57 protein-coding genes, 1 tRNA gene and 1 riboswitch (2 of these 59 running past the window's edge) are annotated in these 55,285 nt (G+C 71.7%); of the genes, 44 read left to right on the top strand and 14 right to left on the bottom strand.

The genetic code is table 11. The annotated features are described in order from the left end of the window. Positions 1-289 carry the final stretch of a nicotinamide riboside transporter PnuC gene (pnuC, locus tag GQQ95_RS14175; RefSeq protein ID WP_157428318.1) on the top strand. It extends 422 nt beyond the left edge of the window, so only the last 289 of its 711 coding nucleotides appear in the window; its start codon lies off the left edge, out of view; the stop codon is at positions 287-289. Here pnuC and GQQ95_RS14170 read toward each other — a convergent pair. Continuing rightward, positions 240-572 carry a hypothetical protein gene (locus tag GQQ95_RS14170; protein ID WP_157428317.1) on the bottom strand — a complete coding sequence of 111 codons (333 nt, stop codon included), beginning with the start codon at positions 570-572 and terminating at the stop codon, positions 240-242. The genes pnuC and GQQ95_RS14170 overlap by 50 nt on opposite strands. Positions 573-737: 165 nt before the next feature. On the opposite strand from GQQ95_RS14170, the gene GQQ95_RS14165 reads away from it, so the two are divergent. Continuing rightward, a complete protein-coding gene (locus GQQ95_RS14165) occupies positions 738-2,363 on the top strand; it encodes a DUF7059 domain-containing protein (protein ID WP_157428316.1) in 1,626 nt (541 codons plus the stop codon). 4 nt (positions 2,364-2,367) lie between these two features. On the opposite strand, the gene GQQ95_RS14160 is transcribed toward GQQ95_RS14165, so the two are convergent. Continuing rightward, entirely contained in the window at positions 2,368-2,793 is a 426-nt protein-coding gene (locus GQQ95_RS14160) for a DUF1761 domain-containing protein (RefSeq protein WP_157428315.1), read from the bottom strand. 277 nt (positions 2,794-3,070) lie between these two features. Here GQQ95_RS14160 and GQQ95_RS14155 point away from each other — a divergent pair, with 277 nt between their 5' ends. The 4 genes from GQQ95_RS14155 to GQQ95_RS14140 all read left to right on the top strand — a co-directional run bounded on the left by GQQ95_RS14155 (position 3,071) and on the right by GQQ95_RS14140 (position 8,122). Then, complete coding sequence (locus tag GQQ95_RS14155) at positions 3,071-5,080, top strand: hypothetical protein (RefSeq protein ID WP_157428314.1); 2,010 nt, start codon at positions 3,071-3,073, stop codon at positions 5,078-5,080. 154 nt (positions 5,081-5,234) lie between these two features. Further along, positions 5,235-6,167: a J domain-containing protein gene (locus tag GQQ95_RS14150; protein WP_157428313.1), complete on the top strand. Its 933-nt coding sequence runs from the start codon at positions 5,235-5,237 to the stop codon at positions 6,165-6,167. A 52-nt stretch (positions 6,168-6,219) separates the two neighbouring features. Continuing rightward, positions 6,220-7,497: a M18 family aminopeptidase gene (locus GQQ95_RS14145; RefSeq protein WP_157428312.1), complete on the top strand. Its 1,278-nt coding sequence runs from the start codon at positions 6,220-6,222 to the stop codon at positions 7,495-7,497. Between the two features lie 94 nt (positions 7,498-7,591). Next, positions 7,592-8,122, top strand: coding sequence for a rhodanese-like domain-containing protein (locus GQQ95_RS14140; protein ID WP_157428311.1), 531 nt, complete (start codon positions 7,592-7,594; stop codon positions 8,120-8,122). A gap of 72 nt (positions 8,123-8,194) precedes the next feature. Here the strand turns inward: GQQ95_RS14140 and GQQ95_RS14135 are convergent, their stop codons facing one another. Further along, on the bottom strand, positions 8,195-9,580 hold the full coding sequence (locus GQQ95_RS14135; protein WP_157428310.1) for an L-serine ammonia-lyase: 1,386 nt from the start codon (positions 9,578-9,580) through the stop codon (positions 8,195-8,197). Between the two features lie 119 nt (positions 9,581-9,699). On the opposite strand from GQQ95_RS14135, the gene GQQ95_RS14130 reads away from it, so the two are divergent. From GQQ95_RS14130 to GQQ95_RS14120, 3 genes are read left to right on the top strand one after another with little or no spacing between them, the layout of a single operon-like run. Next, complete coding sequence (locus GQQ95_RS14130) at positions 9,700-10,287, top strand: GNAT family N-acetyltransferase (protein ID WP_157428309.1); 588 nt, start codon at positions 9,700-9,702, stop codon at positions 10,285-10,287. Between the two features lie 53 nt (positions 10,288-10,340). Beyond that, the gene (locus GQQ95_RS14125; protein ID WP_157428308.1) at positions 10,341-10,853 is read left to right on the top strand and encodes a DUF3060 domain-containing protein; all 513 of its coding nucleotides are present in this window, start codon (positions 10,341-10,343) and stop codon (positions 10,851-10,853) included. Between the two features lie 43 nt (positions 10,854-10,896). Then, entirely contained in the window at positions 10,897-11,676 is a 780-nt protein-coding gene (locus GQQ95_RS14120; protein WP_157428307.1) for an alpha/beta hydrolase, read from the top strand. Between the two features lie 75 nt (positions 11,677-11,751). Here the strand turns inward: GQQ95_RS14120 and GQQ95_RS14115 are convergent, their stop codons facing one another. The 3 genes from GQQ95_RS14115 to GQQ95_RS14105 all read right to left on the bottom strand — a co-directional run bounded on the left by GQQ95_RS14115 (position 11,752) and on the right by GQQ95_RS14105 (position 14,108). Further along, complete coding sequence (locus tag GQQ95_RS14115; RefSeq protein WP_157428306.1) at positions 11,752-12,114, bottom strand: cupin domain-containing protein; 363 nt, start codon at positions 12,112-12,114, stop codon at positions 11,752-11,754. A 75-nt stretch (positions 12,115-12,189) separates the two neighbouring features. Beyond that, positions 12,190-12,816: a CoA-binding protein gene (locus tag GQQ95_RS14110; protein WP_157428305.1), complete on the bottom strand. Its 627-nt coding sequence runs from the start codon at positions 12,814-12,816 to the stop codon at positions 12,190-12,192. After that, the gene (locus GQQ95_RS14105) at positions 12,813-14,108 is read right to left on the bottom strand and encodes an O-acetylhomoserine aminocarboxypropyltransferase/cysteine synthase family protein (RefSeq protein WP_157428304.1); all 1,296 of its coding nucleotides are present in this window, start codon (positions 14,106-14,108) and stop codon (positions 12,813-12,815) included. Before GQQ95_RS14105 ends, GQQ95_RS14110 begins: the two co-directional genes overlap by 4 nt. A 102-nt stretch (positions 14,109-14,210) precedes the next feature. Here GQQ95_RS14105 and GQQ95_RS14100 point away from each other — a divergent pair, with 102 nt between their 5' ends. The 6 genes from GQQ95_RS14100 (at position 14,211) to GQQ95_RS14075 (ending at position 17,812) form a co-directional block, all read left to right on the top strand. Then, entirely contained in the window at positions 14,211-14,507 is a 297-nt protein-coding gene (locus GQQ95_RS14100) for an antibiotic biosynthesis monooxygenase family protein (RefSeq protein WP_157428303.1), read from the top strand. A gap of 24 nt (positions 14,508-14,531) precedes the next feature. Then, positions 14,532-14,598: riboswitch (guanidine-III (ykkC-III) riboswitch) on the top strand. A gap of 14 nt (positions 14,599-14,612) precedes the next feature. Beyond that, entirely contained in the window at positions 14,613-14,942 is a 330-nt protein-coding gene (locus GQQ95_RS14095) for a DMT family transporter (RefSeq protein ID WP_157428302.1), read from the top strand. 153 nt (positions 14,943-15,095) lie between these two features. Beyond that, entirely contained in the window at positions 15,096-15,539 is a 444-nt protein-coding gene (locus tag GQQ95_RS14090; RefSeq protein WP_212275462.1) for a hypothetical protein, read from the top strand. Continuing rightward, on the top strand, positions 15,533-15,751 hold the full coding sequence (locus GQQ95_RS14085; protein ID WP_157428301.1) for a helix-turn-helix transcriptional regulator: 219 nt from the start codon (positions 15,533-15,535) through the stop codon (positions 15,749-15,751). Before GQQ95_RS14090 ends, GQQ95_RS14085 begins: the two co-directional genes overlap by 7 nt. Before the next feature lie 34 nt (positions 15,752-15,785). Next, positions 15,786-16,847 carry an NAD(P)-dependent alcohol dehydrogenase gene (locus GQQ95_RS14080; protein WP_157428300.1) on the top strand — a complete coding sequence of 354 codons (1,062 nt, stop codon included), beginning with the start codon at positions 15,786-15,788 and terminating at the stop codon, positions 16,845-16,847. After that, positions 16,844-17,812, top strand: coding sequence for an NAD(P)-dependent alcohol dehydrogenase (locus GQQ95_RS14075; protein ID WP_157428299.1), 969 nt, complete (start codon positions 16,844-16,846; stop codon positions 17,810-17,812). Before GQQ95_RS14080 ends, GQQ95_RS14075 begins: the two co-directional genes overlap by 4 nt. A gap of 21 nt (positions 17,813-17,833) precedes the next feature. Here GQQ95_RS14075 and GQQ95_RS14070 read toward each other — a convergent pair whose 3' ends face one another. Both GQQ95_RS14070 and GQQ95_RS14065 read right to left on the bottom strand, forming a co-directional pair. Further along, positions 17,834-18,817, bottom strand: a complete 984-nt coding sequence (locus GQQ95_RS14070) for a YeiH family protein (RefSeq protein WP_157428298.1) — start codon at positions 18,815-18,817, stop codon at positions 17,834-17,836. Positions 18,818-18,851: 34 nt separating this feature from the next. Then, complete coding sequence (locus GQQ95_RS14065; RefSeq protein ID WP_157428297.1) at positions 18,852-20,600, bottom strand: dolichyl-phosphate-mannose--protein mannosyltransferase; 1,749 nt, start codon at positions 20,598-20,600, stop codon at positions 18,852-18,854. Positions 20,601-20,664: 64 nt separating this feature from the next. Here GQQ95_RS14065 and rsmI point away from each other — a divergent pair, with 64 nt between their 5' ends. From rsmI to GQQ95_RS13985, 16 genes are all read left to right on the top strand, one after another. Beyond that, complete coding sequence (rsmI, locus tag GQQ95_RS14060; protein ID WP_157428296.1) at positions 20,665-21,486, top strand: 16S rRNA (cytidine(1402)-2'-O)-methyltransferase; 822 nt, start codon at positions 20,665-20,667, stop codon at positions 21,484-21,486. Between the two features lie 134 nt (positions 21,487-21,620). After that, on the top strand, positions 21,621-22,658 hold the full coding sequence (locus GQQ95_RS14055; RefSeq protein WP_157428295.1) for a Gfo/Idh/MocA family protein: 1,038 nt from the start codon (positions 21,621-21,623) through the stop codon (positions 22,656-22,658). A gap of 147 nt (positions 22,659-22,805) precedes the next feature. Then, positions 22,806-24,095 (top strand): ABC transporter substrate-binding protein, encoded by a 1,290-nt coding sequence (locus GQQ95_RS14050; protein WP_157428294.1) that lies wholly within the window; start codon positions 22,806-22,808, stop codon positions 24,093-24,095. Between the two features lie 87 nt (positions 24,096-24,182). Continuing rightward, the gene (locus GQQ95_RS14045) at positions 24,183-25,178 is read left to right on the top strand and encodes a carbohydrate ABC transporter permease (protein ID WP_157428293.1); all 996 of its coding nucleotides are present in this window, start codon (positions 24,183-24,185) and stop codon (positions 25,176-25,178) included. Next, complete coding sequence (locus GQQ95_RS14040; protein WP_157428292.1) at positions 25,175-26,104, top strand: carbohydrate ABC transporter permease; 930 nt, start codon at positions 25,175-25,177, stop codon at positions 26,102-26,104. Before GQQ95_RS14045 ends, GQQ95_RS14040 begins: the two co-directional genes overlap by 4 nt. A gap of 1 nt (position 26,105) precedes the next feature. Continuing rightward, on the top strand, positions 26,106-27,545 hold the full coding sequence (locus GQQ95_RS14035) for a GH1 family beta-glucosidase (RefSeq protein WP_157428291.1): 1,440 nt from the start codon (positions 26,106-26,108) through the stop codon (positions 27,543-27,545). Positions 27,546-27,635: 90 nt separating this feature from the next. Then, on the top strand, positions 27,636-28,682 hold the full coding sequence (locus GQQ95_RS14030) for a LacI family DNA-binding transcriptional regulator (protein WP_246205512.1): 1,047 nt from the start codon (positions 27,636-27,638) through the stop codon (positions 28,680-28,682). A gap of 119 nt (positions 28,683-28,801) precedes the next feature. Further along, positions 28,802-29,929 (top strand): NADP-dependent oxidoreductase, encoded by a 1,128-nt coding sequence (locus GQQ95_RS14025; protein WP_157428289.1) that lies wholly within the window; start codon positions 28,802-28,804, stop codon positions 29,927-29,929. A gap of 41 nt (positions 29,930-29,970) precedes the next feature. Beyond that, positions 29,971-31,530: a methionine--tRNA ligase gene (metG, locus tag GQQ95_RS14020; RefSeq protein WP_157428288.1), complete on the top strand. Its 1,560-nt coding sequence runs from the start codon at positions 29,971-29,973 to the stop codon at positions 31,528-31,530. After that, positions 31,527-32,450: a TatD family hydrolase gene (locus tag GQQ95_RS14015; RefSeq protein ID WP_157428287.1), complete on the top strand. Its 924-nt coding sequence runs from the start codon at positions 31,527-31,529 to the stop codon at positions 32,448-32,450. Before metG ends, GQQ95_RS14015 begins: the two co-directional genes overlap by 4 nt. Positions 32,451-32,513: 63 nt before the next feature. Then, positions 32,514-33,395, top strand: coding sequence for a 16S rRNA (adenine(1518)-N(6)/adenine(1519)-N(6))-dimethyltransferase RsmA (rsmA, locus tag GQQ95_RS14010; RefSeq protein WP_212275460.1), 882 nt, complete (start codon positions 32,514-32,516; stop codon positions 33,393-33,395). Between the two features lie 4 nt (positions 33,396-33,399). Continuing rightward, positions 33,400-34,326 carry a 4-(cytidine 5'-diphospho)-2-C-methyl-D-erythritol kinase gene (locus GQQ95_RS14005; protein ID WP_157428286.1) on the top strand — a complete coding sequence of 309 codons (927 nt, stop codon included), beginning with the start codon at positions 33,400-33,402 and terminating at the stop codon, positions 34,324-34,326. Positions 34,327-34,411: 85 nt separating this feature from the next. Further along, a complete protein-coding gene (locus tag GQQ95_RS14000) occupies positions 34,412-36,316 on the top strand; it encodes an ABC-F family ATP-binding cassette domain-containing protein (RefSeq protein WP_157428285.1) in 1,905 nt (634 codons plus the stop codon). A 180-nt stretch (positions 36,317-36,496) separates the two neighbouring features. Then, positions 36,497-37,390 (top strand): MetQ/NlpA family ABC transporter substrate-binding protein, encoded by an 894-nt coding sequence (locus GQQ95_RS13995; RefSeq protein ID WP_157428284.1) that lies wholly within the window; start codon positions 36,497-36,499, stop codon positions 37,388-37,390. A gap of 101 nt (positions 37,391-37,491) precedes the next feature. Then, positions 37,492-38,520, top strand: coding sequence for a methionine ABC transporter ATP-binding protein (locus GQQ95_RS13990; protein WP_157428283.1), 1,029 nt, complete (start codon positions 37,492-37,494; stop codon positions 38,518-38,520). Next, complete coding sequence (locus tag GQQ95_RS13985) at positions 38,520-39,179, top strand: methionine ABC transporter permease (protein ID WP_157428282.1); 660 nt, start codon at positions 38,520-38,522, stop codon at positions 39,177-39,179. Before GQQ95_RS13990 ends, GQQ95_RS13985 begins: the two co-directional genes overlap by 1 nt. 6 nt (positions 39,180-39,185) lie before the next feature. Here GQQ95_RS13985 and GQQ95_RS13980 read toward each other — a convergent pair whose 3' ends face one another. After that, a complete protein-coding gene (locus tag GQQ95_RS13980; RefSeq protein WP_157428281.1) occupies positions 39,186-39,677 on the bottom strand; it encodes a MarR family winged helix-turn-helix transcriptional regulator in 492 nt (163 codons plus the stop codon). 145 nt (positions 39,678-39,822) lie between these two features. Here GQQ95_RS13980 and GQQ95_RS13975 point away from each other — a divergent pair. The 5 genes from GQQ95_RS13975 to GQQ95_RS13955 all read left to right on the top strand — a co-directional run bounded on the left by GQQ95_RS13975 (position 39,823) and on the right by GQQ95_RS13955 (position 44,596). Next, positions 39,823-39,894, top strand: a tRNA-Gln gene (locus tag GQQ95_RS13975). Between the two features lie 39 nt (positions 39,895-39,933). Next, positions 39,934-41,379, top strand: coding sequence for a bifunctional UDP-N-acetylglucosamine diphosphorylase/glucosamine-1-phosphate N-acetyltransferase GlmU (glmU, locus tag GQQ95_RS13970; protein ID WP_157428280.1), 1,446 nt, complete (start codon positions 39,934-39,936; stop codon positions 41,377-41,379). Between the two features lie 38 nt (positions 41,380-41,417). Next, positions 41,418-42,395, top strand: coding sequence for a ribose-phosphate diphosphokinase (locus GQQ95_RS13965; RefSeq protein WP_157428279.1), 978 nt, complete (start codon positions 41,418-41,420; stop codon positions 42,393-42,395). Between the two features lie 6 nt (positions 42,396-42,401). Then, positions 42,402-44,102 carry a long-chain-fatty-acid--CoA ligase gene (locus GQQ95_RS13960; RefSeq protein WP_157428278.1) on the top strand — a complete coding sequence of 567 codons (1,701 nt, stop codon included), beginning with the start codon at positions 42,402-42,404 and terminating at the stop codon, positions 44,100-44,102. Positions 44,103-44,107: 5 nt separating this feature from the next. After that, on the top strand, positions 44,108-44,596 hold the full coding sequence (locus GQQ95_RS13955; protein ID WP_157428277.1) for a hypothetical protein: 489 nt from the start codon (positions 44,108-44,110) through the stop codon (positions 44,594-44,596). A gap of 4 nt (positions 44,597-44,600) precedes the next feature. On the opposite strand, the gene GQQ95_RS13950 is transcribed toward GQQ95_RS13955, so the two are convergent. The 5 genes from GQQ95_RS13950 to GQQ95_RS13930 form a co-directional block, all read right to left on the bottom strand. Further along, positions 44,601-44,954 carry a hypothetical protein gene (locus GQQ95_RS13950; protein ID WP_157428276.1) on the bottom strand — a complete coding sequence of 118 codons (354 nt, stop codon included), beginning with the start codon at positions 44,952-44,954 and terminating at the stop codon, positions 44,601-44,603. Further along, positions 44,954-45,292, bottom strand: coding sequence for a DUF202 domain-containing protein (locus tag GQQ95_RS13945; protein WP_157428275.1), 339 nt, complete (start codon positions 45,290-45,292; stop codon positions 44,954-44,956). Before GQQ95_RS13945 ends, GQQ95_RS13950 begins: the two co-directional genes overlap by 1 nt. Before the next feature lie 6 nt (positions 45,293-45,298). After that, the gene (locus GQQ95_RS13940) at positions 45,299-45,652 is read right to left on the bottom strand and encodes a YidH family protein (RefSeq protein WP_157428274.1); all 354 of its coding nucleotides are present in this window, start codon (positions 45,650-45,652) and stop codon (positions 45,299-45,301) included. Between the two features lie 32 nt (positions 45,653-45,684). Beyond that, positions 45,685-47,145 (bottom strand): NADP-dependent phosphogluconate dehydrogenase, encoded by a 1,461-nt coding sequence (gene gndA, locus GQQ95_RS13935; protein WP_425482581.1) that lies wholly within the window; start codon positions 47,143-47,145, stop codon positions 45,685-45,687. Between the two features lie 83 nt (positions 47,146-47,228). Beyond that, positions 47,229-48,191 carry an NAD(P)-dependent oxidoreductase gene (locus GQQ95_RS13930; RefSeq protein WP_157428272.1) on the bottom strand — a complete coding sequence of 321 codons (963 nt, stop codon included), beginning with the start codon at positions 48,189-48,191 and terminating at the stop codon, positions 47,229-47,231. 142 nt (positions 48,192-48,333) lie between these two features. On the opposite strand from GQQ95_RS13930, the gene GQQ95_RS13925 reads away from it, so the two are divergent. From GQQ95_RS13925 to GQQ95_RS13890, 8 genes are all read left to right on the top strand, one after another. Beyond that, positions 48,334-49,392: a D-2-hydroxyacid dehydrogenase gene (locus GQQ95_RS13925; RefSeq protein ID WP_157428271.1), complete on the top strand. Its 1,059-nt coding sequence runs from the start codon at positions 48,334-48,336 to the stop codon at positions 49,390-49,392. 30 nt (positions 49,393-49,422) lie between these two features. Then, positions 49,423-50,229 (top strand): IclR family transcriptional regulator, encoded by an 807-nt coding sequence (locus tag GQQ95_RS13920; protein ID WP_157428270.1) that lies wholly within the window; start codon positions 49,423-49,425, stop codon positions 50,227-50,229. Between the two features lie 243 nt (positions 50,230-50,472). Beyond that, positions 50,473-51,885 (top strand): MFS transporter, encoded by a 1,413-nt coding sequence (locus tag GQQ95_RS13915; protein ID WP_157428269.1) that lies wholly within the window; start codon positions 50,473-50,475, stop codon positions 51,883-51,885. Beyond that, positions 51,882-52,655, top strand: coding sequence for an SDR family oxidoreductase (locus GQQ95_RS13910; protein ID WP_157428268.1), 774 nt, complete (start codon positions 51,882-51,884; stop codon positions 52,653-52,655). The genes GQQ95_RS13915 and GQQ95_RS13910 overlap by 4 nt, the downstream gene beginning before the upstream one ends. Then, positions 52,655-53,386 carry a fumarylacetoacetate hydrolase family protein gene (locus GQQ95_RS13905; protein WP_157428267.1) on the top strand — a complete coding sequence of 244 codons (732 nt, stop codon included), beginning with the start codon at positions 52,655-52,657 and terminating at the stop codon, positions 53,384-53,386. The genes GQQ95_RS13910 and GQQ95_RS13905 overlap by 1 nt, the downstream gene beginning before the upstream one ends. Before the next feature lie 36 nt (positions 53,387-53,422). Then, positions 53,423-54,478, top strand: a complete 1,056-nt coding sequence (locus tag GQQ95_RS13900) for a zinc-binding dehydrogenase (protein WP_157428266.1) — start codon at positions 53,423-53,425, stop codon at positions 54,476-54,478. Positions 54,479-54,540: 62 nt separating this feature from the next. Then, complete coding sequence (locus GQQ95_RS13895; RefSeq protein ID WP_157428265.1) at positions 54,541-55,041, top strand: gluconokinase; 501 nt, start codon at positions 54,541-54,543, stop codon at positions 55,039-55,041. A 179-nt stretch (positions 55,042-55,220) separates the two neighbouring features. Then, positions 55,221-55,285, top strand: the beginning of a protein-coding gene (locus GQQ95_RS13890) for a 50S ribosomal protein L25/general stress protein Ctc (protein WP_157428264.1). Its footprint extends 568 nt past the window's final position; only the first 65 of its 633 coding nucleotides appear in the window; its start codon is at positions 55,221-55,223; its stop codon lies off the right edge, out of view.

The following is a 55,285-nucleotide window of genomic DNA, read 5'->3' as shown; positions in this document are numbered from 1 at the left end:
CGAGCCGGTCTGGGCCGATGCGTGGATCTTCGTCGGGTCGCTCCTGGCCACCTACGGCATGGCGAAGGGCTGGACGGAATTCTGGCTCATCTGGGTCGCGGTCGACCTCGTGGGCGTGCCGCTGCTCATCAGCGCCGGCTACTACGCCTCGGCGTTCATGTACGTGTTCTACGGCGCGTTCACGATCGTGGGCTTCTTCACGTGGATGCTCGTGCAGCGCAGGGCCGCCGCGCTCGCGGCTACCAGCTCGACGGCACCCGATCCAGGATCTTCCACACCGCGGCGCTGAGCTCTGGCAGCTCGAGCGCGATCTCGCGGAGCAGGTCGAACTCGAACTTCTCGACGTCGCCGGCTCGCGCGGCCGGATGGTAGGCGCGGGCCCGCGGAAGGCTCCACCGCTCGGAGTGCATGCGCTCCTCGCGGAGCGTGGCCACAACCTGCTCGTCGACCGACGGAAGGTCGGGCAGGAAGACCCACGGGTCCTCGCCGAGGCGGCATCGCAGCTCGATGAGCGCCGACAGCTCGTCGCGGGCGTCCTGCCGCAGGTTCTCCAGCATCGTCGCGTGTGTCATGGCGACCTCCCCTCGCTGTCTCGATGCTAGCCAACGCTACGACCCTCGTGTGTCGCGCGGGTTACGCCGGGTGACCCCAGATGGACGCCGGATGACGCGCCGGTGACGATCCCGGTCGGGCACCGGGTCATCGGCGCAGACCGGACGGTGCGCTTGAATGGACGGATGAGCGCGCATCGGGACCCCGGCCACGACACCATCGGCACGGCCGGTCCCGAGCGCCGCGGCGACCTGCTCGCACTGCTCGCCGCCGACCTCCGCGCAGCGCGATTCACCGTCGCCTCGCTCGACTCGCTCTGGGGCGCCGAGGCGGCCGCGGCCCTGCACCGCGGCCAGCGGGTGCCCGCCCGCCGCGTGCTCGACGCGCGCCGCGCGGAGCATGCGCCGTCGGCCGAGCTCGCCGCGCTGGCGGAGCTCTTCGTGCTCGGCCTGCCGGTCGGGCGCGAGGAGCTCGCCCGTGCGCTCCCCGGGCTCGGCGTCCAGGGAGCGGCCGAACTCGGACTCGTCGGCGAGGAGGGCGACGGCGGCATCCGCCCGCTCCTCGACCTGCGCCCGTACGCCTTCGTCGACGCGTTCGGGGCAGGGGAGTGGTGGATCGCCTCCGACCTCGGCGAGCTCGCCCTCGGGCACCCGCTCGGCGAGCAGCACGTACTCGGCGTCGGCGGCGCCTCGATGACGCTCTCGGGCCTCATGATCCCGGATGCCGCGACGAGCGTGCTCGACCTCGGCACCGGATGCGGCATCCAGGCCATGCACGCGTCGCGCTTCGCCGAGCGTGTCGTGGCCACCGACATCTCGGCGCGGGCACTCGCGATCGCGGCGATGAACGTCGAGCTGAACGGCATCGAGGGCGTCGAGTTCCGGCTCGGGAGCCTCTTCGAACCCGTCGCGGGCGAACGCTTCGACCGGGTCGTCAGCAACCCGCCGTTCGTCATCACCCCGCGGCGCGAGGGCGTGCCCGAGTACGAGTACCGCGACGGCGGCATGGTCGGCGACGGTATCGTCGAGGCCGTCGTCACCGGGGTCGGGGAGCACCTCGAGCCCGGCGGCATCGCGCAGCTCCTCGGAAACTGGGAGTACCGCGGGCGCGGCGACGCGTTCGACCGGGTCGCCGACTGGGTCGGCCGCAGCGGCCTCGAGCACTGGATCGTCGAGCGCGAGGTGCAGCATGTCACGGAGTACTCCGAGACGTGGATCCGCGACGGCGGCACGCGTCCGGGCGAGGACTTCGACCGCCTCTACGATGCGTGGCTCGACGACTTCGCCGAGCGCGGGGTGCGCGAGGTGGGGTTCGGGTACGTGCTGCTGCGCCGTCATGAGGAGGCGTCGGATGCCGCGGGCGCGCCGCCCGCGGCATCCGCTCGCCTGGCCCGGCTGGAACGCCTGCACGGCCCGCTCGGTTCCGACGGGGCCACGCTCGGCACGCATCTCGGGGAGTGCCTCGAGGCGCACGACCGCGCCGCCGGCCTCGACGACGCCGATCTCGCGGGCAGCCGGCTCGCGGTCGCTCCCGACGTCACCGAGGAGCGCCACCACTGGCCCGGCGACGAGAACCCGACCGCCATGGTGCTGCGCCAGGGCGGTGGCTTCGGGCGCGCCATCACGCTGGACACGGGCCTCGCCGCGCTGGTCGGCGCCTGCGACGGCGACCTCGAGGTCGGCCAGATCATCGCCGCGATCGCGCACCTGCTCGAGGTCGACGCCGTCGCGCTCGCCGCGGAGCTCCTGCCCGCGGTGCGCACGCTCCTCGACGACGGCATCCTGCGGTTCGCGGACGCCCCGACGGAGTAGCCCGTCAGACGGTGCCGGCGGGCGGCCAGGCCCCGATGATGAGCGCCATGACGATGAAGGTCACGAGCTCGTGCCCGATGTTCAGGATCGTGAGCCCCGACGGCCGGCCCTCGAACGCGTCGTGCGTGATGAACCGTGCGGCGGTGAACCCGGCCCAGGCGACGACCGCGACGGTCAGCGCCACGACGAGGTAGTTGCCGCCGAACGCGAGCCAGGTCACCTGCACTGCGATCGCGAGCACCCAGGCCGAGATGAAGCTCACGATGAGCGTCGTGAGGATCGGCCCGACCGCGCTGCGGTCCTCCATGTCGACCTTCGCGACCCGCAACCAGTAGTTGCCGAACACGTTCGGCGTGTACCAGATCGACCCCACGATCATCGTGGAGATCGTGGCCAGCGCGACGGCCCAGTAGTTGACCTCGATCGACATCGATCACCTTCCCCCTGCGGCGCGGCCGCTCGGCCGGAGTCTATCGGTGAGCAAAGCTCAGCCCGCGGAGGCGCGCGCCCTTCCGCTCCGTGCCGCCGGCCTGGGACCGTCACGGCCGTCCGCCGACGCGGTGGTTCGACGCCGGAGGTCATCTCCGCCGATGGGAACCGGAGAACGCCCCCCGGTTCGTGTGACAATGACGTCACCCCGGCCGTGAGGATCGCTCCGTCTCGTGCCTGTGCCGGGCGGGCACCGCTCGCATGCTGGGAGGCATCGCTTGACCGCTCCACTCACCCTCAGGCCGCGAGCCGGGGCCGTCCTCGGCGCGGTCGTCGCGCTCGTCCTCGCAACGATCGGGCTCTCCGCCCAGCCTGCGCACGCCGCCACCGGCACCGCGAGCATCTCGGGCCATGTGACCCTGCCCGCCGGTATCGACCCGGCCACGGCCGGCATCTCGGTGGGGGTGTACGAGGCGTCCGTCGACAACAGCTCGATCGGCGGCTCCATCACGCCCGAGGGCGACTACGTGGTCAGCGGACTCGCCGCCGGCACCTACAAGGTGGAGTTCCGTGCCTGGAACGCGCCCTCGGCGCTCCCGGGCTGGTATGGCGGGGCCATCGACTTCGCGTCCGCCAAGACGGTGGCCGTCGCGGCCGGACAGCAGGTGACGGGCATCGACGCGACCCTCGTGAAGGAGTCCACCATCACCGGTTCGCTGTCGGGCGTCCCGGCCGGTGGCGCCACCGTGCTGCCATGGCGGCTCGACGGGACGGGCCAATGGGTCCAGACGGGGTACCTGCGCGTCGAAGCCAACGGCGCGTACACGCTGGCCGGGCTCCGTGCGGGCACGTACACGCTCCAGTTCAACACGGGGACCTACCGGGACCAGTACTGGAAGCTGAAGCCCGATCTCGTGTCGGCGACGCGCATCGAGCTCGGCGCCGGACAGGCGCTCGCCGGGTACGACGTCGACGTGTCGGCGGCGTTGTGGATGCCCACGGTCAGCGTCAGCGGCCAGCGTCAGGTCGGATCGGTCCTGCAGGCGACCGCGACCTGGCAGACGCAGCCCGACACCGTGTCGTACCAGTGGCTCGCGAACGGTGCGGCGATCACGGGCGCGACCGCGTCGACGTACACCCCGACCGCCGACCGGGTCGGCGCGCAGCTCAGCGTGCGCGTCACCGGGGCCAAGACCGGCTTCCTCCCGGCTTCGGACACGATCGGCGTCGGCACCGTCGCCAAGGGCTGGATGACGGCCGGCGTGCCGACCATCACGGGAACGACGGTGACCGGGGCGACGCTGACGGCGGTTCCCGGAGTCTGGCCCGCGGGCACCACGTTCACCTACCAGTGGTCCACCGGGAGCGGGAACATCGCCGGGGCGACAGGCCGGACCTTCACGCTGACCTCGGCGCAGCAGGGCCGGCTCCTCTCCGTCCTCGTGACGGGGACCCTGCCCGGATACGAGCCGGCGCAGGCACGGAGCACGGGCATCGGACCCTCGCAGGCCGACGGCTACACGGCGGCGACCCCGACGATCTCCGGCACCGCCGCGGTCGGCTCGACGCTCACGGCCAAGACCGGCACCTGGACGACCGGCACGACGTTCTCCCACCAGTGGTCCGCCTCCGGCGTCCCGATCACCGGCGCGACGGCCTCGACGTTCAAGCTCACGAGCGCCCAGGCGGGCAAGACCGTCACCGTCACCGTCACCGGGAAGGTCGGCGGGAACACGCGCGCGGTCAAGCCGTCGGCTGCGACGGCGAAGGTCGTGACGGCCGGGACGCCGACGATCTCGGGCACGGTCGCGGTGGGCTCGACCCTCACCGCGAAGACCGGCACGTGGACGACGGGTACGGCGTTCACGTACCAGTGGTCCGCGTCGGGGGTGGCGATCACCGGGGCGATGGCGTCGACGTTCAAGCCCACGAGCGCGCAGGCGGGCAAGACGATCACGGTCGCGGTCAAGGGCGTGCTGTCGGGCTACCCGACGGTGACGAAGACCTCGGCTGCGACGGCGAAGGTCGCGACGGCCGGGACGCCCACGATCTCGGGCACGGCGGTCGTCGGCTCGACGCTCACCGCGAAGACCGGCACGTGGACGACGGGCACGGCGTTCACGTACCAGTGGTCCGCGTCGGGGGTGGCGATCACCGGGGCGACGGCGTCGACGTTCAAGCTCACGTCGACCCAGAAGGGCAAGACCATCACCGTCAAGGTCACCGGTGCGCTGAGCGGCTACCCGACGATCGCGAAGACCTCGGCGGCGACCGCGGCCGTCGGCTGATCCATCCGGCCCAGGTGCGATGAAGGGCCGGCTCCCCACTCGGGAGCCGGCCTTCCGTCCCGTGGCCGGAGCCCCGCTCCGTGTCGTACGTCGCACACGGCCGCAGCGCAGCGAGGCGGCGGTAGTCTCGTCTGCGCACACCGAAAGCGAGCCCATGCCCGACAGTCCGCTCTCCGCCTCACCGTACGAGGTCCTCGGCGTCCGTGCCGACGCGAACCTCGACGAACTCCGCCAGGGGTACCGCCGCGCCCTGCGTCGCGCGCACCCCGACACGGGCGGCTCGACCGCGCAGTTCGACGCCGTGCAGCGCGCATGGGTGCAGGTCGGAACGCCGGAGGCGAGGGCGGAGTTCGACCGCCGCGGTCGCAGCGCATCCCCCGAGCCCGCGCATGAGACCTGGGCGCCGGCACCGCCGCGCCCACGACGGGACTCGCGCCCGCTCGCCCGCTCGTACGGGCACCCCGGCGGGCTCACCCGGCAGCGCTACCTCGACGGCATCCGCGAGTGGGTCGGCTACGGCGACGAGATCCCCGACCCCTACGACCCGGCGCTCGTACGGCGCGCGCCGCGGGAGATCCGTCATCTCCTCGCCGACGCGCTCGCCGAGGAGGCGACGGCCCGCTCGCTGTCGACGCTCGGCATCGCCTTCACCGTCTGGCACGACCTCGCGACGGATGCCGCCGGGCCCGGCCTCCCGCCCAAGCTCGACCACCTCGTGCTCGGCCCGACGGGCCTGTTCGCCATCCAGTCCGAGGACTGGGGCGGGCCGGTGCGCTTCCGGCGCGGTGAGCTCATCGGGGAGGCGCTCGCCGGCGAGCGGCCCATCCGAGCGCTCGCGGCACGGGCGAAGTCCATCGGACGCGCCGCCCGGGTCAAGCCGACCGCACTCGTCGTCGTCGTGCCCGACGAGTTCGCCGACGAGCCGCTCCAGGTCGGCGGCTCGACGCGCGGGGCGGTCATCGCCCTCGTTCGCGCATCGCGACTCGCGAGCGCCGTGTTCGAGGGCATCCCCGGGTCGGCGCAGCTCGGGGGTTCCGAGGTCATGGAGGTCCGCACGCGCCTCCAGCAGACCGTGCGCTTCGCCTGAGCCGACATCCGCCGGTTCGCGTCCGCGGCACCCGACGGTGTTGGATTGACCCATGCCCCTCGTTGATCGTGACGCCCATGTCGAAGACCTCGCCTCGTTCATCCGTGCCTCGCCGTCGTCGTACCACGCGGCCTCGACGGTGGCCGACCGGCTCGTGGCGGCCGGATTCGAGCGGCTCGACGAGGCCGACGCCTGGCCGGCCGGTCCGGGTCGACGCGTCGTCGTGCGCGACGGCGCGGTCATCGCGTGGGTGCAGCCCGAGGCCGTCACCGCGACGAGCCCGTTCCGGATCATCGGCGCGCACACCGACTCGCCGTCGTTCAAGCTGAAGCCGGGCCCCTCGACGAGCTCGGAGGGCGTGCTGCAGGCGGGCGTCGAGGTCTACGGCGGCCCGCTGCTGAACTCCTGGCTCGACCGTGAACTCGAGCTCGCCGGTCGCCTCGTCACCGTCGACGGCGCCGTGCACCTCGTGCGCTCCGGCCCCCTGCTGCGCATCCCGCAGCTCGCGATCCACCTCGACCGCGACGTCAACAAGGGCCTCACGCTCGACCGTCAGCGGCACGTGCAGCCGATCTGGGGCTCTGGCGCCGCCCGCGACGTGCTCGCGCACCTGGCCGACCTCGCCGGAGTGCCGGTGGACTCGATCGCCGGGCACGACGTGCTCGTGGCCGACACGGCGGCACCCGCGCGCTTCGGGCTCGACGACGTCTTCTTCGCCGCCGGACGCCAGGACAACCTGACCTCCGTGCACGCCGGACTCGTGGCCCTGCTCGCCGCGGCCGACGACGCCGCTGCCGGGCACGTGAGCGTGCTCGCGGCCTTCGATCACGAGGAGCTCGGCTCGGAGTCGCGCTCGGGGGCGAGCGGCCCGTTCCTCGTCGACGTGCTCGCGCGCATCGGGGCGGGACTCGGTGCCGACGAGGTCGATCGCAGCCGCGCGTTCGCCGCGTCGTGGCTGGTCTCCTCCGATGCCGGGCACGCCGTGCACCCGAACTACCCCGAGCGCCACGACCCGGCCAACCGGCCGCAGCTCGGCGGCGGTCCGCTGCTGAAGCTGAACGCGAACCAGAAGTACGCCTCCGACGCGCACGGGTCGGCCCTCTGGGCCCGAACCTGCGAGCAGGCGGGCGTCGGGTTCCAGCCCTTCGTGTCGAACAACGCCATCCCGTGCGGCTCGACCATCGGGCCGCTGAGCGCGACGCGCCTCGGCATCCGAACGGTCGACGTCGGACCGCCGCTGCTCTCGATGCACTCGGCGCGCGAGCTCGCGCACGTCGACGACCTCGCGGCGCTCGCGTCGGCGGCGACGGCCTTCTTCGCACCCGCCTGATCCAGGGCGCCACGTTCGAGGCTTGGCCGGATGTCGCGGGTCGCCGTCAGGATTTCATGACTGCCGCACGCGCCCTCGATGGCAGCATCGAGGCATGACGCAAGAAACGGCCACCGCATCCTCCCTCTTCGACCACGTCGCCGCACCGGTCGACGCGATCGCGCACTTCCGTGGACGGCTCGGCTTCGAGGCCGACGTCTCCGACGTGCAGGCCGCCCTCGCCGACGGCGAGCCGTTCGTGCTCATCGACACGCGCAACGACGCCGCCTGGCAGCAGGGGCACGTCCCGGGAGCCGTGCACCTGCCCCGCCGCGACATCGCCGCGCGAGCCGGGGACCTCGTCCCGTCGGGCACGCCGGTGGTCGTCTACTGCTGGGGGCCCGGATGCAACGGGGCGACGCGCGCCGCGCTCGAGTTCGCGACCCTCGGCCACCCCGTGAAGGAGATGATCGGCGGCTTCGAGTACTGGGTCCGCGAGGGGTTCGCCTTCGACACGACCGACGGGCTTGCGCAGCGCCGGCCCGACGGGCTCACGAACGTCGCGCCCGGCGGCCTCGTGGGCGAGCCCGCGGGGCATGCGGCATCCGTCGCCCCGATCGACCACGGCATCACCTGCGCCTGCTGAGCCCGCCGAGCGTTCGCCTGCCGAGCCTGCCGAGCCTGCCGAGCCTGCCGAGCCTGCCGACCCGGGCGGTGCTCAGCACTCGACGACGTTGACGGCGAGGCCGCCGAGGCTCGTCTCCTTGTACTTGTCCTTCATGTCGACCCCCGTCTGACGCATGGTCTCGATGGCGGCGTCGAGCGTGACGAGGTGGGTGCCGTCGCCGTGCAGGGCGAGGCGCGCGGCCGAAACGGCCGTCGACGAGGCGATGGCGTTGCGCTCGATGCAGGGCACCTGCACGAGTCCGCCGACGGGGTCGCAGGTGAGGCCGAGGTGGTGCTCGATGGCGATCTCCGCGGCGTTCTCGACCTGTTGCGGGGTACCGCCGAGCACGGCGCACAGCGCGCCGGCCGCCATCGCGCACGCCGAGCCGACCTCGGCCTGGCATCCGCCCTCGGCACCCGAGATCGAGGCGTTGCGCTTCACGAGCGACGCGATCGCGGCGGCCGTGAGCAGGTAGCGGCGGATGCCGGCGGCATCCGCGCCCGGCACGAAGCGCAGGTAGTAGTGGCCCACCGAGGGGATGATGCCGGCGGCGCCGTTCGTCGGGGCCGTGACCACGCGACCGCCAGAGGCGTTCTCCTCGTTGACGGCGAGCGCGTACGCGTGCAGCCACTCCGTCGAGGTGTCGCGAGCTCCGGAGTGACCGGTCTCCTCCCGCTCGTACTGCTCGAGGCGGCGCCGGACGTCGGGCGCCCGCCGCTTGACCCCGAGCCCGCCGGGGAGCGTGCCCTCGGTCGTGAGCCCATGGGCGACGCAGTCGGCCATCGCGGCCCAGATCGTGTCGAGGCCCTCGTCGATGCCGGCGTCGCCGTGCAGTGCCACCTCGTTCGAGCGCACGACGTCGCAGAACGAGAGGCCGTGCCGACCGCAGAGCTCGAGCAGTTCCGCCGCGGTCGAGTAGTCGAGCGGATACCGCACGACCTCGGACTCGTGCGGGGCATCGCCGTCGCGGCGGATGAACCCGCCGCCGACCGAGTAGAACGTCTCCTCGGCGAGCGGCATCGCGTCATCGCCGTGCCAGGCCTGCAGGGTGAGGGCGTTCGGGTGGCCGGGCAGGCGGGTGCGGGGCGCGAACTGCACGTCGTCCTGCGCCACGACGATCGGATGCCGCCCGGCGAGCGCCACCTCGGCGCCGTCGCCGAGTGCCGCCCAACGCCCCCTGACCTCATCGGGATCGCACGTGTCGGGCCGGAGGCCGCGAAGACCGGCGACGACCGCGTCGGGCGTGCCGTGGCCGAGCCCGGTCGCGCCGAGGGATCCGTAGAGGGTGACGGAGATGCGGTCGACCTGCTCGAGCCGGCCCCCGTCGGCCAGCCGCTCGGCGAATGCCCGCGCGGCCCGCATGGGGCCGACCGTGTGCGAACTCGATGGCCCGATGCCGATCGAGAACAGGTCGAGGGCTGAGACGAACGCTGTCACGAATCCAGCGTACGTCGAAGCCCCTGCACGGATCCGGCGTGGTGCTGCACGATCTTGCGCGGTGGCGGTTCGCCGCACACGGACTTCGCGCCGGTTCGCGGTCGTAGGCTGGAAGGTCCATGAGCGAGACGACCAGCCCCTCCGTAACGTCCACCCCCGCGACCACGGCATCCGCCGACCGAGAGCGCGACGGCGTCCTCATCCGCCTCGTGCGGCCCGACGAGGTCGACGCCGTGTCCGCCCTCGCGGTCGGCGCGTACGCGGCCTCGTACCGATTGAGCGACACCTACCGCTCGGACATCGGTGCCGTCGCCGACCGCGTGCGCCAGCACGAGGTCTGGGTCGCGGTCGACGCCGCGTCGGGCGCGCTCCTCGGGACCGTGTCGACGCCGCGCGAGGGCCGGGTCATGTCGGCGGTCGCCCATGAGGGCGAGCTCGACTTCCGGCTGCTCGCCGTCGCCGCGGAGGCCAGGAGGCGCGGCATCGGCGAGGTGCTCGTCGAGCACGTTCTGGGCCTCGCCCGCGCGCGCGGTGCCCGGCGGGTCGTGCTCAACACCGGGCCGGACATGGTCGGTGCGCACCGCCTCTACGAGCGGCTCGGCTTCGAGCGCCTGCCCGAACGCGAGTACACGTTCACCAGGCCCGACGGGTCGAGCTTCCTGATGATGGCGTACGGGCGCGACGCCGCGGCATCCGCCCCGGCCTGACGCTCACCTGCGCCATTCGCGCGCGATGTCTAGGCTGGAGGAGGGGGTACGACATGAGGGCACGCGCAGGGGTAGTGGTGGGAGTGGCGGCCGTCATGCTGCTCGCCGGATGCGTCATCCAGGCGGATCCCGACGACCGCGACCGCGGCGACGGGGGAGCGGCGAACCGCGGGGGGCGCGAGCAGGTGACCTGCGCCGAGTCGGCGTCCATCACGCTCGACGGGGAGCGCGTCGAGTACGACGTCACCGGCGACTGCGCCGAGGTCATCGTCCGTGGCAACGACCTCGACGTGCGCATGGCGTCGAGCACGTCGCTGCGCATCGAGGGCCGTGACAACGACGTCGAGTCATCCGGCGACCTGGGGGCCGTCGAGATCGCCGGTGACGAGAACGACGTCGAGGCGCGCACGATCGCGTCGATCGACGTGCAGGGCAACGGCAACGACCTCGACGCACGCAACGTGGGCTCGGTCGAGATCTCTGGCGACGACAACAGCGTCGAGGCCGACAACGACCCGCAGCCCGTGCGCGTCACCGGCAACGGCAACACCGTCGAGCGGAGCTGACCCGCCGGTCGGGTCCGCCGTACTGCTCTGCGAGACTGGTGGGATGACCGAAACCGCCGTGCCCCGGCCCGCTCGCTCCTCGAAGGGCCGCCGGCGTGCGGTCGTCGTGGTGGTGGCCGTCCTCGCCGTGCTCGCCCTGATCGTCGTGGGCTTCCTCGTGTGGGCCAAGACCGTCTACCAGGGCGAGCGCCCGGCCGCGCTCGACGCGTGGCGCAACACCGGCGTCGGCATCGAGTCGTTCGACGACTCGATCGTCATGACGCCGCTCGACGGGGCATCCGACCGAGGGCTCGTCTTCATCCCGGGCGCCAAGGTCGACCCCTACGCCTACATGGCCAAGCTGGCCGGCGCCGTCGTCGAGACCGGCACGACCGTCGTCATCACCAAGCCCACGCTGAACCTCGCGTTCTTCGACCAGCGGCCGCTCGACACGTTCACCCGGCACGCGCCCGACGCCACCGAGTGGTACGTCGGCGGTCATTCGCTCGGCGGCGTGCGCGCCTGCATGATGGCGACCGAGGAGGATGTCGCGGGCCTCGTCTTCTTCGGCTCGTACTGCGCGAACGACGTCAGCGATTCCGGCCTCGAGGCGCTGAGCATCTCGGGCGGACACGACGGCCTGAGCACGCCCGCGAAGATCGAGGACGCGGCGCATCTCCTGCCCGAGGACGCCGTCTTCGTCGAGATCCCCGGTGCGAACCACGCGAGCTTCGGCAACTACGGCGTGCAGCCGGGCGACGGCGTCGCGACCATGCCCGACGACGAGGTGCGCGATGAGATCACGAGCGCACTCGTCGACTTCTGGGGTTCGTCGGGGGAGTAGGCAGCGGCACCCGACCAGATCCCGGCGATCGGACGGCGGCCGGATTCGTCGCGAGAGCCGGCCGTTCAGCGGGACCTAGAGCTCGCGGAGGGCCTGGGTGCGTTCGCCTCCGGCGTCCCCCGTGTTGACGGTCCCTCGGGGCTCGAAGAGCAGCGCGGTGACCTCCTCGTCGGCGCGGGGGCAGTGTTCGACTCCTGCGGGGACGACGAACACGTCGTCTGGGCCGAGGTGGACATCCCGGTCGCGCAACTGGATGACGAGGTTGCCCGTGCGCACCATGAACAGCTCGTCGGTGTCGGGGTGGCTGTGCCAGACGAACTCGCCGAGCAGCTTGACGACCTTCACGTCGTAGTCGTTGATGCTCGCCAGTCGGTGCGGCTGCCAGGGCTCCGCGATCGCGTCGAAGGCCCGGGTCACATTCTGCACGTCGCTCGTCATGAGGACATGATGGCGCAGATCTCGAGCCGTCGAGGGACTGACCCTCTGGCGATGGGCGCCATCGTGCCGGCCGTGCTAGCGGAGCGTCTTGCGCGCGGTGATCTGACCGGTGTCGAAGCCGAGCAGGTGCAGGCCGCCGTGGAAGCGCGCGTGCTCGACCTTGATGCAGCGGTCCATGACGACGGTGAGGCCCTGCTCCTCGCCGGCGTACGCGGCCTCCTGGTTCCAGATGCCGAGCTGCACCCAGATCGTCTTCGCGCCGACGGCGACGACGTCGTCGATGACGCTCGGGATGTCGCTGCCGCGGCGGAACACCACGACGATGTCGGGCACCTCGGGCAGGTCGGCGAGCTTCGCGTACGCGGGTTGACCGAGGATCTCGGTCTCCATGGGGTTCACGAAGTACAGGCGGTAGTCGCTGGACTGCTGCAGGTACGTGCCGACGAAGTAGCTCGAACGCTGCGGCTTGGGCGAGGCGCCGACGATCGCGACCGACTTCGCGGCGCGGAGGATCGCCAGGCGCTGCTTGGCGTCGGGTCCGACCCAGGTGCGCTGCGACTTCAGCAGCTTCGCGAGCGGCGAGCTCGCGGGCAGGTCGCAGGAGAGGCCGTTGACGAGGCGGACGGTCTCGGTCGAGGCGTCGCCGTCGGCCGCGGCGTTCGCCGCGGCATCCGTCGTGGTGGTGTCGGTCGCAGTGCTCATCGTGCTGCTCCAGTCGCGGCCCGGAGGGCCTGGTCGAGGTCGTCGATGATGTCCTCGACGTCTTCGATGCCCACGCTAATGCGCACGACGCCGGGAAGCACGCCCGCATCCACGAGCTGCTGCTCGGTGAGCTGCGCGTGGGTGGTCGAGGCCGGGTGGATGATGAGGGTCTTCGCGTCGCCGACGTTCGCCAGGTGGCTGGCGAGGTTGACGGACTCGATGAGGGTCTGGCCGACCGCGCGGCCGCCCTTCACCTCGAAACTGAAGACCGAGCCGGGGCCCTTGGGCAGGTACTTCTGCGCGCGGTCGTGGTGCGGGTGGTTCGCCAGGCCCGCCCACCACACGTTCTCGATGCGGGCGTCGGAGTCGAGCCACTCGGCCACGGCGCGAGCGTTGTCGATGTGCGCCTGGATGCGATACGGCAGCGTCTCGACGCCCTGAGCGAGCAGGAAGGCCGAGTGCGGTGCCAGCGACGGCCCGATGTCGCGGAGCTGCTCGGCGCGCAGGCGCGTGAGGAAGGCGTACTCGCCGAAGTTGCCCGACCACTCGAGGCCGCCGTAGCTCGGCACCGGCTGGCCGAACAGCGGGAACTTCTCGGAGTGCCAGTGGAACCGGCCGGACTCGACGACCACGCCGCCGAGCGTCGTGCCGTGGCCGCCGAGGAACTTCGTCGCCGAGTGGGTGACGATGTCGGCGCCCCACTCGATCGGGCGGTTGAGGTACGGGGTCGCGAGCGTCGAGTCGACGATGAACGGGATGCCGTGGGCGTGCGCGACGTCGGCGAGGCCCTCGAGGTCGGCGATCTCGCCCGACGGGTTCGCGATGGTCTCGACGAAGAGCGCCTTGGTGTTGTCCTGGATGACCGCCGCGTAGTCGGCGGGGTCGGAGGAGCGCACGAACGTCGTCTCGATGCCGAAGCGCCGGAGCGTGACATCCAGCTGGGTGATGGAGCCGCCGTAGAGGTTCGCGGACGCGACGATGTGGTCGCCGCTGCCGGCGAGGCTCGCGAACGTGATGTACTGCGCGCTGAGTCCCGAGGCGGTGGCGACGGCGCCGAGTCCGCCCTCGAGGCTGGCCACGCGCTCCTCGAAGCTCGCGACCGTCGGGTTGGCGAGGCGCGAGTAGATGTTGCCGTACTTCTGCAGGGCGAATCGCGCCGCGGCATCCGCCGTGTCGTCGAAGACGAACGCACTCGACTGGTAGATCGGCAGGGCGCGGGCGCCCGTCACCTGGTCGGGGATGTTGCCCGCGTGGATGGCGCGGGTCTTGAAGCCGTATTCGCGGTCTGCCATGCAGCCACGCTAGCCGTGCCGCCCGGGCACGGCGGCCAACGGGCGTAATGCAGTGCAATGCGATCGGGCGGATGCCGCGGCCCGGCGCGCTAGCGTTGGCGGATGATCCTCGAACACGCGCTGCTCCCCGTCGTCCCCGGCCGAGAGGCGGCGTTCGAGGCGGCGTTCGCCGAGGCGAAGGCGATCATCGCGTCGATGCCCGGCTTCGTGGACCTGCGCCTCTCGCGCTCGATCGAGACCCCGAACGAGTACCTCCTGCTCGTGCACTGGGAGAGCGTCGAGGCGCATGAGCAGGGGTTCCGGGGGTCGCCGGAGTACGGACGGTGGCGCGAGCTGCTGCACGGCTTCTACGAGCCGTTCCCCGTCGTCGAGCACTTCGCCCCCGTGCACAGCGCCTGATCAGCGGGCCTCGATAGCGTCGGGGGAGATCGCCCGAGCGGCGACTCCGGACGAGGGCACCCAGTACCCGGAACGCGACAAGACTGGCTCAGGGAGTGAGCTGTCATGTCATGGATCGTCCTCATCGTCTCGGGCGTGCTCGAAGCCGTCTGGGCCACCGCGCTCGGTCGCTCGGAGGGCTTCACGAAGCTCTGGCCGTCGGTCGTCTTCGGCGTCGCCCTCGTCGCCTCGATGGGCGGCCTCGCCTTCGCGATGCGCGACATCCCGACCGGCACGGCCTACGCCGTCTGGGTGGGCATCGGTGCGGCGCTCACGGTCGTGTGGGCCATGGTCACGGGCGAGACGGATGTCTCGTGGGTGCGCATCGCGCTGCTGGTCGGGCTCGTCGGCTGTGTGGTCGGCCTGAAGTTCGTCGACGGCGGCGCCGGGCACTAGCCCGTCGCTGGCGGGCGGATGGCGCGGCGCAGCCCCGCGCGCACTGCGGCGAACCCGTCCGCGGGCTTGCGGCGCCCGCATCCGAGTGTGTAAACAATCATTGACATGAAGTCGAGAATCGTTTACGTTCGCCATGTAAAGAATCATTGACACATGGAGGCGGTCATGTCGTACGAGGAGAAAGGCGTCTGGTCGTTCCTGGCCATCGCCGTGATCGGCTACGGCGTCTACCTGTGGCTCGTGCTGCCGCAGCTCTGGGCGATGCCGCTCGGCGAGGTCGACTACGTCGGACCGATGCTGTGGACCATCGGCGGCGCGATCGTCGCGGGCATCTTCTCGCGCATCCTCATCGAGATCGTCGTGCCGAGCGAGCAGCGCTCGGCCGACCAGCGCGACCGCGAGATCGAGCGCACGGGGGAGCGGGTGGGCAACTCGTTCGTGATCATCGGCGCGCTCGGGGCCATGGTGCTCGCCTGGCTCGAGGTCGACTGGTTCTGGATCGCGAACACGATCTACCTCTGCTTCGTCATCTCGGCCGTGCTCTCCAGCATGACCAGGCTGGCCGCCTACCGCGTGGGCGGGTTCCAGTCGTGGTGAAGCCGACCAGGGTGACCAACTCGATCCGCGCCCTGCGCTTCGCGAACGGCGAGATGACCCAGGCCGAGCTCGCGGCCCGCCTGGGCGTCACCCGCCAGACGGTCATCGCGATCGAACAGGGTCGGTACTCGCCCTCGCTCGAGCTGGCGTTCCAGCTCGCCCGCGTCTTCGGCGTCCCGCTCGACGACGTGTTCCAGTACCCCGCCGAGTGACCGCACGGTCGCCGGTGCAGTCAGAGGAGTGATCATGATGCTCGCAGCAGCAGCTCGCCGGTACGGCCCGCCCGAGGTCGTGCACCTCGAGGAGTTCGCGACGCCGACGCCCGGCCCGGGCGCGATCCGGGTGCAGGTGCGCACCACGACGGTCGGAGCGTCGGATGTCGCCTTCCGGGCCGGTTCGCCCTGGTTCGCGCGGCTCGTGACGGGCCTCCGACGCCCACGGCGGCCCGTGCTCGGCTCGGACTTCGCGGGCGTGGTCCACGCCGTCGGCGGCGGCGTGACGGCGTTCGCGGTCGGTGATCGCGTGCACGGGGTGACCGGGGTCGACGGCGGCACCCACGCCGAGTACGTGATCGTCGCCGAGGACGGCGCCCTCCAGCGCATCCCCGACGGCGTCGACGACATCGAGGCCGTCGCGATGCTCGACGGGTTCCTGACCGCGCTGCCATTCCTCCGTGACCTCGGGCGCGTGAAGCCGGGTGACCGGGTGCTCGTCAACGGGGCGTCCGGAGCCGTCGGATCGGCTGCGGTGCAGCTCGCGCGGTGGATGGGTGCGCGGGTCACGGCGGTCACCAGCGGTCCGAACGTCGCGCTCGTGCGCTCGCTCGGCGCCGACCGGGTCATCGACTACACGTCAGAGGCGTTCACCGACGAGCGCGACGCCTACGAGCTCGTCTTCGACGCCGTCGGGCGCGCCTCGTTCGGCCGGTGCCGCCGCACGCTCGCGAAGCGGGGCGTCTACGCCACGACGGTCCCGACCGCCGGCGTGCTCCTGCTGTCGCCCATCACGCGCCTGCTGGGCCGGCGTCGTGCGGTGATCACGTTCACGGGACTGCGTCCCGACGCGGCCAAGCGCGCCGACCTCGCGCTGCTCCAGCAGCTCGTGGCCGAGGGTGCCTTCGCGCCCGTGGTCGACCGGGTCGACGCGTTCGCCGACGTCGCGGCCGCACACCGGCGCGCCGGCACCGGCCGGAAGGTCGGAGCGGTCGTGCTCGCGGTGCATCCGCTGGTGCCGATCCCGCAGCCGACGCGAGCACGGGCCGGCGCATCCGGCGGCTCCGACCGTGCCGGCGGGCGGGCCGACGCATGAGGGCGATCACGATGCGCCGCTACGGCGGGCCCCAGGTCCTCGAACTCGCGGAGATCGAGGCGCCCCGGCCCGCGGCCGGCGAGGTGCTCATCCGGGTCGAGGCCGCGGCGGTGAGCGCCGGCGACGTGCTCATCATGCACGGTGAGCCGCGCATGATCCGGCTGGCGTTCGGCCTCGCTGCGCCGCGGCAGCCCGTGATCGGCCGGGATGTCGCCGGCGAGGTCGCCGCCGTCGGGGCGGGCGTCACGCGGTTCGCCGTCGGCGACCGGGTCTTCGCCGAGTCCGACCAGGCCGGATGGGCCGAGTACGCGACGGTTCCCGAGCGCTTCGTCGCGCTTCGGCCCGCCTCGGTCGATGCGGTGCATGCGGCCGCCGTGCCGGTGTCCGGCACCACCGCGCTGCAGGGACTCCGCCTGGCAGGCCTGCGGCCGGGTCAGCGCCTGCTCGTGAACGGCGCGTCGGGCGGCGTCGGGGGCTTCGTGGTGCAGCTCGGGGTGGCGATGGGCGCCGAGGTCACGGGGGTGTGCCGCGGGACGAAGGCAGAGCACGTGCGCGCGCTCGGAGCGCACGAGGTCATCGACCACACGCGCGAGGACTTCACCGCGAGGGCCGGCGCGTTCGACGTGGTGTTCGACCTCGTCGCCGACCATCCGCTCGGCCGCGTGCGCCGCTCGCTCGTGCGCGACGGCATGCTCGTGCTCTCGTCGGGCCGCGGCGGCACGGTCACCGGTCCGTTGGGGCGCCTCGCCGTGGCATCCGTCGTCTCGCCCTTCGTTCCCCAGCGGCTCCGGCCGCTCGCCGCGAAGCGCAGCGGCGAGGACCTCACCGAGCTCGCCCGTCGCATCGACGCCGGCGACCTGCGCCCGGTGGTCGACGCCGTGTTCCCGCTCGAGCGGGCGGCCGAGGCCGTGCGGCGATTCGAGGCCGGGGACGTGCGCGGCAAGCTCGTGCTCGCCGTGGCCTGACGCGCACGGACCGCGTGCGGTTCAGCCGAGCAGCACCGCGCCATAGGCGAGCGTCGCGACGAGCACCCACGACGTGAGGCCCACGACGACGGCGCGCCAGCCGGTGGCCGCCAGGTCGGCGAACCGGATCGAGGCACCGAGCGCGAAGAGCGCCATCGCGAGCACCGCCGTCTGCAGGGTGTCGGCGGCCGAGAGGACCGCCTCGGGCAGCGGGACGAAGGTGGCGAGCAGCACGGCGGCGACGAACCCGGCGATGAAGAGCGGGACGACCGGTGGCCGGCTGCCGTCCGTCGGGACGTGCCGACGCCGCTCCACGGCGGCCGTGACCGCCACGAGCGGAGCCAGCATGAGCACGCGCGTGAGCTTCACGACCACGGCGACCGCGAGGGCGGCCGGGCCCGCGAGCTGCGCGGTCGCGACGACCTGTCCGACGTCGTGCACGCCCGCGCCGACCCAGTGGCCGAATCCGACCGCGTCCAGGCCGAGCGGATGCCACAGCGCGGGCAGCACCGCGATCGCGAGGGTGCCGCAGAGGGTCACGAGCGCGACCGGCACGGCCTGGTCCTCGTCGCGTGCCCGCACGGTCGAGCCCATCGCGCCGATCGCCGAGGCGCCGCAGATCGCGAAGCCGCTCGCGACGAGGAGCGGCTGGTGACCGGGCAGGCCCAGCGCGCGACCCAGGCCGATCGTGCCGACGAAGGTGAGCACCACGACGGCGACGGTCGTCGCGATCGTCACCCACCCGAGCCCGGCGATGTCGACGAGGCTCAGCTTCAGGCCGAGCAGCACGATCCCCACTCGGAGCAGGGTGCGGGAGGCGACCCGGAGCCCGGGGGCGAGCACGCCGTCGAGCCGGCGCTGCACCGGCGGCACCTGCCCGGCGATGATGCCGATCGCGACGGCCGCGGTGAGCAGTGGGAGGGCCGGCAGTGCGAGGTGCACGAGCCACGCGATGGCGGCCGCCGAGGCCGCGACCGCGAGTCCCGGCATCCGCTCCCGCACCATGTCACGGTAGCCGATCGGATGCCGCGGCCCGGAATCAGCCCCAGCTCGGGAGCCAGAAGTGCAGCTGGCGGTAGTCGGGCGTGATCGGGATGCCGCTCCAGAGGGGGTAGAAGAACAGCGACACGAGCAGCACGAACACGAGGTAGACGGCCACCGTGGCGATGCCCCGCTCGCGGCGCCACCACACGTCGTCGGGTCGGCCGAGCACCAGCCTCACCACGGCCGCGAGGGCGAGGATCAGGTACGGCTCGAAGGCGATCGAGTAGAACTGGAAGACCGTGCGGTCCAGGTACATGAGCCACGGGAGGTAGCCGGCGCCGAGGCCCAGCAGGATGAGCCCGACCTGCCACTCGCGGTACCTGGCGAGCCGGTACACGAGGTAGAGGCAGGCGAGCGCCGCGGCCCACCAGATGATCGGGTTGCCGATGCCCATGATCGAGGACCAGCACGTCTCGGTGCCGCACCCGCCCGAGCCGTCCTCGGTCGAGGCGAAGTACATGTTGGTCGGCCGGCCCATGACGAGCCAGGTCAGCGGATTCGCCTGCCACGGATGTTCCGAATGCACGCCCACGTGGTACTGGTACGCGGACTGGTGGTAGTGCCAGAGGCTCTGCAGCGCCGTCGGCACCCAGGCGAAGAACCCGGTCGCCCGGTTGGCCGCATCGTCGGCCCAGTGCCGGTCGTAGCCGCCGTCGGTGACGAGCCAACCGGTCCAGGACGCGAGGTAGACGACGAAGGCCACGGGCACGTACAGCAGGAACGTGACCGGCGCCTGCTTGAGGATCGCGGCCGTGGCGTAGAGCGGCACCCCCGCACGGCGCCGCGCGAGGGCGTCGACGATGACGAGGTAGATGCCGAACGCCGCGAGGAACCAGATGCCCGACCACTTGACGGCGGATGCCGCGCCGAAGGCGGCACCGGCCGCGATGAGCCAGGGCCTGGCCCAGAGCGCCGGCCCGTAGTGCGGGTCGTGGCCGGCCCGCCGGGAGGCGTCGAGCCGTCGCTCGAGCCGCTCGCGTGCCCACGACCGGTCGAGCAGCACGAACCAGACGCCGAGCAGCGCGAAGATCATCACCCAGTTGTCCAGGAGCGCGACCCGCGACATCACGATCGCGTTGCCGTCCACGGCGAACAGCAGGCCCGCGATCACGGCGACGATCGTCGACGGCCAGAGCCGGCGGGCGAGCATCATGAGCACGAACACCCCGGCGGTGCCGGCGAGCGCCGTCGAGGCACGCCACCAGAACGCGTTGTCGGCGCCGAACGGGAGCATGCCGAGCGCGATCATCCACTTGCCGAGCGGCGGGTGCACCACGTACGACGGGTCCTCGAGGAAGGAGTCGGTGTCACCGCTCGAGAAGGCCTCGTCGGCGCCCTCGGGCCAGCTCGTCTCGTAGCCGTGGTGCAGCAGCGTCCAGGCGTCCTTGACGTAGTACGTCTCGTCGAACACGATCGCCTGCGGGTGGCCGAGGTTCCAGAACCGCAGCACGGCGGCGAGGAGCGTGACGAGCACCGGGCCGCCCCAGTACCAGAGCGCGCGACGGCGCGGGGTCGAGAGCGTGCGCGACCACCAGGCGTCGAGGCGGGTCCCGTGCGGCGCGGGCTCCCGGTCCGTCGGCGGTTCGCTCGACGGGCCCGCCCCCGGCTCGTCGGCCTCGGCGCCGACAGCACCGGCTGCGGCCTCCTGCGGGGCCCCGGTCGCCGACGTCGCGGGGACCTCGGATGCCCCGGGCGTCACGGTCGCGGCGGGTGCCGTGGGGGCGGCATCCGTCTCTGAAGTCATGGGCTTCAGAGTAACCGAGCCGGACCGGATGGGCGTCGACCCCGTGGTGCGGGAGACTGGGGGGATGATCATCCTCGCGGCGACGCCCATCGGCAACCTCGGCGACGCGTCGGTCCGACTGCGCGAGGCCCTCGCCGAGGCGACCGTCGTCGCCTCCGAGGACACACGCGTCACGCAGCGGCTGCTCGCCGGGCTCGGCATCACGAACCGGCCCCGCCTCATCGCCCTGCACGAGCACAACGAGCGTGCGAAGGCCGCCGAACTCGTCGAGCTCGCGCGCGAGGTCGACCTGCTCGTGCTGAGCGACGCCGGCATGCCGACCGTCTCCGACCCCGGCTACCCGCTCGTCCAAGCTGCGGTGGCGGCCGGCGTCGAGGTCACGGCGATCCCGGGCCCGAGCGCGGTGATCACGGCTCTCGCCGTCGCCGGACTGCCGACCGACCGGTTCTCCTTCGAGGGGTTCCTGCCCCGCAAGGCAGGGGAGCGCGCCAGGCGTCTCGCCGAGCTCGCGGGCGACCGCCGTACGCTCGTGTTCTTCGAGGGGCCGTCGCGCCTCGCGGTGAGCCTCACCGCGCTCGCCGAGGCCTTCGGTGCCGATCGTCCGGCGGCGGTGTGCCGGGAGCTCACGAAGCTCCACGAGGAGGTTCGCCGGGGCGGGCTCGGGGAGCTCGCCGAGTGGGCGGCCGACGGCGTGCGCGGCGAGATCTGCATCGTCGTGCAGGGTGCGGCGGAGCGGCAGGCGGATGCCGCGACCGCCCTCGACCGCGTGCTCGAGCTCGCGGCATCCGGCACCCGGTTGAAGGATGCGGCCTCGCTCGTGGCCGCGGAGACGGGGCTCGGCAAGCGCGACCTCTACGAGGCGGCGCTCGCGTCGAGGACCCGCTGACCGCGACGCGCTGACGCCGCCGACGCGCTGACCCGCCGACGCGCTGACCGCCGGTCTGCGGCGCTGCCGAGCCGGTCACCGGCGACGTGCGCGCGTCCGCACCGGCCCGCATCGGTGCAGTAGGTTCGGGCCCCATGACACTCTCGACCCACGCCCTGCCCTCCCCGCGCTCGCAGCCGCTGCGAGGCGGCCCCGTGCTCCGCTGGGGCGTGGTGGCCCCTGGCGGCATCGCGGCCGACTTCGTGCACGCCCTGCACGCCTACACGGACCAGCGCGTAGTCGCGGTCGCCTCCCGGTCGCCCGAACGCGCGGCCGAGTTCGCCCGTCGGCACGACATCGCCCGCAGCCATGGCGAGTACGCGCACCTGTACGCGGACCCGGACGTGCAGATCGTCTACGTCGCCGCGCCGCACAGCGAGCACCTCCGGCTGTCGCTCGACGCCATCGGCGCGGGCAAGCACGTGCTCATCGAGAAGCCGATCGGGCTCTCGGCCGACGAGGCGCGCACCATCCGCGACGCCGCCCGCGCGGCCGGCGTCTTCGCCATGGAGGCGATGTGGACCCGGTTCCTGCCGCAGACCGACGTGATGGTGCAGTTGCGCGACGACGGGGTGCTGGGCGACGTGCGCCTGGTCACGGCCGACCTCGGCTTCACGGCGCAGCCCGGCGGGCGCCTCTTCGATCCGCGCCTCGGCGGGGGCGCCCTGCTCGACATCGGCGTCTACTCGGTCTGGCTGAGCCACCTCTGGCTGGGTGCTCCCAGCTCCGTGACGGCGCGGGGCACGCTCGCCGAGAGCGGTGTCGACGTGCAGAGCGCGATCGTGCTCGCGTACCCGCAGGATGCGCAGGCCGTGCTCAGCACGAGCCTGCAGGTGTCCTCGCCCGGTCGGGCCGCGGTGTCCGGCTCGCTCGGCAACCTCGACATCGACCCGTCGTTCGTGGCTCCCGGCGGGTTCGAGCTGGTGGTCGCCGCCGGCGGCGAGCCGCGCGCGAGGTACGACGACCCATCGGGCCTGAGCTTCCGCGAGGGCATGGCGTGGCAGGCCGCCGCGGTCGCCCGGCACGTGACCGACGGCCTCACGGAATCGCCGCTGCATCCGCTGCAGACGACGATCGACGTCATGACCGTGATCGACGCGGCCCGCGCTCAGCTCGGAGTCGTCGAGGCCTGATTCCACGCGGATGGGAGCGCGCCCAAATTCTTCTTGACGGGCGATCGACCGGCCGGGTATGGTTGCGTCGAACTCGTGGGAGCGTTCCCATGAGTGTTCTGTGGGAGCGTTCCCATGACCTAGGACCACGCACACAAGGGAGTGACCGTGAACTCATCACGAACCAGGATCGCCGCGTCCGTCGCGGGCATCGCAGCATTGGCCCTCATCGCGACAGGCTGCTCGACCGGAGGCGGTGAGGGCGGCGGTGACGACAAGGTCACCCTCTCCATCACGACCTTCGGCACGATGGGCGTCGACGCCAACTACGAGCAGTACATGGAGGAGAACCCCAACGTCACGATCGAGGCGACGAATCTCGAGGGCGGCGGTGCGGCCCGTGACGACGCGTACGCCAAGATCGCGGCCGGCACCGGCCTCAGCGACATCGTGGCCATCGAGGAGGGCTGGCTCGGCACGATCCCCGACGACTCGTTCGTCGACCTGCGCGACTACGGCATCGAGGACGTCAAGGACTCCTGGCTCGACTGGAAGTACGACCAGGGCACGACCACCGACGGCAAGGTCATCGGCGCGGGCCTCGACATCGGCCCGCAGGGCCTCTGCTACCGCGGCGACCTGTTCGAGGCCGCGGGGCTGCCCAGCGAGCGCACCGAGGTCGCCGAGTACTTCGGCGGCGACGACGCCACGTGGGACCGATTCTTCGAGGTCGGCCAGGAGTACGTCGACAACTCCGGGAAGGCGTTCTACCACAGCCCACGCTTCTTCTGGAACTCCTTCGTGAACCAGCAGGAGGAGGGGTACTACAAGAAGGACGGCGAGACCCTGAACATCGAGGGCAACGACGTGCTGAAGGACCAGTTCACGAAGATCGTCGAGGCCGAGAACGACGAGCTCGGCGCAGGGCTCCCCGGCTGGGAGGTCGGCCCCGAGGCCAAGGCCGGCGACTTCGCCGTCTACATGTGCCCGAGCTGGATGCTCGGCATCGTGCAGGGCTACTACGACGAGGGCACCACCGACAGCGGCTGGGACTTCGCCGACGTCCTCCCCGGCGGCGCGGCCAACTGGGGCGGCGCGTTCCTCGGCGTCGCAGAGTCGTCCGAGCACAAGGAGGAGGCCGCCAAGCTCGCGCTCTGGCTCGCCGCCCCCGAGCAGCAGGCCGCCTCGTTCGAGCTCGCCGGCCCGTTCCCGAGCACGCCCGAGGGCCAGGAGCTCGTCGCCGACACCACGAGCGCCTTCTTCAACGACGCTCCCGTCGGCGAGATCTTCGCGGCACGCTCGGAGGGCGTGATCGCCCAGGTCAAGGGCCCCGAGGACTCCAACATCCAGGACAACGTGTTCGGCCCGGTCTTCGACCGGGTCAGCCAGGGCGAGGTCACCGACCCCGACGAAGCCTGGGATGAGGCCATGGAGCTGCTCGACCAGATCGTCGGCTGATCCGTCGGGCGGCTCGGCACCACGCGTCGAGCCGCCCGCGCACAACCCTCCACCGCTCCATTCATCGTCTCGCGGATTGGCTCAACGATGACCACCTCCACCTTGGGTCGACCGGCCCGCTCGGAACTGACGTTCCGGCAGAAGGTCAGTCGCTTCGACTACACCTTCTCCCCGTTCCTCTACGTCGCGCCGTTCTTCGTCCTGTTCGCCCTGATCGGCGTCTTCCCGATCGCGTACACGCTGAACGTCTCGCTCTACGACTGGCATCTGCTCGAGGGCCAGGGTGAGTTCGTCGGCCTGGCGAACTATGTCTCGATCCTCAGCGACCCCTTCTTCTGGAACGCCTTCGGCAACACCGTCAGCATCTTCCTGCTGTCGGCGATCCCGCAGCTCGTCATCGCCACCGGCATCGCGGCGCTGCTCGACCAGGCGATCCGCGGCAAGACCTTCTGGCGCATGAGCATCCTGCTGCCGTACATCGTCGCGCCGGTCGCGGTCACCGTGATCTTCCTCCAGATCTTCAACCAGTACCACGGCCCCATCGCCGGGCTCCTCGAGCTGTTCGGGCTGGAGCCGATCCGCTGGGCATTCGACGTGCTGCCCTCCCACATCGCGATCGCCACCATGGTGAACTGGCGCTGGACCGGCTACAACGCCCTCCTGCTCCTGGCCGCCATGCAGGCCGTGCCGCGCGATGTCTACGAGTCGGCCGCGCTCGACGGCGCCAACAAGATCCGCCGCTTCTGGTCCATCACGATCCCGATGATCCGGCCCACGCTCATCTTCGTGGTCATCACCGCGACCATCGGCGGCCTGCAGATCTTCACTGAGCCGCGGCTCTTCGACGGACGGACGTACGGCGGCAGCGACCGCCAGTTCCAGACGATCGTGCTGTACCTCTACGAGCTCGCGTTCCCGCGGCGCGACTTCGGCCAGGCCTCGGCGACCGCCTGGATCCTGTTCCTCATCATCGTGCTGGTCGGGCTCATCAGCTACGCGATCACCCGCGCCATCCGCACCGCCGACGTGAAACCGGCCCGCATCAGCGCCGCCTCCATCGGCGCGCAGCAGGGAGAGTCATGACCGCCACCGTCACGTCGCCCAAGACGCCGAAGCCGTCGAAGTCGCCTTCCTTCGAGGATCGTCGCGTCGTCGACGCCGAGCGCCGAGCGAAGCGCAAGCGCGCCTATGAACGTCCGGGCGTCCTCACCTACGCGCTGCTCATCGCGTTCTTCGTCGGCTCCGCGTTCCCGCTCTGGTGGTCGTTCGTCATCGGCAGCCGCCAGTCGTCCGACACGAACCTGGTGCCCCCCGCGGTGCTCCCGGGCCCGAACTTCCTCTCGAACGCCATGAAGGCCCTCGAGACGGTGCCGTTCCTCCAGGGGCTGTTGAACAGCATCCTCATCTCGGGCGCCATCACCGTCTCCGTGGTGTTCTTCTCGACGCTGGCCGGGTACGCGTTCGCCAAGCTGCGCTTCCGCGGGCGCACCGGCCTGCTGCTCGCGGTGATCGCCACGATGGCCATCCCGACGCAGCTCGGCATCATCCCGCTGTTCATGCTCATGGCCGAATGGCAGTGGATCGGCACCCTCCAGGCCGTCATCGTGCCCGGCATGGTCACCGCCTTCGGCGTGTTCTTCATGCGCCAGTACCTCGTGGACGTGATCCCCGACGAGCTCATCGAGGCCGCCCGCATGGACGGAGCCAGCATGTGGGGCACGTTCCGGCACGTGGCGCTCCCCGCAGCCCGACCCGCGATGGCCGTGCTCTCCCTCTTCACCTTCATGGCCGCCTGGACCGACTACCTCTGGCCCAGCCTCGCGCTGAGCCCGCGAAACCCCAGCGTGCAGACCGCCCTCGCGGCCCTGAGCGCCAGCGGCGGCCAGAACCCCGACAACGCGATGGTGCTCGCGGGCGCCGTGCTGTCGGTGATCCCACTCCTCATCCTCTTCTTCGTCGCGGGCAAGCAGCTCGTGGCGGGCATCATGCAAGGCGCAGTGAAAGGCTGACATGACCATCGAGACTCCGACACGCACCAGGGAGAGCCCCGACTACCGGGACTCCGGACTCGAGTTCCCGACCGGGTTCCTCATCGGCTCCGCCACGGCCTCGTACCAGATCGAGGGCGCCGCCACGGCCGACGGGCGCGGTCCGTCTATCTGGGACACGTTCAGTGCGACGCCGGGCAAGATCGTGAACGGCGACACGGGCGCCGTCGCCGACGATCACTACAACCGACTCGAGTCGGACCTCGACCTGATGGTCGAACTCGGCCTCGAGGCGTACCGCTTCTCGATCGCGTGGCCGCGCATCCAGCCGACCGGCTCCGGAGCCGTGAACGAGGCGGGGCTCGACTTCTACCGTCGTCTCGTCGACGGGCTCATCGCCCGCGGCATCCGCCCGATCGCGACGCTGTACCACTGGGACCTCCCGCAGGCGCTGGAGGATGCCGGTGGTTGGACCAACCGCGAGACCGCGTATCGCTTCGCGGAGTATGCGCGACACGTCGCCGAGGCGCTCGGCGATCGCGTCCCCGTGTGGACGACGCTGAACGAGCCGTGGTGCAGTGCCTTCCTCGGGTACGGGTCGGGCGCGCACGCGCCGGGCCGCACCGACGGCGCCGCGGCGCTCGCGGCCATGCACCACCTCAACCTCGCGCACGGCCTCGCCGTGCAGGTGCTCCGCGAGGTCGTCCCGCAGGCCGAGGTCTCGGTCACGCTGAACTTCCACGTCGTCCGCGGCGACGGCGACGGGAGCGCGGAGGCCGTGCGCCGCATCGAGGCGCTGGCGAACCGCTCCTTCACCCAGCCGATGCTCGTCGGCGGGTACCCCGTCGACCTCATCGAGGACACCTCCTCGGTCACGGACTGGTCGTTCGTCCTCCCGGGCGACACGGAGATCATCCGGCAGCCGCTCGACTTCCTCGGCGTCAACTACTACTCGACGACCCGGGTGCGCATGTGGGACGGGGTGTCGCCGCGTGAACGCGCCGACGGCCACAAGGACGTCGGGGGCTCCCCGTGGCCCGGCAGCGACGGGGTCGAGTTCCTCCACCAGGAGGGCCCGTACACGGCGATGGGGTGGAACATCGCCCCCGACGGGCTGGAGGGCCTGCTGCTCTCGCTGAGCCGCGAGCACCCCGACCTCCCGCTCATGATCACCGAGAACGGCGCCGCGTTCGCCGACGAGGTGATCGGCGACCGCGTCTTCGACGACGAGCGCGTCGACTACCTGCGGCGGCACTTCACGGCCGCGCACCGGGCGATGGAGCAGGGCGTCGACCTGCGCGGATACCTCGTCTGGTCGCTGCTGGACAACTTCGAGTGGGGCTACGGATTCAGCAAGCGCTTCGGCATCGTGCATGTGGACTACGAGACCCAGCGTCGCACGATCAAGGACAGCGGGCTGTGGGTGGCCCGCCTCATCGACGGGCACGTCATCCCGGAGTGAGGCGCGGCGCGGATGTTGTCGTACGGTGAAGGTGCCACCTCCGACGGAGGAAGCACCCGAAGCGCCCCGACGGGCGGCAGGAGACGAGACGTGACGACGCAGACGCGCCGCAAGGCGCCGGCCCTGAGCCCGACCCTCGAGGGGGTCGCGGCCCTGGCCGGCGTCTCCAGTTCGACGGTGTCGCGCGTGATCAACGGGTCGCCCCAGGTCACCGAGAGCGCGGTGGCGCGCGTGAACGACGCCATCGCGAAGCTCGGGTACGTGCCCAACCGGGCCGCCCGCAGCCTCGTCCGCCGCCAGACGCAGACCATCGCGATGATGATCCCCGAGCGCACGGCCGAGTTCTTCGCAGATCCGTACTTCGCCGAGGTCATCCAGGGTGCGGCGATGTACGCCTCGTCGAGCGACTACTCGCTGACGCTGCTCATCGAGTCCGAGCAGGATCCCGAGAAGACGCACCAGTTCCTGCGGCGCGGCAACGTCGACGGCGCGCTCATCCTGTCGCACCACAGCGCGTCGTCGGCCTACCTCGAGCTGTCGCGGACACTGCCCGTGGTGTTCGGCGTCCGGCCGCCCGGCGAGTTGGACGCCGCGTTCGACGCCGAGGTCCGCAGCGTCGACGTCGACAACGTCGCGGCGGCCGCGCTCGCGACGCAGCACCTCGTCGACCGTGGGCGCCGTCGTATCGCGACGATCACCGGGCCCTTGAGCACGTCCGCGGGTCGCGAACGACTGCAGGGCTGGAGCGAGGTCCTCGCCGCAGCCGGACTCGAGCCCGCCGGCTGCGAGGAGGGCGACTACACCCCGGCCGGTGGCGCGGCGGCGGCCGAGCGCCTCCTCGCGGGTGCGACCCCGTTCGATGCCGTCTTCGTCGCATCCGCGCAGATGGCCTCCGGCGCGCTCCCCGTGCTGAAGGCGCACGGTCGGCGGGTGCCGGGCGACGTGGCCATCGCGACCCTCGACAACAACGTCTTCTCGACGAACACCGTGCCGCAGCTGACGACCGTCGACCTGCACACCTCCGACAAGGGCGCCACGATGGTCGCAACGCTCATCCGCCTCATCGAGGGCGCGGAGATCGGGGCCGAGACCCTGATCCCGATCGACCTCGTCGTGCGCGACTCCAGCGCGTCCTGACGCCTGACGGCAGCGGCCGGCGGCGGGCGGCGGCGGCCGCGGCTGCTCCCTCCGAGATCGGTGTCCCCTTTTCGGGGGATGTGGCGGAGAATGGGAGGACACGCACGAGGAGGTGCGACATGGCCCACGAAGTCAGGTTCGCGACATTCGGCGGTCCCGAGGTGCTCGAGATCGCGGAGATCCCCACGCCCGAGCCCGGTCCGGGGGAGGTGCTCGTCGAGGTCTACGCGGCGGGCCTCAACCCGGTCGAGAGCGCGGTGCGGCGCGGTGAGCATCCCGAGCGATGGCACGTCGAGCCACCGGCATCCCAGGGGCGCGACCTCGCGGGCCTCGTGATCGCGACCGGTCCCGGCGTGGTCCGCCTCGGGCGCGGCGACGAGGTCATGGGCTTCGTCGACCGCGGCGCACAGGCGACCCACGTCGTCGTCCCCGAGGCCAACCTGCTCGAACGCCCGTCGGCCCTGTCCTGGGAGGTCGCCGGGTCGCTGTACACGGCGGGCACCACCGCCTGGTCGATCGTCGAGGGGCTGCACCTCGGCCCGAACGACACGGTCGTCATCACGGCCGCCGCCGGCGGGGTCGGATGCCTCGCCGCGCAGCTCGCGCGCCTGCGCGGCGCCGCGGTCATCGGCACCGCGCCGGACATGCGCTTCGACTTCCTGCGGCAGTTCGGCGTGATCCCGCTCCCATACGGGCCCGACCTGGCCGATCGCGTGCGGGAGGTCGCGCCGCACCCGGCGAACGTGTTCCTCGACTTCCTCGGAGAGCAGGCCGAGGAGGCCAGGGCGCTCGGCATCCCGCCGTCGCGCGTCTTCACGCTCACCGACTGGGACGCGATCGAGCGCGATGAGGCCGTCCGGGCCGGAGCCGGCGACATCGTGGCACTCGGGCGCATCGCGGCGCTCGTGTCCGCCCGACGGTTGCGCCTGCCGATCGCCGACGTCTTCCCGCTCGAGAAGGTCGCCGACGCGTACCGCGCCCTCGAGCGCCGCGAGGCGCCGGGCAAGATCGTGCTGGGCATGCGCGTCGTGGACTACCCGATGCAGAAGTCGAGGGAGCCCGAGCTCAAGGAGCAGGACGTGACGATCGGCGTCCCGACCGAGCACGATCGCCTCGACGTGGAGGAGGCGGTGCCGGCCGCGGTGGGCGATGGCAGCGTGCGGCGGCGGCGGCGCGAGGCGCGCGAGCACGGAGTCGAGCAGACCTCGGGCGAGGACGGCCCCGGCCTGCATCCGACCATGCTGTAACGCGGCCGGAGCGGCATCCGCTCGCCCGTAGGATTGAGCGCATGGCCGAAGGCTCCTCGTTCTATGTCACCACGCCCATCTTCTACGTCAACGACGTGCCGCACATCGGCCACGCGTACACGGAGGTGGCTGCCGACGTGCTCGCGCGCTGGCACCGCCAGGCGGGGGAGCGCACCTGGTCGCTGACCGGCACCGACGAGCACGGCCAGAAGATCCTGCGCACCGCCACGGCGAATGGCGTCACCCCGAAGCAGTGGGCCGACAAGCTCGTGGCCGAGGCGTGGGTACCGCTGCTCGAGACGGTCGACATCGCGAACGACGACTTCATCCGCACGACCGACGAGCGGCACGAGCGCAACGTGCAGAAGTTCCTCCAGAAGCTCTACGACGACGGCCACATCTACACGGGCGAGTACGAGGGCTACTACTGCGTCGGCTGCGAGGAGTACAAGCAGGAGTCCGACCTCGTGCCCGGCACCGGCGAGTACGAGGGCCAGCTGGTCTGCGCGATCCACTCCAAGCCCGTCGAGCTGCTGCACGAGAAGAACTACTTCTTCCGCACCTCGGCGTTCGCCGAGCGCCTGCTCGCCCTGTACGAGGAACGGCCCGACTTCGTGCAGCCCGAGTCGGCGCGCAACGAGGTGCTCGGCTGGGTGCGCTCCGGCCTGTCCGACCTGTCGATCTCGCGCTCGACCTTCGACTGGGGCGTCAAGGTCCCGTGGGACGAGTCGCATGTCGTCTACGTCTGGTTCGACGCGCTGCTGAACTACATCACCGCCGTGGGCTACGGCGAGGACGACGAGGAGTTCGCGAGCCGCTGGCCTGCGCAGCACATCGTCGGCAAGGACATCCTGCGCTTCCACGCGGTGATCTGGCCCGCCATGCTCATGGCCGCCGAGCTCGACGTGCCGCGCGGCGTGTTCGGGCACGGCTGGCTGCTCGTCGGCGGCGAGAAGATGTCCAAGTCCAAGCTCACGGGCATCGCCCCCGAGCAGATCACCGACACGTTCGGCTCCGACGCGTTCCGCTACTACTTCCTGCGCGCGATCGCGTTCGGTCAAGACGGCTCGTTCTCGTGGGAGGACCTCTCGGCCAGGTACCAGGCCGAACTCGCGAACGGCTTCGGCAACCTCGCGTCGCGCGTGATCGCCATGATCACGCGGTACTGCGACGGCGTCGTGCCGTCGGCCACGGCGCCGACGGCGGCCGACGAGGCCATCACGGCGATCGAGCAGCGGGTGACGGATGCCTCGTGGGCGGCGATCGACCGCATCGCGATCCACGAGGCGATCGCCGCCGTGTGGGAGCTCGTCGACGCCCTGAACGGGTACATCACGAGCGAGGAGCCGTGGGTGCTCGCCAAGGACCCGGCGAACCGTGCGCGCCTCGAGACCGTGCTCGCGACCGCGTACCACGGCCTCGGCACCCTCGCCGTGCTGCTCTCGCCCGTGCTGCCCAAGGCCACCGCCAAGCTCTGGACCGCACTCGGCGCACCGGGCACCGTCCAGGAGCAGCGCATCGATCGCGCGAACGCGTGGGCCGTCGGCTCGCAGGTCGCGCCCCTCGAGGCGCTCTTCCCCCGTATCGAAACGGCTGAATGAGCGAGCAGCACGGCGAGCCGGGCGCGGTGAGCCCCGACCACCTGCGCGTCCGCGGCGACGGCGGCCGGCCGGTGGAGTACCCGCCGCTGCCCGAGCCCCTCGCGGTCGGCGTGTACGACAACCACACCCACCTCGAGATCGCCGACGGCGCGTTGCCGCTCGACGTGCACGAGCACCTCGAGCGCGCGGCATCCGTCGGCGTGATCGGTGCGGTGCAGGTGGGCACGGATGTCGCGACCAGCCGCTGGTCGGCCGAGGTCGCCGCGCGCGAGCCGCGACTCCTGGCCGCGGTCGCCCTGCACCCGAACGAGGCGCCCGAACTCGAGGCGGCCGGAACCCTCGACGAGGCGCTCGCGGTCATCGACGAGCTCGCGGCCCGGCCGCGCGTGCGTGCCGTGGGCGAGACCGGACTCGACTTCTTCCGCACGGGCGATGACGGCCGGCCGGCGCAGTTCCGCTCCTTCGAGGCGCATATCGAGATCGCGAAGCGGCACGGCATCGCCATGCAGATCCACGACCGCGACGCGCACGACGACGTGGTCGCCACGCTGCGGCGCGTCGGCGCGCCCGAGCGAACCGTCTTCCACTGCTTCTCGGGCGGCGAGGAGCTCGCGCGGCTCGCGGCATCCGAGGGCTGGTACCTCTCGTTCGCCGGGAACGTGTCGTTCAAGAACGCCGAGATCCTCCGGGAGGCGCTGCGGGTCGCGCCGCGCGATCGCATCCTGGTCGAGACGGATGCCCCGTACCTCACGCCCGTGCCGCTGCGCGGGCGCCCGAACGCGCCGTACCTGGTGCCGCACACGGTGCGCTTCATGGCCGGGGTGCTCGGCGTCCCCATCGATGAGCTGAGCGCAGATCTCGCGTCGAACACGCGTCGCGTGTACGGCGCGTGGGAGGATGATGCCCGTGTGGGGGAGTGAACGGCTGAACGGTCGGGTCGTGCAGGGGCGTGCGGGCTTCGCGGCGCGCACCGGGGCCGCGACATGAACGCGCATCGGCACGAGGCCGAGGGTGCGCCGACGATCGCGCGCCTGCTGGGTCCCGCGGAGATCCGCGACCTCGCCGAGCTCCTCGACGTCACGCCGACGAAGAAGCTCGGCCAGAACTTCGTGCACGACGGCAACACCGTCCGGCGCATCGTGCAGACGGCGGGCGTGCAGCGCGGCGAGACCGTCCTCGAGATCGGTCCGGGCCTCGGTTCGCTGACGCTCGGGCTCCTCGAAGCGGGCGCCGACGTCATCGCCGTCGAGATCGACAAGCGGCTCGCCGAGCAGCTGCCGCACACCGCCGACATCATGCAGCCGGGCACGTCGCTGACGGTGATCACCGCCGACGCGCTCCGCGTCACCGAGCTGCCGGGCGACCCCGTGCGGCTCGTGGCGAACCTGCCCTACAACGTCTCGGTGCCGGTGCTGCTGCACCTGCTCGAGCACGTCCCGTCGCTCGAGTCCGGCATCGTGATGGTGCAGGCCGAGGTCGGCCACCGTCTCGCGGCGGAGCCCGGCTCGAAGGTCTACGGGGCTCCGAGCCTCAAGGCCGCCTGGTACGGATCCTGGCGCACCGCCGGCCAGGTCTCGCGCATGGTCTTCTGGCCGATCCCGAACGTCGACTCCGTGCTCGTCGGCTTCGACCGCGGCGAGCAGCCCGGCACGGTCGAGGAGCGGCGGGCGACCTTCGCGCTCATCGACGCGGCCTTCCAGCAGCGCCGCAAGATGCTCCGCCAGTCGCTGTCGGGCGTGCTCGGCGGGTCGGCTGCGGCTGCGAGCGAACTGCTGGTCGGTGCGGGCGTGGACCCGCAGGCCCGCGGCGAGCAGCTCGTCGTCGACGACTTCCTCCGCATCGCCCGAGTCGCCGCGGGGTCGTGAGCGCATGACGATCGCCTGGTCCGAGGAGTCGGTGCACGTTCGCGCGCCCGGCAAGATCAACCTGTTCATGCGCGTGGGCGGCGTGCAGCCCGACGGCTACCACGACGTCGCGACGGCGTACCAGGCCGTCTCGCTCTACGAGGACGTGCGGGCCTGGCCCGACGACGAGTTCAGCGTCGCGTTCGGCGGCAGCGTCGACACCTCCGGCCTCGAGACCGACTCCTCGAACCTCGCGATCCGCGCCGCGAAGCTGCTGGCCAGGGCGACCGGGGTGCGCGGCGGCGTGCGGCTCGAGATCGACAAGCACGTGCCCATCGCCGGGGGGATGGGCGGCGGGTCCGCGGATGCCGCGGCCACCCTCGTCGCGTGCGACGCGCTCTGGGGCACGGCCATGCCGAAGGAGGAGCTGCTCGCGCTCGCGGCGCAGCTCGGCGCCGACGTGCCCTTCTCCCTCGCCGGTGGCACCGCGATCGGCACGGGTCGGGGCGATCGCCTGAGCCCGGCGCTCGCCACCGGGTCCTTCCACTGGGTGCTCGCCGTCGCGGAGTTCGGGCTCTCGACGCCCGGCGTGTACGGCGAGCTCGACCGGCTTCGAGCCGAGGAGGGCCGTCACGCACCGGCGTCTCCCGTCGTCGACGCCGAGGTGCTCCAGGCGCTCCGGGCGGGCGACCCCGGCCTGCTCGCGACCGCGCTGCACAACGACCTCCAAGAGGCCGCGCTCCGGCTCGCGCCCGGGCTCGGCGGCATCCTCGAGCTGGGCATGGCGAACGGCGCCCTCGCGGGCCTCGTCTCCGGCTCGGGGCCGACGGTGGCGTTCCTCGCGGCCGACACCGACGAGGCCCTCGAACTGCAGGTTGCCCTCTCCGCCGCCAGGCTCCACGCGATCCACGTGCACGGCGCGGTGCACGGCGCGAGGGTGCTCCCGCGCTGAGCGCCGGCCGTCGGCCCCTCGCCCGAGGCAGCGCGGCCGGCCGCCGGACCGAGCGCACAGGCGCGGCGGCTAGGCTCGACGGGACATGGCACATCTTCTCGGCGCGGAGCGCCTGCACCTCGAGTTCCCGACGCGCACCGTCTTCGACGAGGTCACCCTCGGCATCGACGAGGGCGACCGCATCGGCGTCGTCGGCCGCAACGGCGACGGCAAGTCCACGCTCCTGAAGCTCCTCTCGGCCCGCATCGAGCCCGACGGCGGGCGCGTGACGATGCGCCGCGGCATCCGCATCGGCATGCTCGACCAGTCCGACGTCGTCGACCCGGGCCTCACGGTTGCCGAGGCGGTCGTCGGCGGCATCGACGAGCACGTGTGGGCCGGCGACCCGAAGGTGCGCGACGTCATCGGCGGGCTCCTCGCCGACGTGCCGTGGCACGCGCAGATCGCGAGCCTCTCGGGTGGCCAGCGTCGGCGCGTGGGCCTCGCGGGCCTGCTCGTCGGCGACTGGGACGTCGTGTTCCTCGACGAGCCGACGAACCACCTCGACGTCGAGGGCATCGCCTGGCTCGCCGGGCACCTCAAGCAGCGCTGGGCCACGGGCCAGGGCGCGCTCGTCGTCGTGACGCACGACCGGTGGTTCCTCGACGAGGTCTGCACCGACACGTGGGAGGTGCACGACGGCATCGTCGAGCCCTTCGAGGGCGGGTACGCGGCCTACGTGCTGCAGCGCGTCGAGCGCGACCGCATGGCGGCGGCATCCGAGGCGAAGCGGCAGAACCTCATGCGCAAGGAGCTCGCGTGGCTGCGCCGCGGTGCACCGGCCCGCACGTCGAAGCCGAAGTTCCGCATCGACGCGGCGAACGAGCTCATCGAGAACGAGCCGCCCGTGCGCAACCCGGTCGAACTCGATCGCCTCGCGGTCTCGCGGCTCGGCAAGGACGTCGTCGACCTCATCGACGTCTCGGTCACCTTCCCGGTGGCGGATGCCGCACCGGGGGCGCCCGACACCCGCACGGTGCTGCACGAGCTCGAGTGGCGCATCGCCCCCGGCGAGCGCACGGGCATCCTCGGCGTGAACGGTGCCGGCAAGTCGACCCTGCTCGGCCTCGTGACGGGCGCGGTGCAGCCGACGACCGGTCGCGTCAAGCGCGGGTCGACCGTGCGCATCGCGACCCTCAGCCAGGAGCTCGCGGAGCTGACCGAATGGTCCGAGCACCGCGTCTCGGCGGTCGTCGCCGAGCAGCGCACGAGCTACGAGGTCGGCGGCAAGGAGATGACGCCCGGCCAGTTGCTCGAACGCCTGGGATTCACGAACGCACAGCTCTCGACGCCGGTGAAGAACCTCTCCGGCGGCCAGAAGCGCCGCCTCCAGCTCCTGCTGATCCTCCTGCAGGAGCCGAACGTGCTGATCCTCGACGAGCCCACGAACGACCTCGACACCGACATGCTCGCGGCCATCGAGGACCTCCTCGACACCTGGCCGGGCACCCTCCTCGTCGTCTCGCACGACCGGTACCTCATCGAGCGCGTCACCGACCGGCAGTTCGCCATCCTCGACGGGCACCTGCGCGACCTCCCGCGCGGCGTCGACCAGTACCTCGAGCTCCGCAAGGCGACGGATGCCTCCCGCCGGGCGGATGCCGCGGCCGGGCGCACCTCGCAGGGCGAGTCCTCCGGAGCGGCACCGACCACTGCGGCCGCCTCGGGCGACGGCGACTCCGCGTCGTCGTCCCGCGCATCGACGGCCCCCGCCGCAGCGAGCCTCGCCGGCGCCGAGCGGCGCACCGCGGAGAAGGAGCTCGCCTCGATCGACCGCAAGCTCGAGAAGCTCGGCGCCGAGATCGCCCGTGCGCACGAGAAGCTCGCCGTGCACGACCAGAGCGACTACGTCGGACTGGGTGCGCTCGGCGACGAGCTGCGTGCGCTCGAGGCATCCGTCGCCGACCTCGAGACGCGCTGGCTCGAAGTATCTGAGACCCTCGAAGCCTGACGTCGCAGATCCTGTGACGCACCGTGACCATGGCGGTCAGGGTGCAAAGAATCTTCGCCTAACGTGGGAGTGCGCCCGCGTTCGCGGCATCGAAGCCCCCACTGTGACCCACCGTGGCGGAGCCATGCCTGCACCACAGCCATCAGCACCAGGACGCGCGCGACGACGAAAGGAACTCCCATGGCATCCCGCACCAAGCTCATCGCCGCCCTCGCCGCGGTCCCCCTCGTCCTCGGCCTCGCCGCCTGCTCCACGGGCTCCGGCGACAGCGCCGGTGCCGACGACGTGGTGAAGATCGGCGTCGTCGGCAAGGGCGACCCGCAGTGGGCCGCGTTCGAGACCGCAGCCGAGAAGGCGGGCATCGACATCGAGCTCGTCGACTTCTCCGACTACGCGCAGCCGAACCCCGCCACCACCGAGGGCGAGCTCGACCTGAACCAGTTCCAGCACATCGTCTACCTGGCCGACTACAACGTGTCCGCGGGCGAGGACCTCACGCCCATCGGGTCGACCGCCATCTACCCGCTCGGGCTGTACTCGACCAAGTACCAGGATGTCGCCGACATCGAGAAGGGCGAGACCGTCGCCGTGCCCGATGACGCGTCGAACCAGGCGCGCGCGCTCCTCGTGCTGCAGTCCGCCGGCCTCATCGAGCTGGAGAGCGGCGGCACGATCTTCTCCGACCTCGCCGACATCGACGAGGAGAACTCCAAGGTGAAGGTCACCGCGCTCGAGGCCTCGCTCACCCCGACCTCGCTGCCCGACGTCGCCGCGGCGATCATCAACAACGACTACGTTGCCGACGCCGGCCTCTCGTTCGCGGACGCCATCGCGCAGGACGACCCGTCCGACCCGAACGCGCTGCCGTACGTCAACATCTTCGCGACGCGCGCCGACGACGCCGACAACGAGACCTACCTGAAGCTCGTCGAGATCTTCCAGACCGATGCCGACGTGCAGGCGGGCCTCCTCGAGGCATCCGGCGACACCGCGGTGCCGCTCGAGGTCTCCGAGGCCGACCTGCGGGACTCGCTCGCCAAGGTCGAGGCCGACACCGCGGACGCCAAGCGCTGATCGAGCCGGCGTCCGCCGCTGCGGATCGCCAGCATCGTCCGGGCGACGGAGCCGAAGCATCGGCCCCGTCGCCCGTTCCGGCGTTCTGGAAGGAGCACCACATGGCTCTCGTGAGCCTCACCGACGTCACCAAGTCCTACCCGTCGCCCGAGAAGGGCGGCGCGCCGATCGTCGCCGTCGACTCGGTCAGCCTCGAGATCGAGGCCGGCGACGTCTTCGGCATCATCGGCTACTCGGGCGCGGGCAAGTCCACGCTCGTGCGGCTGATCAACGCCCTCGAGCCCACCACCTCGGGCACGATCGAGGTCGGCGGTCGCACCATCACGAGCATGCCCGAGCGCGAGCTCCGCGGCATCCGGCTCGAGATCGGCATGATCTTCCAGCAGTTCAACCTCTTCAACTCCAAGACGGTGCGGGCGAACATCGCCTACCCGCTGCAGGTCGCCGGCGCCTCCAAGGCCGAGATCGCGACCCGGGTCGACGAGCTGCTCGACTTCGTGGGGCTCGCCGACAAGGCGCGTGCCTTCCCCGACCAGCTCTCCGGCGGCCAGAAGCAGCGCGTCGGGATCGCGCGCGCCCTCGCGACCTCGCCCCGACTGCTCCTCGCCGACGAGGCCACGAGCGCGCTCGACCCCGAGACCACGCAGGAGGTGCTCCAGCTCCTGAAGCGCGTGAACCGCGAGTTCGGCGTGACGATCGTGATCATCACGCACGAGATGGAGGTCATCCAGTCCATCGCCACGAAGGTCGCGGTCATGGACGGCGGGCGGGTCATCGAGTCCGGCGACGTGTTCGACGTGTTCTCGTCGCCCCAGAACCCCTCGTCGGCGCGCTTCGTCTCCACAGTGGTCAAGGGCGTCCCGTCGCCCGCCGAGGTCGCCGTGCTGCGCGAGCGCCACGACGGCCGCATCGTCACGATCTCGTTCCGCGACGGCGGCGCCTCGCAGTCGGCGGTCTTCCTCGACCTCGCGAACGCCGGGCTCGAGTTCGAGCTCGTCTACGGCGGCATCAACGACATCCAGGGGCGGGCGTTCGGTCACCTGACGCTCGCCATCAGGGGAGCGGATGCCGCGGTCGACGCGGCGCTCGCCCAGGTCGGCGCCCGCGCCGAGGTCACGGAGGTGGCGTGATGGATCGCCTGTTCGAGCTCGCCCCCGAGTTCTGGGTCGCCGCCGCCGAGACCCTCTACATGGTGGCGCTCACGCTGCTCATCGGCGGCTTCTTCGGCCTGCTGCTCGGCATCGTGCTCTACACGACGCGGCCGGGCAGCCTGCTCTCGAACAAGCCGGTGTTCACCATCGTCAACGTCGTCATCAACTTCTTCCGGCCCATCCCGTTCATCATCTTCATCGCGGCCGTGCAGCCGTTCGCCCGGTACGTCATCGGCACGGGCATCGGCAACGACGCGCTCATCTTCGCGCTCTCGATCGCGTCGTCGTTCGCGATCTCGCGCATCGTCGAGCAGAACCTGCTGACGGTCTCGCCCGGGGTGATCGAGGCGGCGCGCTCGATGGGCGCGGGACCGATCCGGATCCTCCGAACGGTCGTCCTCCCCGAGGCGCTCGGGCCGCTCGTGCTCGGCTACACGTTCGTGCTCGTCGCACTCGTCGACATGACGGCGGTCGCCGGCGCGATCGGCGGCGGCGGCCTCGGCGCCTTCGCCCTGACGTACGGCTACCGCCAGTTCGAACCGGCCATCACCTGGGCCGCCGTCATCCTCATCGTCGTCTTCGTGCAGCTCGCCCAGTTCTTCGGCAACTGGCTCGCGCGCAAGATCATGCGCCGCTGAGCCGCCTCAGTCGAAGCCGAGGCTGAGCTTGCGCAGCAGTCCCGCGAGGCGCTTCTGCTCGGCCGCCGGCAGGCCGCTCAGCAGCTCGGCCTCGGCGTCGACGAGGCGCGTGATCGCGGCATCCACCCGGGTGAGGCCGGCCTGGCTCATCTCGACGAGGATGCCGCGCCCGTCGTTGGGATCGGTCTGGCGGGTCACGAGCCCGCGCTCGACGAGCCGGTCGATGCGGTTGGTCATCGTGCCGCTCGAGACGAGCGTCTGCTGCAGCAACTGCTTGGGGGAGAGGCGGAACGGAGCGCCCGCCCGGCGCAGCGCCGAGAGCACGTCGAACTCGCTCGACTCGAGCTCGGAGCGGGCGAACGCCTGCCGGCGGGCCCGATCGAGGTGCTTGGACAGCCGCGCGACGCGCGAGAGCACCTGCAGCGGTGCGAAGTCGAGGTCGGGGCGCTCGCGCTCCCAGTCCTCGACGATGCGGTCGACCTCGTCGGCATGCGTCATCCCGCCATTATCGCGCGGGCCGGCCGCGCGCTCGCGCTGTATGACGAGACGTGCCCCGGATGCCGCGTGCCGCACCTGCACCGCCCCGAACCGGTCGGCCGGTCTGGCAGACTGGATGGCGCCCGTGCGGACTCCGCGCGAGCGGTCCGCCATAGTGTAACGGCAGCACGACAGCCTTTGGAGCTGTTCGGTCCAGGTTCGAATCCTGGTGGCGGAGCCGGAACCCCGCCAGATCCCCACCCACAGGAAGCCGCGAATGACCGACCAGAACCTCGCCATCATCGTTCTCGCCGCGGGACAGGGCACCCGCATGAAGTCGGCCACGCCGAAGCTGCTGCACCCCCTCGCGGGCGCACCCATCGTGGCCCACGTGCTCGCCACGGCGCGCAGCCTCGACGCCGCGCACGTCATCGCCGTGGTGCGCCACGAGCGCGACCAGGTCGCCGCCGCGGTCGAGGCCGAGCTGCCGGGCACCGTCATCGTCGACCAGGACGAGGTACCCGGGACCGGCCGGGCGGTCGAGCAGGCGATCGCCGCGCTGCCCGACGGCTTCGACGGCGAGGTGCTCGTGCTGAACGGCGACGTGCCGCTGCTGAACGCCGACACGCTGGCCGGCTTCCTCGAGCGGCACCGCGGCCGCGCTGCGGCGGCATCCGTGCTCTCGGCCTTCTACGACGACCCCTCCGGCTACGGTCGCATCGTCCGCGACAGCGTCGGCGTCTTCGACCGCATCGTCGAGCAGAAGGACGCGAGCGACGCCGAGCGCACCATCGCCGAGATCAACGCGGGCATCTACGCGTTCGGCGCGGCCGCCCTGCGCGACCAGCTCGCCAACCTCACGACCGAGAACGCCCAGGGCGAGAAGTACCTCACCGACGTGATCCAGTTGCTCCGCGCCGCCGGGTCCGAGGTCGAGGCCGTGCCCGTCACCGAGCCGTGGCTCGTGGCCGGCATCAACGACCGCGCACAGCTCTCCGAGACCGCGGCCCGACTGAACGCCCTCATCGTGCGCGGCTGGCAGCTGAACGGCGTCACCATCGAGGACCCCGCGACCACGTGGATCGACCTGACCGTCCGGATCGCGCCCGACGTGACGATCCGCCCGGGCACGCAGCTGAAGGGTGCGACGGTCGTCGAGACGGGCGCCCTGATCGGCCCTGACACGACCCTCACCGACTGCGAGGTCGGCGCGGGCGCCGAGGTGCGGCGCACCGACGGCACGCTCGCGGTCGTCGGGCCTGGCGCGAGCGTCGGTCCGTTCTCGTTCCTGCGTCCGGGCACGGTCCTCGGCGCCGACGGCAAGATCGGCGCGTTCGTCGAGACGAAGAACGCGACCATCGGCACGGGCAGCAAGGTCCCGCACCTCAGCTACGTGGGCGACGCGACCATCGGCGAGCACTCCAACATCGGCGCGGGCTCGATCTTCGCCAACTACGACGGCATCCGCAAGCACCACTCCGAGGTCGGCTCGCATGTGCGCACGGGCTCGCACGGCGTGTTCGTCGCGCCGGTTAGGATTGGGGACGGCGCCTACACGGCTGCCGGCACCGTCGTCCGCAAGGACGTCCCCTCCGGCGCCCTCGCCGTGAACGTGGCACCGCAACGCAACATCGAGGAGTGGGTCCAGAAGCACCGGGCCGGTTCAGCGGCGGCCGACGCCGCCGAGGCCGCGCGCGAGGCATCCGGTTCCGACGCCGACTGAACACGCCGCGCCGAGCGCAGGCGGAGAGGACACAGCACATGTCGGGAATCGAGACCACCGGATCGAAGCGGCTCGTGCTCGTGTCGGGGAGGGCCCACCCGGCCCTCGCCGAGCAGATCGCGCATGAACTCGGTTCGGAGCTCGTGCCCACCGACGCGCGCACCTTCGCGAACGGCGAGATCTACGCCCGCTTCGACGAGAGCGTGCGCGGCTCCGACGCCTTCGTGATCCAGTCCCACACCGCGCCGATCAACGAGTGGCTCATGGAGCAGCTCATCATGCTCGATGCGCTGAAGCGCGCCTCGGCCAAGCGCGTGACGGTCGTCGCCCCGTTCTACCCGTATGCGCGCCAAGACAAGAAGGGCCGCGGCCGCGAGCCGATCTCGGCCCGCCTGGTGGCCGACCTGTTCAAGGCCGCCGGCGCCGACCGCATCATGTCGATCGACCTGCACGCCGCGCAGATCCAAGGCTTCTTCGACGGTCCCGTCGACCACCTCTTCGCGATGCCCGTACTGCTCGAGGAGTTCAAGAACTCCCTCGACCCGTCGACGCTCACGGTCGTCTCACCCGACATGGGCCGGGTACGCGTCGCCGACATCTGGAGCGACAAGCTCGGCGCCCCCCTCGCGATCATCCACAAGCGACGCGACCCGCTGGTGCCGAACCAGGTCTCCGTGCACGAGATCGTCGGCGACGTGAGCGGGCGCGTCTGCCTCCTGGTCGACGACCTCATCGACACGGGCCGCACCATCGTGAAGGCCGCCGAGGCCCTGAAGGCCGCGGGCGCCACGGGTGTCGTCGTGGCGGCGACGCACGCGGTGTTCTCCAACCCGGCGACCGAGATCCTCCAGTCCGACGTCATCGACCGCGTCGTCGTGACCGACACGCTGCCGATCCCCGAGGAGAAGCGCTGGGACCGCCTCACGGTCCTGCCCATCGCGCCGTTGCTCGCGCGCGCGATCCACGAGGTGTTCGAGGACGGCTCCGTCACGAGCATGTTCGACGGGGCCGCGTAGCCCGCGATGACCATCGAGACACCCCGTCCGTGGCTCGCCGGCTACGCCGAGGGCGTGCCGCACGACATCGAGCCGCAGACGGACTCGCTCTACGACCTCGTCCGGGGCTCCGTCGAGGCCTACCCCGAGAGCGTCGCCCTCGAGTTCTTCGATCGCACGACGACCTACCGCGACCTCGGCGCGCAGATCGAGCGCGCCGCCGAGGGCCTTCGCCTGCTCGGCGTGCAGCCGGGCGACCCCGTCGCCCTGGTGCTGCCCAACTGCCCGCAGCACATCGTCGCGTTCTACGCCGTGCTGCGCCTCGGCGGCATCGTCATCGAGCACAACCCGCTCTACACCCCGCGCGAGCTCCGGCACCAGTTCGAGGACCACGGCGCCGCGGTCGTGATCGCGTGGGACAAGGTCGTCGAGACGATCCAGGCGTTCCCCGCCGACGTCGCGGTACGCGAGATCGTCTCGGTCGACGTCACGCGTGCGATGCCCCTCGCGACGCGTGCCCTGCTCCGCCTTCCCATCGCGAAGGCCCGCGACTCCCGCGCGGCGCTCACCACGAAGGTCCGTGGGACGACGCCCTGGGAGAAGCTCGTGGCATCCGACCCGGTCGGCGACCACATCGTCGCGCCCTCGGTCGAGGACGTCGCGCTCATCCAGTACACGAGCGGCACCACCGGCAGCCCGAAGGGCGCGACGCTCACGCATGCGAACCTCGTCGCGAACGCGGCCCAGTCTCGCGCCTGGGTCCCGCAGATCGAGCGCGGCAGCGCGGTCGTGCACGCGGTGCTGCCCATGTTCCACGCCTACGGGCTCACCCTCTGCCTCACGTTCGCGATGAGCATGGGGGCGCGACTGGTGCTGTTTCCCAAGTTCGACCCCGAGCTCGTCCTGAAGTCCATCAAGCGTCGGCCGCCCACGTTCCTGCCGGCCGTGCCGCCGATCTACGACCGGCTGACGAAGGCGGCGGCCGACGCGGGCGTCTCGCTGCAGGGCATCGAGATCGCGATCTCCGGGGCCATGCCGCTCTCGGCCGAGGTCGTCGAGCCCTGGGAGGCGGCCTCGGGCGGAACCCTGGTCGAGGGCTACGGCCTCTCCGAGTGCTCGCCCGTGCTCATGGCCAACCCGGTCGCCCCCAACCGCCGCGCGGGCACGGTGGGCCTCCCACTGCCCTCGACCGAGGCGAGGGTGGTCGACCCCGACGACCCCCAGGCGGATGTCGCGCCCGGCGCCGAGGGCGAGCTCATCGTCCGTGGCCCGCAGGTGTTCTCCGGCTACTGGCAGAAGCCCGATGAGACCGCAGCGGTCTTCGTGCCCGCGACCGATGGCGGCGCGGACTGGTTCCGCACCGGGGACATCGTCTCGATCGACGCCGACGGCTTCGTGCGCATCGTCGACCGCATCAAGGAACTCATCATCACGGGGGGCTTCAACGTCGCCCCGAGCGAGGTCGAGGAGGCGGTGCTCGCCCACCCCGACGTGATCGAGGCGGCCGTCGTCGGGGTGCCCGACGAGCACTCCGGCGAGCAGGTCGTCGCGGTCGTGGTCCTCCGCGACGGCGCCACGCTCGACGAGGCCGGCATCCGGGCGCTCGCGCGCGACGGCCTGACCGCCTACAAGGTGCCCAAGCGCGTCGTCGAGGTCGACGAGCTGCCGCGCTCGCTCATCGGCAAGGTCATCCGCCGCGAGGTCCGCACCCGCCTCCTCGCCGACTGACGCCCATGCCGTTCCTGTCTCCCGACGCCGCAGCCGCCCTCGCGGCGCTCGAGGCCCTGGAGTCCGGGGCCGACCCGGCCCCGCTCGACCGGATCCGGGGCATCCGCTCGCTCGTCACCGCGCTCGAGGCCGAACCGGCGACGCTCGCAGCCGTGCGCGACGCCCTCGCGGCGGAGGCCTCGTGGGAGCAGGTGGCCGATGCCGCCGGGCTCAGCCCGTCCGCCGCGAAGTACCGGTGGGCGGGGGACGACGCGGAGATCGCCGAACGGCACGAGACGAGCCGGCGCCGCAAGCGCGAACGGCCGTCGAGCGTGCCGACCGACCTGCCGGGCGAGAGCGTGTCCGAGGCGGCGAAGCGGCTCGGCGTCACGCCGCAGGCGATCTACCAGCGCGTGACCCGCGGGCTCCTCGAGGCCCGAACGGTGACCCTGCCCGACGGGCGGTCGTACAAGCGCGTGTTCGTCGCCGACCGGGCACCGGGCTCCGACGGCTGAACGATCAGGTGGGCGTGCCGACGCCGTACCGCGGAGCCGACGGGAAGAACCCGAAGTTCGCGAGGTGACGGCGGTCGCCGTTCTCGGTGACCATGTAGCACTGCCACCCGGGGCCGCCGGCGGCGAACAGTTCGAGGGGGGCATCCGTGGTCACCTCGCCGCGGATCGCGGCGGATGCGAAGGCCGAGCACGTGTTCCTGGCCGTCGTCGCCGCGACGGAGAAGGTCGACAGCACGATCGGCAGGACCATGCCGGCGAGCGCGAGCACGACGAAGACGCGGATGACGCGCTGGCGCCGGGGCCTGCGATCGCCGCCCGCCGGCTCGTAACCGGCGAGTTCGGGGTGCTCTTCGCTCATCAGGTGACCTCCACGAGGAGCGAGCCTACGCCTGCCACCGCTGCGAGCACGACGGTCGCCGCAACGGCGAGCAGCGGCCAGGCCGATGGCATCACGGGCCCGTGCTCGGCCGCGAGCTCACGCCGGCGGATCACGCCGTACCCGGTCGCCGCGGCCGAGATCGCGAAGAGCACCACGCCGGCGGCGGCGAGCGCGGGCTGCTCGGCGACGAGTCCCGAGCGGAGCACGAGGATGGCGTTCACGGCGATCGCGAGCCCCGTTCGGCTCCAGGCGAGCGCGGTGCGCTCGGCCTGGAGCCCCGGGTCGCGAGGCGTGTGCTCGGGAACGGCGTCGATCATGACGCCTCAGGCCGTGAGGATCATGATCGCGATCACCGCGGCCGCGAGCAACGAGACGGCGGCGAGGCCCGGGATGACGACGCTGCCCGGAAGCGGGCGCCCGTGGCGCATCGCCACCTCGTTGGCGCGCCAGCGCACGTACGACAGCCCGCCGAGCACCGCCGCGACGACCGCGAGGCCGACGGCGAGCACGAGCACCAGCGAGCGCGGGCCGATGGACTGCGCGAACTCGAACAGGAGCACGCCGCCGGCGAGGAGCGCCAGTGCCGTGCGGATCCAGGCGAGGAACGTCCGCTCATTGGCGAGCGTGAACCGATAGTCGGGCTCCTCGCCCTCGCGTCGCCACCTCGGCTGCGGCATCCGGCGCTCCTCCCGCGCTCGCTCCCGTGCGACTAGTGGGTCGACGGGGTGGTGGCGATCTCGCTGCGGTCGCCGGACCAGAGCGTGTGGAAGACGCCCTCCTTGTCGATGCGCTTGTACGTGTGCGCACCGAAGAAGTCGCGCTGGCCCTGCACGAGCGCCGCGGGGAGGCGGTCGGCGCGCAGGCCGTCGTAGTAGGCGAGCGACGACGAGAAGGCGGGAGCCGGGATGCCGGCCTCGACCGAGCGCACGACGACGCGGCGCCAGGCGGCCTGCGCGCGCGTGAAGGCCTCGGCGAAGTACGGCGCCGAGAGCAGGAGCTCGAGTTCGGGGTTCTCGTCGTAGGCGTCGGCGATGCGGTTCAGGAACTGGGCCCGGATGATGCAGCCGCCGCGCCAGATCTTGGAGACCGCGCCGAGGTCGATGTTCCAGTCGTACTCGGCCGCACCGGCGCGAATGGCGTCGAAGCCCTGCGAGTAGGCCACGATCTTCGAGGCGTAGAGCGCGAGGCGCACGTCCTCGATGAAGGTGTCGACCTGGTCGGCCGGGATGCGGGAGGCCTCGTCGGGGCCGGCGAGGCCCTTGGCCGCCGCGCGCTGCTCGGGGTGCGACGAGAGGCCGCGCGCGAAGACCGCCTCGGCGATGTTGGAGACGGGCGTGCCGAGGCTGAGGGCGGTCTGCACGGTCCAGACGCCGGTGCCCTTCGAGCCCGCCTCGTCGAGGATGACGTCGACGAGCGGGGCGCCGGTCTCGGCGTCGACCTGCTTCAGGACCTCGGCCGTGATCTCGATGAGGTAGGACTCGAGCTCGCCGCGGTTCCACTCGGCGAAGACCTCGGCGATCTCGGCGGGGGACTTGCCCGTGCCGCGGCGGATGAGGTCGTAGGCCTCGGCGATGAGCTGCATGTCGGCGTACTCGATGCCGTTGTGGATCATCTTGACGAAGTGGCCCGCGCCGTCGTGCCCGATGTGGGTCACGCAGGGCTCGCCCTCGGCGATCGCGGCGATCGACTTGAGGATGGGCCCGAGGGTCACCCACGACTCGTCGGAGCCGCCGGGCATGATGGAGGGACCGTTGAGCGCGCCCTCCTCGCCGCCCGAGATGCCGGCGCCGACGAAGTTGATGCCGGTCTCGCGCACCTCGCGCTCGCGGCGGATGGTGTCGGTGAAGAGTGCGTTGCCGCCGTCGACGATGATGTCGCCCGGCTCGAACCGGCTCGCGAGCTCGGAGATCACGGCGTCGGTGCCCTTGCCGGCCTGGACCATGATGATCGCGGTGCGGGGCTTCGCGAGCGACGCGACGAACTCGTCGTACGTCTCGGCGGCGACGAAGCCGGCCTCGGGGTGCTCGGCGATCAGCGTGCTCGTGCGCTCGTAGGAGCGGTTGAACACCGCCACGGTGTTGCCCTCGCGGCTCGCCAGGTTGCGGGCGAGGTTCGACCCCATCACCGCGAGTCCGACGACGCCGATGTTTGCTGATCCGGTTGCAGGCACGAACACTCTCCTCGAATGAGTTCTGGGGGTCCTCTCAAGCGTACTGTGAGGCGGCCTCACCGTTGCACGGTGTTGCTGAGAGGTCATCGTGATCGCTCGGCGACGAAGCGCCGGGTCACGGCGATGTCCCGATCGCCGAGGCCGCGCTCGACGAGTTCGTCGAAGGCGGTGCGGAGGGTCGGCAGCAGGACGGGCTCCGTGCCCGTGGCCGCCGCGGCCTCCGCGGCGAAGCGCAGGTCCTTGACCATGTACCGGGCCACGCCGGAGGGGGAGTCGTCGCCCGTGACGAGCTTGTCCATGCGGCTCGCGAGCAGGTTCGAACCGGCGTAGCCGCCCCCGAGCAGGCCGAACAGGGCCTCCAGGTCGAGCCCGGAGCGCTCGGCGAGCACGGCCGCCTCGCCGAGCGCGAGGATCGTGGCCGAGACGATGAGCTGGTTGCACGCCTTGGCGACCTCTCCCGCCCCGAGCGGGCCGAGGTGCACGGGAGTGCCGCAGGGGGCGAGCAGGGCCGCGGCGGCCGCGGCGTCGGCCTCGGCGCCGCCGAGCATGATCGAGAGCGTGCCGGCCGTCGCGCCGTCCTCTCCGCCCGAGACCGGGCAGTCGACCACGTGCACACGCCCGTCGGATGCCACGGCCAGCCGTTCTGCGAGCGCGCGGACCTGCGGCGCCGAGGAGGTCGACCCGATCATGAGGAGCGACTCGCCGTCGCGTTCGAGCATGCCGGCGAACAGTCCGTCCGGCCCGTCGAGCACCTGCTCGAGCTGCGGCAGGTCGGGCAGCATCGCGAGCACGGCGCCGGCGCGGAGGCCGAGTGCGCGCGGGGTGTCGGCCCACTCCGCGCCGAGGCCGACGAGCTCGGGCTGGGTGCGGCGTGCGGTCACGGCGACGCGGCGCCCGGCGGCGAGGAGCCGACGGGTCATCGGGGCGCCCATCGAGCCGAGCCCGACGACGCCGATCACGCCGTCGTCGGATCGGGAGCGGCGGCCTGCAGAGGGCAGGGCGTCGCTCGCATGGTCGGCATCGGCGGGATGTTCGGCGTTGGACATGCGAGCAGCATAGCGGATCTACAACCTGTCGTACATGGTTCAACCTGCTGAACATCGGCTATGCTGATCCCGTTGACCGCGCTGGAGGGGCCGTTGGCCCGCCCCGCTCGGTCGCCGAGACCGCACTGAAGGGGAAGACCGGATGACCGACACCCAGAACCGCCTGCGAGCCGTGGTGGCGGTGCCGCTGTCCGAGGAGCACTGCCGCCTCATCGAAGCTCTCGAGCCCCGCATCGACCTCGTGCGCGACCACGCGCTGACGCGCCCGATGCGCGGGCCCGCCGACTGGTCGGGCGACCCCGATCACGTGCGCACGCCCGACGAGCAGTCCGCGTTCGACGGCATGGTCGACTCGGCCGAGGCGTTGTTCGGCATCCCCGACGTCGACCCGGCCGCGCTCGCGCGCACCGCGCAGGCCAACCCGGCGCTCCGCTGGGTCATGACGATGGCCGCCGGCGGCGGCAGCCAGGTCAAGGCCGCCGGCCTCGACCGCGAGCAGCTCGACCGCATCGCGTTCACCACGAGTGCCGGGGTGCACGGCGGGCCGCTGGCCGAGTTCGCCGTGTTCGGCGTGCTCGCGGGCGCGAAGGGCCTGCCGCGCCTGATCGCCGACCAGCGGGCACGCGAGTGGCCGGAACGCTGGGAGATGCGCCAGGTCGACGAGATGACGGTGCTCGTCGTCGGCCTCGGCGGCATCGGGGCGGAGTGCGCCCGACGCTTCAGTGCGCTCGGTGCACGGGTGTGGGGCACGACCCGCAGCGGGGCGCCCGTCGAGGGCGTCGATCGACTCGTGCCCATCGACGACCTCGAGTCCGCCGTGGCCGACGTCGACGCGATCGTCATGACGTTGCCGGGCACCGAGGCGACGCACCACCTGCTCGACGACCGGATCCTCCGCGCCGTCAGGCCCGGCGTCATCGTCGCGAACGTGGGGCGCGGTACGGTGATCGACGAGGCGGCGCTCATCACGGCGCTCGACGACGGACGGGTCGGCTTCGCCGCACTGGACGTCTTCGAGTCCGAGCCGCTGTCGGCGGCGTCGCCGCTGTGGTCGCACCCCTCGGTGCTCGTGAGTCCGCACACCGCGGCGCTCTCGCGCAAGGAGGAGGAGCGCATCGCACGACGCTTCGCCGACGACGCCTCCCGGTTCCTCGACGGCCTGCCGATGCGCAGCGTGGTGGACACGGTCGAGTTCTACTGATCCGCGGATGCCGCGGGCGAGAGGGGTGGCATGTCCGAGGAGCCAGACGCCAAGGCCGACCGCCAGGGGCGCGATCCCGCGCCGGCGGTCACGCGCAGCATGCGCATCCTCGGTCTGCTCGCCGAGGCATCCGGACCGCTGACGCTCACCGAGATCGCGAGCGGGCTCGGACTCGCCAAGTCCTCGACCGCGAACCTCTGCCTCGCGCTCGAGGCGGCCATGATGGTCCAGCGCGTGCCGCTCGGCTACCAGCTCGGCCGTCGCACGATCGAGCTCGGCGGGGCCTACGCCTCGCAGTTCAGCCAGGTGCGCGAGTTCTACACGGTCTGCGAGACCTCGCCCGTGCTCGTCCACGAGGTCGTGCAGGTCGCGATGCTCGATGACACCGAGGCGCTGTACCTCGCACGTCACGAGGGGTCGCGCAGTGTCCGGTTCGGCACGCCGCTCGGGTCGCGGCTGCCGGCGGCGCTCAGTGCGACCGGCAATGCGCTGCTGATGGCGATGGAGGATGCGGAGGTTGCGGCCCTCCTGGCGGACCAGGCGCCGTTCCCACGACTCACCGACCGCAGCATCCGCGACATCCCCGACCTGCTCGTCAAGCTCGCCGCGGCCCGTGATCGCGGCTGGGCGCTCGACGACGGGGAGTCCTTCCCCGGCATCGTCGGGGTCGCCGTGCCCCTCGAGGGGTGGGCGCCGAGCGATCCGAGCCTCGCGCTCGGGGTCGCGCTGCCGGTCGCCGAGGCGACGCCCGGGAGGGTCGCCTCCGTGGCCGCCGCGCTCGTCGACGCGGCCGCGAGGCTCACCAACCCGCTGAGCGCGGGTCGCACCAGGGACTGAGCCCCACCGGGGGCCTTCGCGCCGGCCGGCATCTCCATCGCATCGTGCCACAGCCACGGCCACCGCCTCATTCGTCACGCCTGCGCGACGCTTCGCCATGCCGCCGGGCGGCTCCGTCGCCGGATGCGTGCGCGACGCGACATCCGATCGCTCGGATGCGGGCCAAAGGGTTGAACTGCGTACAACACGTTGGTACAGTGGCCGTCATCGCGACTCGTGCGAGCCGATCAAAGGAGATGGCACATGACCGGTACAGCCCCCAGTCCCACCGCGGTGAACGACGACCCCGAGTACGCCGCCAACCTCAAGCGCGCCACGTACGCCTCGAGCATCGGCAGCGCGCTGGAGTACTTCGACTTCGCGCTGTACGGTCTCTCGACGGCCCTGATCTTCAACGTGCTCTTCTTCCCGCAGGATGATCCGGCCATGGCCACCGTCGCCGCGTTCGCCACCTACGGCGTCGGCTTCCTCGCCCGCCCGTTCGGCGGCCTCTTCTTCGGGCGCCTCGGCGATCGGCTCGGCCGCAAGTGGGTGCTCGTCGTCACGATCATGCTCATGGGCGGCGCCTCGACCGCGATCGGCCTGCTGCCGACCTACGAGGCCATCGGCATCTGGGCGCCGATCCTGCTCGTCACGATGCGCCTGCTGCAGGGGTTCGGAGCGGGTGCCGAACAGGCCGGCTCGACCGTCCTGATGGCCGAGTACGCCCCCGTGCGTCGCCGCGGCTTCTTCTCCTCGCTGCCGTTCATCGGCATCCAGGCGGGCACCCTGCTCGCCGCGCTCGTATTCAGCCTCATCACGCTGCTCCCGGAGGAGGCGCTGTTCAGCTGGGGCTGGCGCGTGCCGTTCCTCGCCTCGTTCCTGCTGATCCTCGTCGCGCTCTTCATCCGCATGCGCCTGAAGGAGACGCCGACGTTCGTCGAGCTCGAGAAGCACGAGCAGATCGCCGAGAAGCCCGTCAAGGAGATCTTCACGAAGGGCCTGCCCGGCGTCATCGTCGGCATCGGCCTGCGCATGGCCGAGAACGGCGGCTCCTACATGTTCCAGGCGCTCGCGCTCGCCTTCTTCGTGTCGGTCGTCGGCCCCGAGGCCGACAAGAGCCTCCTCACCTGGGGCGTCACGTTCGGCTCGCTCCTCGGCATCTTCACGGTGCCGCTCACGGGTGCGATCTCCGACCGCGTCGGCCGGCGCACCGTGTACCGCTTCGGCGCCGTGTTCATGCTGCTCTACGCGGTGCCCGCCTGGTGGCTCATCTCGCTCGGCAGCTATCCCATCGCGATCGCCGCCGTCGCGGTCGGCATCGGCGTGGCCGTGAACACCATGCTCGGCCCGCAGTGCGCGATGCTGCCCGAGCTCTTCGGCAACCGCCACCGCTACCTCGGCGTCGCCATGGCCCGCGAGATCTCCGCGGTGCTCGCGGGCGGCCTGGCCGGCGTGCTCGGCGCCTACCTCATCGCCGTCAGCGACGGCAACTGGGTGCTGCTCGCGATCTACATGGTCGTGCTCGCCCTCATCACGACCGCGTCGACCTTCCTCGTGCCCGAGACGCTGCGCCGCGACCTCACCCGCACCGACGATGCGATCAAGGTCTCGAGCGCCGAATCGGGCGAGGACGTCGACGCGAGCACCCTCTCCATCCGGACCATCCAGTGGTGACGGGGCTCGCCGCCTTCGACCTCACCGGGCGCACGGCGCTCGTCACCGGGTCGAGCCAGGGCATCGGGCGCGCGCTCGCCGGGGGCCTCGCGGCGGCGGGAGCGACGGTCGCCGTGCACGGTCGCGACGCCGGCAAGGCCGCGCGCGCGGCCGACGAGATCTCGGAGGCGACCGGTGCACGCACCGTCAGCGCGGTCTTCGACGTGACGGATGCCGCGGCGGTCGACGCGGGCATCGCCGCCCTCGAGGCGGAGTTCGGCACCCCGGACATCCTCGTCAACAACGCGGGCATCCAGCGCCGAGCGCCCATCGCCGAGTTCACCGACGCGGACTGGCACGAGCTCGTCGAGACGAACCTGTCGAGCGCGTTCCACCTCTCGCGCCGGGTCGCTCGCGGCATGATCGAACGCGGCTCGGGCAAGCTCATCCAGATCGGGAGCGTGCAGTCGCAGCTCGCCCGCCCCTCGATCGCGCCGTATGCGGCGACCAAGGGCGCGATCGTCATGCTCACCAAGGGGCTCTGCGCCGACCTCGCGCCGCACGGCGTGCAGGCCAACGCGATCGCCCCCGGGTACTTCGCCACCGAGCTCACGCAGGCGCTCGTCGCCGACGAGGGCTTCTCGGCGTGGGTGCGCGGTCGGACCCCAGCGGGCCGCTGGGGCGAGGTCGACGACCTCGTCGGCGCGCTCGTCTTCCTCGCGAGCGGCGCGAGCGACTTCGTGAACGGCCAGACGATCTACGTCGACGGCGGCATGACGGCGGTGGTCTGATGCGCATCGCCAGGATCGCCACGCCGGCCGGACCGGTGCACGTGCGGGAATCCGTCGACGGCTGGGTGCCGATCGAGGACCCGTATCCCGCGTTCGCCGAGGGGAGGGATCCGGTCGACGCCGGGCCCCCTCTCCTCGGCGAGCTCCTCCCTCCCTGCGAGCCGCGCGTCGTCGTGGGCATCGCCCAGAACGGCCCGGAGCACCACTCGCCCGTGCAGGCGTGGCTGAAGAGCCCGCGCTCGGTCGTGGCATCCGGCGTGCCCGTGACGCTCCGCCGCGACGCTGGCGTGACCGTCGCCGAGGGCGAGATCGCGATCGTGATCGGACGCGAGACGACCGGGCTCACGGCGGCGAACGCCCACGAGTACGTGCTCGGCGTGACCGCGGTGAACGACCTCTCGAGTCCCGACCGGGCCGCGGGCGACCCGCGCAACTTCGAGTCGAAGGCGGGGGAGGGGTACACGCCCCTCGGTCCCGTGATCGACAGGGATGCCGGCCTCGACGACGTGTCCCTCGAACTCCGCATCGACGGCGTGCCGGCCGGCTCGACGAGCAGTCGTGCGCTGCCGGCCTCGCCGCGCGAGTGCCTCGCGTACCTCGCGGCGTGGACGACGCTCGGCCCCGGCGACGTCGTGATGACGGGCGCCCCGACCTCGCAGGCGCCGATCGACCCCGGCGCGCTCGTCGAGGTCGAGGTCGCCGGCATCCGACTCGTGACGCCGACCCGCTAGCCGCACTTCAGCTCCATCGAGTTCTCCGGAGGACCCATGCCGAACCTCGGCGTCGTCGCCCATGCGGCCGACGACCTGCGCGTCGAAGCGCTGCCCGAACCAGCACCCCGACCCGACGAAGCCGTGCTCGAGATCGCGTTCGGCGGCGTGTGCGGCTCCGACCTGCACTACTGGAGGCACGGCGCAGCGGGCGCCTCGGTGCTGCGCGAGCCCATGGTGCTCGGGCACGAGATCGCGGGCACCGTCGTGCGTGCGGCCGCCGACGGGAGCGGGCCGACGGTCGGCGCCCGGGTCGCGGTGCACCCGCTCACGCCGCTCGGCGACGGCAGCACGCCGTGGCCGGCCGGCCGCCCGAACCTCGCACCGGCGTCGAGCTACCTCGGCTCCGCCCTGCACCTCCCGCACACCCAGGGCGGCTTCGCCACGCGCGTCGCACTGCCGACCCGCCTCCTGCACGCCGTGCCCGACGGGCTGCCCCTCGAGGTCGCGGCGCTCGCCGAGCCCGCCGCCGTCGCCTGGCACGGCCTCGAACGGGCGGGCGACGTGCGCGGCAAGCGCGTGCTCGTCATCGGCGCCGGGCCCATCGGCCAGCTCGTCGTGGCCGTCGCGCGTCACCACGGCGCGGCAGAGGTCATCGCCACCGACCTGCACGAGCTGCCTCGGCGCATCGCCGAGCAGCACGGGGCGATCACGCTGCCGGCGACGGATGCCGCGGCGATCGCCGCGCTGCACGCCGACGTCGTCGTCGAGTCCAGCGGCACCGTGCCCGGCCTCGCGAGCGCGATCGAGGCCGCCCGGCGGGGCGGCACCGTCGTGCTGCTCGGGCTCCAGCGCGCCGGGGACGTGCCGGCCGCCGTGGCGACCGCGATCACGCGGGAGCTCACGATCGTCGGTTCGTTCCGGTTCGCCGACGAGTTCGACGACGTCATCGCGGCGCTCGCCGACGGCAGCCTCGACGTGTCGGGCATCGTCACGCATGTGCTGCCCGCCGGCCGGGCGCTCGAGGCGTTCGGCATCGCCGCCGACGCATCCGTCTCCTCCAAGGTGCTGCTCGACTTCACGGGTGCCGGGTCGGACGGCCGCGACCCGTGAGCGATGCCCACCGGTATGCTGCAGTACGCTCGACCCACGCCCCCGGAACCCAGGAGTACCTGATGCACCCCGTCATCGTCGTCATGGGGGTCTCAGGATCCGGCAAGTCGACCATCGGTGCCCTCCTCGCGCATGAGCTCGGCGTCCCGTTCGCCGACGCCGACGACCTGCATCCGCTCGCGAACATCGAGAAGATGGCCGCGGGCATCCCGCTCGACGACGAGGACCGTCGCCCGTGGCTGGCGACCGTCGGAGCGGCGCTCGCCGAGGGCCAGCGCACCGGCGCGGGCCTCGTGATCGCCTGCTCGGCGCTCAAGCGCTCGTATCGCGAGGCGATCCTCGCGCAGGCGCCGGCCGCGCATTTCGTGCACCTCCACGGCACCGTCGAACTCCTGACCGAGCGGACCGGGGCGCGGACCGGGCACTTCATGCCGGCGAGCCTCCTCGAATCCCAGCTCGCCGTGCTCGAACCGCTCGGGCCCGACGAACCGGGCGTGGTGGTCGACGTCGCCGGCCAGACGGCGACGATCGTCGAGCAGTTGGCTGCTAGACTGGGCGATTGAACTTCGGCGAGGGAGGCCCGCAGCGCGAGAGATCGCGCACGGGGCATCCGTGATCGACGCGGTGGGAGCTGGCTCCAACGGCTATTCCTCACGCATCCGCGCATCTTGCATGCCGCGCGTTCGAGTTGAAGACATCAGACACACGATCTGGGCCGAGTGAGCCCGCTAAAGGAGACATCATGGACGACGACAACAAGGTCATCACCGAGGTCCGCGAATCGTTCGGCAAGGGTGCGGCCCGTAA

It is taken from the genome of Agromyces salentinus (genome assembly GCF_009749395.1).
Taxonomy (GTDB): domain Bacteria; phylum Actinomycetota; class Actinomycetes; order Actinomycetales; family Microbacteriaceae; genus Agromyces; species Agromyces salentinus.
The sequence above is the reverse complement of the archived record's forward strand: the minus strand, read 5'-3'. Positions and strand labels throughout refer to the sequence as shown.

Coding starts and splice junctions, on each gene's coding strand:
- GQQ95_RS14025 (WP_157428289.1), top strand. CDS start 28,802: ATGGCCCACGAAGTCAGGTTCGCGACATTCGGCGGTCCCGAGGTGCTC.
- GQQ95_RS14070 (WP_157428298.1), bottom strand. CDS start 18,817: ATGGTGCGGGAGCGGATGCCGGGACTCGCGGTCGCGGCCTCGGCGGCC.
- GQQ95_RS13925 (WP_157428271.1), top strand. CDS start 48,334: ATGACCGACACCCAGAACCGCCTGCGAGCCGTGGTGGCGGTGCCGCTG.
- GQQ95_RS13955 (WP_157428277.1), top strand. CDS start 44,108: ATGCCGTTCCTGTCTCCCGACGCCGCAGCCGCCCTCGCGGCGCTCGAG.
- GQQ95_RS13995 (WP_157428284.1), top strand. CDS start 36,497: ATGGCATCCCGCACCAAGCTCATCGCCGCCCTCGCCGCGGTCCCCCTC.
- GQQ95_RS13900 (WP_157428266.1), top strand. CDS start 53,423: ATGCCGAACCTCGGCGTCGTCGCCCATGCGGCCGACGACCTGCGCGTC.
- GQQ95_RS14095 (WP_157428302.1), top strand. CDS start 14,613: ATGTCATGGATCGTCCTCATCGTCTCGGGCGTGCTCGAAGCCGTCTGG.
- GQQ95_RS14170 (WP_157428317.1), bottom strand. CDS start 572: ATGACACACGCGACGATGCTGGAGAACCTGCGGCAGGACGCCCGCGAC.
- GQQ95_RS14165 (WP_157428316.1), top strand. CDS start 738: ATGAGCGCGCATCGGGACCCCGGCCACGACACCATCGGCACGGCCGGT.
- GQQ95_RS14065 (WP_157428297.1), bottom strand. CDS start 20,600: ATGACTTCAGAGACGGATGCCGCCCCCACGGCACCCGCCGCGACCGTG.
- GQQ95_RS13960 (WP_157428278.1), top strand. CDS start 42,402: ATGACCATCGAGACACCCCGTCCGTGGCTCGCCGGCTACGCCGAGGGC.
- GQQ95_RS14140 (WP_157428311.1), top strand. CDS start 7,592: ATGACGCAAGAAACGGCCACCGCATCCTCCCTCTTCGACCACGTCGCC.
- GQQ95_RS13980 (WP_157428281.1), bottom strand. CDS start 39,677: ATGACGCATGCCGACGAGGTCGACCGCATCGTCGAGGACTGGGAGCGC.
- GQQ95_RS14045 (WP_157428293.1), top strand. CDS start 24,183: ATGACCACCTCCACCTTGGGTCGACCGGCCCGCTCGGAACTGACGTTC.
- GQQ95_RS13990 (WP_157428283.1), top strand. CDS start 37,492: ATGGCTCTCGTGAGCCTCACCGACGTCACCAAGTCCTACCCGTCGCCC.
- GQQ95_RS14055 (WP_157428295.1), top strand. CDS start 21,621: ATGACACTCTCGACCCACGCCCTGCCCTCCCCGCGCTCGCAGCCGCTG.
- GQQ95_RS14100 (WP_157428303.1), top strand. CDS start 14,211: ATGATCCTCGAACACGCGCTGCTCCCCGTCGTCCCCGGCCGAGAGGCG.
- GQQ95_RS14110 (WP_157428305.1), bottom strand. CDS start 12,816: ATGAGCACTGCGACCGACACCACCACGACGGATGCCGCGGCGAACGCC.
- GQQ95_RS14115 (WP_157428306.1), bottom strand. CDS start 12,114: ATGACGAGCGACGTGCAGAATGTGACCCGGGCCTTCGACGCGATCGCG.
- GQQ95_RS14105 (WP_157428304.1), bottom strand. CDS start 14,108: ATGGCAGACCGCGAATACGGCTTCAAGACCCGCGCCATCCACGCGGGC.
- GQQ95_RS13985 (WP_157428282.1), top strand. CDS start 38,520: ATGGATCGCCTGTTCGAGCTCGCCCCCGAGTTCTGGGTCGCCGCCGCC.
- GQQ95_RS13945 (WP_157428275.1), bottom strand. CDS start 45,292: ATGATCGACGCCGTTCCCGAGCACACGCCTCGCGACCCGGGGCTCCAG.
- GQQ95_RS13965 (WP_157428279.1), top strand. CDS start 41,418: ATGTCGGGAATCGAGACCACCGGATCGAAGCGGCTCGTGCTCGTGTCG.
- GQQ95_RS13905 (WP_157428267.1), top strand. CDS start 52,655: ATGCGCATCGCCAGGATCGCCACGCCGGCCGGACCGGTGCACGTGCGG.
- GQQ95_RS13915 (WP_157428269.1), top strand. CDS start 50,473: ATGACCGGTACAGCCCCCAGTCCCACCGCGGTGAACGACGACCCCGAG.
- GQQ95_RS14000 (WP_157428285.1), top strand. CDS start 34,412: ATGGCACATCTTCTCGGCGCGGAGCGCCTGCACCTCGAGTTCCCGACG.
- metG (WP_157428288.1), top strand. CDS start 29,971: ATGGCCGAAGGCTCCTCGTTCTATGTCACCACGCCCATCTTCTACGTC.
- GQQ95_RS14015 (WP_157428287.1), top strand. CDS start 31,527: ATGAGCGAGCAGCACGGCGAGCCGGGCGCGGTGAGCCCCGACCACCTG.
- GQQ95_RS14090 (WP_212275462.1), top strand. CDS start 15,096: ATGGAGGCGGTCATGTCGTACGAGGAGAAAGGCGTCTGGTCGTTCCTG.
- GQQ95_RS14035 (WP_157428291.1), top strand. CDS start 26,106: ATGACCATCGAGACTCCGACACGCACCAGGGAGAGCCCCGACTACCGG.
- GQQ95_RS13895 (WP_157428265.1), top strand. CDS start 54,541: ATGCACCCCGTCATCGTCGTCATGGGGGTCTCAGGATCCGGCAAGTCG.
- GQQ95_RS14080 (WP_157428300.1), top strand. CDS start 15,786: ATGATGCTCGCAGCAGCAGCTCGCCGGTACGGCCCGCCCGAGGTCGTG.
- GQQ95_RS13920 (WP_157428270.1), top strand. CDS start 49,423: ATGTCCGAGGAGCCAGACGCCAAGGCCGACCGCCAGGGGCGCGATCCC.
- GQQ95_RS13940 (WP_157428274.1), bottom strand. CDS start 45,652: ATGCCGCAGCCGAGGTGGCGACGCGAGGGCGAGGAGCCCGACTATCGG.
- rsmI (WP_157428296.1), top strand. CDS start 20,665: ATGATCATCCTCGCGGCGACGCCCATCGGCAACCTCGGCGACGCGTCG.
- GQQ95_RS13950 (WP_157428276.1), bottom strand. CDS start 44,954: ATGAGCGAAGAGCACCCCGAACTCGCCGGTTACGAGCCGGCGGGCGGC.
- GQQ95_RS14040 (WP_157428292.1), top strand. CDS start 25,175: ATGACCGCCACCGTCACGTCGCCCAAGACGCCGAAGCCGTCGAAGTCG.
- GQQ95_RS14160 (WP_157428315.1), bottom strand. CDS start 2,793: ATGTCGATCGAGGTCAACTACTGGGCCGTCGCGCTGGCCACGATCTCC.
- glmU (WP_157428280.1), top strand. CDS start 39,934: ATGACCGACCAGAACCTCGCCATCATCGTTCTCGCCGCGGGACAGGGC.
- GQQ95_RS14120 (WP_157428307.1), top strand. CDS start 10,897: ATGACCGAAACCGCCGTGCCCCGGCCCGCTCGCTCCTCGAAGGGCCGC.
- GQQ95_RS14075 (WP_157428299.1), top strand. CDS start 16,844: ATGAGGGCGATCACGATGCGCCGCTACGGCGGGCCCCAGGTCCTCGAA.
- rsmA (WP_212275460.1), top strand. CDS start 32,514: ATGAACGCGCATCGGCACGAGGCCGAGGGTGCGCCGACGATCGCGCGC.
- GQQ95_RS14150 (WP_157428313.1), top strand. CDS start 5,235: ATGCCCGACAGTCCGCTCTCCGCCTCACCGTACGAGGTCCTCGGCGTC.
- GQQ95_RS14005 (WP_157428286.1), top strand. CDS start 33,400: ATGACGATCGCCTGGTCCGAGGAGTCGGTGCACGTTCGCGCGCCCGGC.
- GQQ95_RS14145 (WP_157428312.1), top strand. CDS start 6,220: ATGCCCCTCGTTGATCGTGACGCCCATGTCGAAGACCTCGCCTCGTTC.
- GQQ95_RS14125 (WP_157428308.1), top strand. CDS start 10,341: ATGAGGGCACGCGCAGGGGTAGTGGTGGGAGTGGCGGCCGTCATGCTG.
- GQQ95_RS13930 (WP_157428272.1), bottom strand. CDS start 48,191: ATGTCCAACGCCGAACATCCCGCCGATGCCGACCATGCGAGCGACGCC.
- GQQ95_RS14130 (WP_157428309.1), top strand. CDS start 9,700: ATGAGCGAGACGACCAGCCCCTCCGTAACGTCCACCCCCGCGACCACG.